52 protein-coding genes and 1 tRNA gene (1 of these 53 cut by a window edge) are annotated in these 56,401 nt (G+C 68.5%); 22 read left to right on the forward strand and 31 right to left on the reverse strand.

Annotated elements, in window-relative coordinates; all coding sequences use genetic code 11:
- Positions 1 to 22: 22 nt before the first annotated feature.
- From CVV76_RS12425 to CVV76_RS12500, 16 genes are all read right to left on the reverse strand, one after another.
- Complete coding sequence (locus CVV76_RS12425; RefSeq protein WP_102224986.1) at positions 23 to 412, reverse strand: hypothetical protein; 390 nt, start codon at positions 410 to 412, stop codon at positions 23 to 25.
- 284 nt (positions 413 to 696) lie between these two features.
- A tRNA-Phe gene (locus tag CVV76_RS12430) sits at positions 697 to 771 on the reverse strand.
- 99 nt (positions 772 to 870) lie between these two features.
- Positions 871 to 1,101, reverse strand: coding sequence for a DNA gyrase inhibitor YacG (locus CVV76_RS12435; protein ID WP_102224987.1), 231 nt, complete (start codon positions 1,099 to 1,101; stop codon positions 871 to 873).
- Entirely contained in the window at positions 1,098 to 2,156 is a 1,059-nt protein-coding gene (locus CVV76_RS12440; RefSeq protein ID WP_102224988.1) for a ribonuclease E/G, read from the reverse strand. The genes CVV76_RS12435 and CVV76_RS12440 overlap by 4 nt, the downstream gene beginning before the upstream one ends.
- Positions 2,153 to 2,743 (reverse strand): Maf family protein, encoded by a 591-nt coding sequence (locus tag CVV76_RS12445; protein ID WP_102224989.1) that lies wholly within the window; start codon positions 2,741 to 2,743, stop codon positions 2,153 to 2,155. Before CVV76_RS12445 ends, CVV76_RS12440 begins: the two co-directional genes overlap by 4 nt.
- Before the next feature lie 13 nt (positions 2,744 to 2,756).
- Positions 2,757 to 2,975 (reverse strand): translation initiation factor IF-1, encoded by a 219-nt coding sequence (gene infA, locus CVV76_RS12450; RefSeq protein ID WP_102224990.1) that lies wholly within the window; start codon positions 2,973 to 2,975, stop codon positions 2,757 to 2,759.
- A 91-nt stretch (positions 2,976 to 3,066) separates the two neighbouring features.
- On the reverse strand, positions 3,067 to 3,963 hold the full coding sequence (locus CVV76_RS12455) for a carbon-nitrogen hydrolase family protein (RefSeq protein ID WP_102224991.1): 897 nt from the start codon (positions 3,961 to 3,963) through the stop codon (positions 3,067 to 3,069).
- 90 nt (positions 3,964 to 4,053) lie between these two features.
- A complete protein-coding gene (locus CVV76_RS12460; protein ID WP_233192843.1) occupies positions 4,054 to 4,665 on the reverse strand; it encodes a GNAT family N-acetyltransferase in 612 nt (203 codons plus the stop codon).
- Entirely contained in the window at positions 4,662 to 5,063 is a 402-nt protein-coding gene (locus CVV76_RS12465; RefSeq protein WP_102224992.1) for a ketosteroid isomerase-related protein, read from the reverse strand. Before CVV76_RS12465 ends, CVV76_RS12460 begins: the two co-directional genes overlap by 4 nt.
- Positions 5,060 to 5,554, reverse strand: a complete 495-nt coding sequence (locus CVV76_RS12470; protein WP_269844492.1) for an arsenate-mycothiol transferase ArsC — start codon at positions 5,552 to 5,554, stop codon at positions 5,060 to 5,062. The genes CVV76_RS12465 and CVV76_RS12470 overlap by 4 nt, the downstream gene beginning before the upstream one ends.
- Before the next feature lie 4 nt (positions 5,555 to 5,558).
- Entirely contained in the window at positions 5,559 to 6,038 is a 480-nt protein-coding gene (locus CVV76_RS12475; protein ID WP_102224994.1) for a UPF0262 family protein, read from the reverse strand.
- Between the two features lie 4 nt (positions 6,039 to 6,042).
- Entirely contained in the window at positions 6,043 to 7,359 is a 1,317-nt protein-coding gene (gene hisD / locus CVV76_RS12480; protein WP_102224995.1) for a histidinol dehydrogenase, read from the reverse strand.
- 113 nt (positions 7,360 to 7,472) lie between these two features.
- Positions 7,473 to 9,248: an SLC13 family permease gene (locus CVV76_RS12485; protein WP_102224996.1), complete on the reverse strand. Its 1,776-nt coding sequence runs from the start codon at positions 9,246 to 9,248 to the stop codon at positions 7,473 to 7,475.
- A gap of 9 nt (positions 9,249 to 9,257) precedes the next feature.
- On the reverse strand, positions 9,258 to 10,259 hold the full coding sequence (locus CVV76_RS12490) for a DMT family transporter (RefSeq protein WP_199178595.1): 1,002 nt from the start codon (positions 10,257 to 10,259) through the stop codon (positions 9,258 to 9,260).
- Positions 10,256 to 11,068, reverse strand: coding sequence for a TIGR00282 family metallophosphoesterase (locus CVV76_RS12495; protein ID WP_102224997.1), 813 nt, complete (start codon positions 11,066 to 11,068; stop codon positions 10,256 to 10,258). Before CVV76_RS12495 ends, CVV76_RS12490 begins: the two co-directional genes overlap by 4 nt.
- A 226-nt stretch (positions 11,069 to 11,294) precedes the next feature.
- On the reverse strand, positions 11,295 to 11,618 hold the full coding sequence (locus tag CVV76_RS12500) for a 2Fe-2S iron-sulfur cluster-binding protein (RefSeq protein ID WP_102224998.1): 324 nt from the start codon (positions 11,616 to 11,618) through the stop codon (positions 11,295 to 11,297).
- 353 nt (positions 11,619 to 11,971) lie between these two features.
- On the opposite strand from CVV76_RS12500, the gene CVV76_RS12505 reads away from it, so the two are divergent.
- On the forward strand, positions 11,972 to 12,508 hold the full coding sequence (locus tag CVV76_RS12505; protein ID WP_102224999.1) for a peptidoglycan-binding domain-containing protein: 537 nt from the start codon (positions 11,972 to 11,974) through the stop codon (positions 12,506 to 12,508).
- Between the two features lie 69 nt (positions 12,509 to 12,577).
- Here the strand turns inward: CVV76_RS12505 and CVV76_RS12510 are convergent, their stop codons facing one another.
- From CVV76_RS12510 to rpiA, 7 genes are all read right to left on the reverse strand, one after another.
- Positions 12,578 to 13,954: an MFS transporter gene (locus CVV76_RS12510; RefSeq protein ID WP_102225000.1), complete on the reverse strand. Its 1,377-nt coding sequence runs from the start codon at positions 13,952 to 13,954 to the stop codon at positions 12,578 to 12,580.
- Between the two features lie 349 nt (positions 13,955 to 14,303).
- On the reverse strand, positions 14,304 to 15,785 hold the full coding sequence (locus CVV76_RS12515) for a DegQ family serine endoprotease (protein ID WP_408607884.1): 1,482 nt from the start codon (positions 15,783 to 15,785) through the stop codon (positions 14,304 to 14,306).
- Between the two features lie 186 nt (positions 15,786 to 15,971).
- Positions 15,972 to 16,163: a DUF2065 family protein gene (locus tag CVV76_RS12520; RefSeq protein WP_102225191.1), complete on the reverse strand. Its 192-nt coding sequence runs from the start codon at positions 16,161 to 16,163 to the stop codon at positions 15,972 to 15,974.
- Between the two features lie 13 nt (positions 16,164 to 16,176).
- Positions 16,177 to 17,283 (reverse strand): protease modulator HflC, encoded by a 1,107-nt coding sequence (hflC, locus tag CVV76_RS12525; RefSeq protein WP_102225002.1) that lies wholly within the window; start codon positions 17,281 to 17,283, stop codon positions 16,177 to 16,179.
- A 1-nt stretch (position 17,284) separates the two neighbouring features.
- Complete coding sequence (hflK, locus tag CVV76_RS12530; RefSeq protein WP_102225003.1) at positions 17,285 to 18,481, reverse strand: FtsH protease activity modulator HflK; 1,197 nt, start codon at positions 18,479 to 18,481, stop codon at positions 17,285 to 17,287.
- Positions 18,482 to 18,572: 91 nt separating this feature from the next.
- A complete protein-coding gene (gene gor / locus CVV76_RS12535; RefSeq protein ID WP_102225004.1) occupies positions 18,573 to 19,931 on the reverse strand; it encodes a glutathione-disulfide reductase in 1,359 nt (452 codons plus the stop codon).
- 61 nt (positions 19,932 to 19,992) lie between these two features.
- Entirely contained in the window at positions 19,993 to 20,781 is a 789-nt protein-coding gene (gene rpiA / locus CVV76_RS12540; RefSeq protein WP_102225005.1) for a ribose-5-phosphate isomerase RpiA, read from the reverse strand.
- A gap of 674 nt (positions 20,782 to 21,455) precedes the next feature.
- Between rpiA and CVV76_RS12550 the strand changes: the two genes are divergently transcribed.
- The 3 genes from CVV76_RS12550 (at position 21,456) to CVV76_RS12560 (ending at position 24,865) form a co-directional block, all read left to right on the forward strand.
- Positions 21,456 to 22,154, forward strand: a complete 699-nt coding sequence (locus CVV76_RS12550; RefSeq protein WP_102225007.1) for a glutathione S-transferase family protein — start codon at positions 21,456 to 21,458, stop codon at positions 22,152 to 22,154.
- Positions 22,155 to 22,280: 126 nt separating this feature from the next.
- The gene (locus CVV76_RS12555; protein WP_102225008.1) at positions 22,281 to 23,660 is read left to right on the forward strand and encodes an L-serine ammonia-lyase; all 1,380 of its coding nucleotides are present in this window, start codon (positions 22,281 to 22,283) and stop codon (positions 23,658 to 23,660) included.
- Positions 23,661 to 23,944: 284 nt separating this feature from the next.
- A complete protein-coding gene (locus CVV76_RS12560) occupies positions 23,945 to 24,865 on the forward strand; it encodes a DMT family transporter (protein WP_233192845.1) in 921 nt (306 codons plus the stop codon).
- Here the strand turns inward: CVV76_RS12560 and CVV76_RS12565 are convergent.
- A complete protein-coding gene (locus CVV76_RS12565; protein ID WP_102225009.1) occupies positions 24,804 to 25,496 on the reverse strand; it encodes a thiamine diphosphokinase in 693 nt (230 codons plus the stop codon). The two genes, CVV76_RS12560 and CVV76_RS12565, sit on opposite strands and share 62 nt — an antisense overlap.
- Before the next feature lie 142 nt (positions 25,497 to 25,638).
- Here CVV76_RS12565 and CVV76_RS12570 point away from each other — a divergent pair, with 142 nt between their 5' ends.
- Entirely contained in the window at positions 25,639 to 28,266 is a 2,628-nt protein-coding gene (locus tag CVV76_RS12570; protein WP_102225010.1) for a hypothetical protein, read from the forward strand.
- A gap of 152 nt (positions 28,267 to 28,418) precedes the next feature.
- Here the strand turns inward: CVV76_RS12570 and CVV76_RS12575 are convergent, their stop codons facing one another.
- A complete protein-coding gene (locus tag CVV76_RS12575; RefSeq protein WP_102225011.1) occupies positions 28,419 to 28,697 on the reverse strand; it encodes a DUF2842 domain-containing protein in 279 nt (92 codons plus the stop codon).
- A gap of 5 nt (positions 28,698 to 28,702) precedes the next feature.
- Positions 28,703 to 29,995, reverse strand: coding sequence for an adenylosuccinate synthase (locus CVV76_RS12580; RefSeq protein ID WP_102225012.1), 1,293 nt, complete (start codon positions 29,993 to 29,995; stop codon positions 28,703 to 28,705).
- Positions 29,996 to 30,375: 380 nt separating this feature from the next.
- On the opposite strand from CVV76_RS12580, the gene secG reads away from it, so the two are divergent.
- The 13 genes from secG to CVV76_RS12645 all read left to right on the forward strand — a co-directional run bounded on the left by secG (position 30,376) and on the right by CVV76_RS12645 (position 44,440).
- Complete coding sequence (gene secG, locus CVV76_RS12585) at positions 30,376 to 30,795, forward strand: preprotein translocase subunit SecG (protein ID WP_102225013.1); 420 nt, start codon at positions 30,376 to 30,378, stop codon at positions 30,793 to 30,795.
- A gap of 212 nt (positions 30,796 to 31,007) precedes the next feature.
- Entirely contained in the window at positions 31,008 to 32,651 is a 1,644-nt protein-coding gene (locus CVV76_RS12590) for a CTP synthase (protein WP_102225014.1), read from the forward strand.
- Between the two features lie 331 nt (positions 32,652 to 32,982).
- Positions 32,983 to 34,002 carry an LLM class flavin-dependent oxidoreductase gene (locus CVV76_RS12595; protein WP_102225015.1) on the forward strand — a complete coding sequence of 340 codons (1,020 nt, stop codon included), beginning with the start codon at positions 32,983 to 32,985 and terminating at the stop codon, positions 34,000 to 34,002.
- Positions 34,003 to 34,135: 133 nt separating this feature from the next.
- Positions 34,136 to 34,609, forward strand: a complete 474-nt coding sequence (locus CVV76_RS12600) for a lytic transglycosylase domain-containing protein (RefSeq protein ID WP_102225016.1) — start codon at positions 34,136 to 34,138, stop codon at positions 34,607 to 34,609.
- A gap of 89 nt (positions 34,610 to 34,698) precedes the next feature.
- Complete coding sequence (locus CVV76_RS12605) at positions 34,699 to 36,111, forward strand: methyl-accepting chemotaxis protein (RefSeq protein ID WP_102225017.1); 1,413 nt, start codon at positions 34,699 to 34,701, stop codon at positions 36,109 to 36,111.
- A 133-nt stretch (positions 36,112 to 36,244) separates the two neighbouring features.
- Positions 36,245 to 36,538: a DUF1330 domain-containing protein gene (locus CVV76_RS12610; protein WP_102225018.1), complete on the forward strand. Its 294-nt coding sequence runs from the start codon at positions 36,245 to 36,247 to the stop codon at positions 36,536 to 36,538.
- Positions 36,539 to 36,874: 336 nt separating this feature from the next.
- Positions 36,875 to 37,318 carry a tellurite resistance TerB family protein gene (locus CVV76_RS12615; protein WP_102225193.1) on the forward strand — a complete coding sequence of 148 codons (444 nt, stop codon included), beginning with the start codon at positions 36,875 to 36,877 and terminating at the stop codon, positions 37,316 to 37,318.
- Positions 37,315 to 38,061 carry a phosphate/phosphite/phosphonate ABC transporter substrate-binding protein gene (locus tag CVV76_RS12620; protein WP_102225019.1) on the forward strand — a complete coding sequence of 249 codons (747 nt, stop codon included), beginning with the start codon at positions 37,315 to 37,317 and terminating at the stop codon, positions 38,059 to 38,061. The genes CVV76_RS12615 and CVV76_RS12620 overlap by 4 nt, the downstream gene beginning before the upstream one ends.
- 9 nt (positions 38,062 to 38,070) lie before the next feature.
- Positions 38,071 to 39,423, forward strand: a complete 1,353-nt coding sequence (locus tag CVV76_RS12625) for a glutamine synthetase family protein (RefSeq protein ID WP_102225020.1) — start codon at positions 38,071 to 38,073, stop codon at positions 39,421 to 39,423.
- A 277-nt stretch (positions 39,424 to 39,700) separates the two neighbouring features.
- On the forward strand, positions 39,701 to 40,387 hold the full coding sequence (locus CVV76_RS12630; RefSeq protein ID WP_102225021.1) for a type 1 glutamine amidotransferase: 687 nt from the start codon (positions 39,701 to 39,703) through the stop codon (positions 40,385 to 40,387).
- A gap of 36 nt (positions 40,388 to 40,423) precedes the next feature.
- A complete protein-coding gene (locus CVV76_RS12635; protein WP_102225022.1) occupies positions 40,424 to 41,788 on the forward strand; it encodes a glutamine synthetase family protein in 1,365 nt (454 codons plus the stop codon).
- Positions 41,785 to 43,089 (forward strand): NAD(P)/FAD-dependent oxidoreductase, encoded by a 1,305-nt coding sequence (locus CVV76_RS12640; protein WP_102225023.1) that lies wholly within the window; start codon positions 41,785 to 41,787, stop codon positions 43,087 to 43,089. Before CVV76_RS12635 ends, CVV76_RS12640 begins: the two co-directional genes overlap by 4 nt.
- Positions 43,090 to 43,243: 154 nt before the next feature.
- Complete coding sequence (locus CVV76_RS12645) at positions 43,244 to 44,440, forward strand: DegT/DnrJ/EryC1/StrS family aminotransferase (protein ID WP_102225024.1); 1,197 nt, start codon at positions 43,244 to 43,246, stop codon at positions 44,438 to 44,440.
- A 206-nt stretch (positions 44,441 to 44,646) separates the two neighbouring features.
- Here the strand turns inward: CVV76_RS12645 and CVV76_RS12650 are convergent, their stop codons facing one another.
- A complete protein-coding gene (locus CVV76_RS12650; protein ID WP_102225025.1) occupies positions 44,647 to 45,525 on the reverse strand; it encodes an RNA polymerase factor sigma-32 in 879 nt (292 codons plus the stop codon).
- 603 nt (positions 45,526 to 46,128) lie between these two features.
- Here CVV76_RS12650 and CVV76_RS12655 point away from each other — a divergent pair.
- Complete coding sequence (locus CVV76_RS12655) at positions 46,129 to 47,637, forward strand: YifB family Mg chelatase-like AAA ATPase (RefSeq protein ID WP_102225026.1); 1,509 nt, start codon at positions 46,129 to 46,131, stop codon at positions 47,635 to 47,637.
- Here CVV76_RS12655 and CVV76_RS12660 read toward each other — a convergent pair.
- The 4 genes from CVV76_RS12660 to rsmI all read right to left on the reverse strand — a co-directional run bounded on the left by CVV76_RS12660 (position 47,606) and on the right by rsmI (position 51,084).
- On the reverse strand, positions 47,606 to 48,619 hold the full coding sequence (locus CVV76_RS12660; protein WP_102225027.1) for an alpha/beta hydrolase: 1,014 nt from the start codon (positions 48,617 to 48,619) through the stop codon (positions 47,606 to 47,608). The genes CVV76_RS12655 and CVV76_RS12660 overlap by 32 nt on opposite strands.
- Positions 48,616 to 49,563, reverse strand: a complete 948-nt coding sequence (gshB, locus tag CVV76_RS12665; RefSeq protein ID WP_102225028.1) for a glutathione synthase — start codon at positions 49,561 to 49,563, stop codon at positions 48,616 to 48,618. The genes CVV76_RS12660 and gshB overlap by 4 nt, the downstream gene beginning before the upstream one ends.
- A gap of 77 nt (positions 49,564 to 49,640) precedes the next feature.
- Positions 49,641 to 49,994 carry a YraN family protein gene (locus tag CVV76_RS12670; RefSeq protein WP_102225194.1) on the reverse strand — a complete coding sequence of 118 codons (354 nt, stop codon included), beginning with the start codon at positions 49,992 to 49,994 and terminating at the stop codon, positions 49,641 to 49,643.
- Between the two features lie 121 nt (positions 49,995 to 50,115).
- Positions 50,116 to 51,084 carry a 16S rRNA (cytidine(1402)-2'-O)-methyltransferase gene (rsmI, locus tag CVV76_RS12675; protein ID WP_146010288.1) on the reverse strand — a complete coding sequence of 323 codons (969 nt, stop codon included), beginning with the start codon at positions 51,082 to 51,084 and terminating at the stop codon, positions 50,116 to 50,118.
- A gap of 93 nt (positions 51,085 to 51,177) precedes the next feature.
- On the opposite strand from rsmI, the gene CVV76_RS12680 reads away from it, so the two are divergent.
- The 3 genes in view from CVV76_RS12680 to murJ are tightly spaced (at most 1 nt apart) and all read left to right on the forward strand, a layout consistent with a single transcriptional unit that may run on beyond the window.
- A complete protein-coding gene (locus CVV76_RS12680; protein ID WP_102225029.1) occupies positions 51,178 to 52,353 on the forward strand; it encodes a penicillin-binding protein activator in 1,176 nt (391 codons plus the stop codon).
- The gene (locus CVV76_RS12685) at positions 52,313 to 55,135 is read left to right on the forward strand and encodes a [protein-PII] uridylyltransferase (RefSeq protein ID WP_102225030.1); all 2,823 of its coding nucleotides are present in this window, start codon (positions 52,313 to 52,315) and stop codon (positions 55,133 to 55,135) included. Before CVV76_RS12680 ends, CVV76_RS12685 begins: the two co-directional genes overlap by 41 nt.
- Position 55,136: 1 nt before the next feature.
- Positions 55,137 to 56,401 carry the 5' portion of a murein biosynthesis integral membrane protein MurJ gene (murJ, locus tag CVV76_RS12690; protein WP_102225031.1) on the forward strand. It continues 277 nt past the right edge of the window, so the window shows 1,265 of its 1,542 coding nt (coding positions 1-1,265); the start codon lies at positions 55,137 to 55,139; its stop codon lies off the right edge, out of view.

Below are 56,401 nucleotides of genomic sequence, written 5' to 3' on the forward strand. Positions count from 1 at the left end.
CCAAACCCTGAACAGAGCTAACCTATAAACGCGGACTCCAAGGGGAGCAGGTCACCATCGCTTCTTCATCGTTCTGCAGTCCCTCAGCTTCAAGAACGCGCTGCATGAAGAATGTATCGGACAGCCTCGGAACGATGTCGAATAGCGCCTCCATCACGACCGGAGTGAGTGGCTCACGGCCCCACTCGTCCCGCGACATGGTAAGCAAGATCGCTTGCAGCAGTTCGCAATGGTGCTGGAGGATACCAGGCAGGAACTTGTGCTGCTCTCCGCTCTCCATCAATGCGCCCTGAGCGCCGTAGCTCCCAAATGCCGCAAGGGCGTAAAGCGGATATACACGCCGAAGGATATTCTTAACCGACTCAAATTGCTTAGGAAATTCCCTAACAGAAGAACGCGCCGTCTTGAGCATCGCTTCCTTGAACTCGGCGTGCTTTTCTGGATCGACCCCGACACGCTGGAACCGTAGCGGCGAGTCTTTCGCCCGAGGTCGAACTGGTTCTAGCCTGTTCTTTCTCATACCGCTTGCCACCGATACAGTGTTTCCACACTACCTTGGCTTGACCAACGCTGGCACTCAATCCTCTTGTCGTACCAACAACTGCCTATAGCGAGTCTCTGGGTGGACAAATGGGTAGATTCAACCGACATGAGGCACCATAAGTCCCTCTTTTTATTACATATATGTCTGAAAAATGGTGCCCGGGGGCGGAATCGAACCACCGACACGAGGATTTTCAATCCACTGCTCTACCCCTGAGCTACCCGGGCACGGTTGAACGGGCGGGCCGTTCGGGTCGGGTCGTCTTAGAAGAGGCCAGCGGCACTGTCCAGAGGATTCGCGCGAAAAAATCGACGCGCGCCGGGCGCCTAGTGCGGCCGCCCTCTCCCCCGTCCCGGAGACATCGGGAAATCGTCGGCGCCGCCGGTCGCTCCGTCCCCGTCGGGGGCTTCGTTCGGGGCCTCTTCGGGGATCTCGTCCACCACCGGAATCGCGTAATCGCCGCGCAGCCAGTGCGCCAGATCGACGTCGGCACAGCGGCGCGAGCAGAAGGGGCGGTATTTCGGATCCGCCGCCTTGCCGCAGACCGGGCAGCTCATGCCCCGCCCCGTCCCGCCAGGGCCCGCGACAGCGGCATCCTCTCGCGCTTGCGCTGCAGTTCGTAATTGCCAAGCGGGGTCCAGCCGGCGAGGCTTGTCTCGGTCCCGGCTGCGCGGAAGGACGCGCGCAGGACCTGCTCCAGCGCGGCACGATCCTTCTTGGACATCGGCGCGAAATCCACCACCACCTGCCCGCCGAGACCGCGCAGGCGCAGCTGGCGCGGCAGATCGCGGGCCGCGGCGATATTGGCCTTGAGGCCCGCCGCAGGCGAGGTATCGGGCCCGGTGTTGACGTCGACCGCGATCAGCGCGCGGGTCGGCTCGATCATCAGGTGGCCGCCGCCGGGCAGCGCCACGCGCGGCGACATCAGCGCATCGATCATCTCGTCCACGCCCAGCTCGGCGAAGGCGCCGGGGCGGGCGCGGATCTCGTCGGGGGCCGGGTCGGCCCAGTCGCGCCAGGCTGTCTCGGCGGCGGTCGCGCCGTCGACCAGAAGCTCCGGCTCCCCCGTCAAGTCCGCCAGCACCTGTTCCGCGAGGCCGCGCATCTGGGCGATATCCTCGGCCAGCTCTTCCTCCTGCGCCAGCGCGGCGGCCGAGCGCAGGACAAGACCAAGCCCCTCGGCCGCGCCCGCCATGCCGGCCTCTGCCGAGGCAGAGAGCCGGTCGCGCAGTTCTTCGTCCCGGATCCGGCGCGAGATGTTCAGGCCCGGCGCATCCGGGGTCACGATGGCATAGCGCGACTTGAACAGAAGGCGCTGGCTGACCGGCACGGCCTTACCGGGTTCGGCATGGCCCGCGACCTGTACCAGCACCCGTTCCCCCGGGGACAGCCCCGAGACCTGACGCAGGAACCCGGTCATGCCGTCGGGCAGCGTGACAAAGACGCCCCCCTGCCCCTTCATCGGCCGGTTCACCACTCCACGGAAGATCGCGCCGGGCGGCGGCTGGTCGTCGTCGGCATCGACCAGAAGGTCGATCAGCTGGCCGTCCTCGATCAGCGCGGCGGCGGCGCGTCCTTCGTGACTGTCGATCGCGATGACCCGGCCCTTCATGGCGCCTCTCCCTGTTGCGGGGTGTGGACAGGGTAGCCCGCGGCGGCCAGCAGGGCCACCGTCTCGGCCACCGGAAGGCCCACGACCCCGGTGAAACTGCCCGAGATCCACGGCACCAGCGCGCCGCCCAGCCCCTGAATCGCGTAGCCCCCCGCCTTGCCCTGCCACTCGCCCGAGGCGAGATAGCCGTTCAGCTCGGCATCCGAGAGGCGTTTCATCTTCACTGCCGTCACCACCTCGCGGGTCCAGACCCGGTCACCCCGGCGCACCGCGACCGCGGTGATCACCTGATGCCGGCGTCCGCCGAGCGCCACGAGGAATTCGGCGGCCTCTGCCGCATCCGCCGGCTTGCCGAGGATGCGGCGCCCGAGCGCCACGGTGGTATCGGCGCACAGCACGATGTCATCGGGCTCGGCCGTCACCGCCTGCGCCTTCTCGCGTGCGAGACGGGCGCAATAGGGGCGCGGCAGCTCTCCGCGGCCCGGATCCTCGTCGATATCGGGCGGGCGCACCGCATCGGGCACGATACCCACCTGCCGCAACAGGTCGAGGCGGCGCGGGCTGCCCGAGCCGAGGATGAGTCGCATCGTGAAGGATCGCTTACTTGAAGCGATAGTTGATGCGGCCCTTGGAAAGGTCGTAGGGCGTCATCTCGACCTGAACGCGGTCGCCTGCAAGCACGCGGATCCGGTTCTTGCGCATCTTTCCTGCCGTATGGGCGATGATCTCATGGCCGTTTTCAAGCTCGACCCGGAACGTCGCGTTTGGCAGGAGTTCCTTCACGACACCGGGAAATTCGAGCATTTCTTCCTTGGCCATGTTCACTCCGTCCTAGGGGAATCCCGCCTGAGTGCGGGCGCCGCATTAAATGCGCCCGGATCACCAATATTTCAAGGGCTTTATGTCGGCTTTATGCGGGGGAACGCACAAGTGTCACGGTTTCGACCCCGGATTCGAGGCGTCCGGCCTGCCGCGGCCAGTCGCGCAGGTTCAGCACCCCCCCATCCGCGCGGGTTCTGCGGATCAGCGAAAGGTCGACCTCTGCGACCGCCCAGCCGGGCGTGTCGTGCGCCGTCTCGGCCAGAATGCCCTCGGCCGGCCAGCCCCGGTCGGGCGGGCCGTAAAGTGCTGCACGGCCAGTGTTCGTCTCGACCGGGGGGCACCAGTCGCAGGGGCCGATCAGCGGCGCATGCACGGCGACGCACTGGTTTTCCAGGGCCCGCGCCATCGCGCCGACCCGCACCCGGGTGAAGCCCGCCATCGCCTCGGTGCAGGAGGGCACAAGGATGATCTCGGCCCCCGCCTCGGCCAGCGCACGCGACAGCAGCGGGAATTCGCTGTCGTAGCAGATGGTGATCCCGATCCGACCGATCGGGGTGTCGAACAGCCTGAGCGGGTCGCCGCCCTGCATGTCGATCTCCTCGGCCTCGTAGCGGGTCATCATCTGCTTGTCCTGGTGGCCCAGGATCCCCTCGGGTCCGTAGAAGGTCGCGCGATTGACTAGGCGGTCACCGGCGTAGCACGGCCCCGAGCCGCCCAGGATATGAACGCCGTGACGCCGGGCCGCGTCGCTCAGCACGCGGTCGGCGACGGGCCGCATGTCCGAGGCCGCGCGCAGGCTGCCCATCTCGTCGCCCTTCACGGCCGGGCCGGCAAGGCTCGCCAGTTCCATCGCGCCGTATTCGGGAAACACCAGAATCTCCGCCCCCTGCCCCACGGCGCCCGCGACCCAGCTCTCGATCTTGGCGGCATAGGCGCCCTCGTCCTCGAACCAGTCGAGCGGATAGGCGGCGGCGGCGATCTTCATTGCATGTCCTTCCATGTTGCGGCCCGCAGCCCCGCAGGCTGGGGCAGCGGCGGCTCTGACCCGCCGGGCCTCCGACAAGGCACCGGCAGGTCAGAGCCGCCGCATCCAGAATTGCAGCGCTTTCTCGGTCTCGTCCACCCGGTCGACATCCTTCCAGCGAAACCGCGCGACCACGCCCTCCAGCGGCGCATAACCGCGCCCGCGCCAGAACGCGTCGTTCGTCCGCGCGGCCGCGGGGCGAAGCGGGTGATCGGCGGGCCGCTGCACCGAGCAGAAGGCGACGTAGCGCCGCCCCAGCGCCCGCGCATGCGCCTCGCGCAGATCGAAGAAGCGGTGCCCTACCCCCTGCCCGCGATAGGCCGGCAGAAGCACCGATTCGGCGCAATAGAAGATCTGGTCGAGCGCGATCCCCGTCGCCGCGAAGGGCGCCGCGAAATCGGTCGCGTGGTCTTCCATCGGCGTGCCCGTCGCCACGCCCACCGCACGCGCTCCGTCGAAGGCGCCGACGACGATCGCATCGCGGCTGTCGCGGTAGCTCGCCAGATAGCCCCGCTCGTAGTCGAGATCGCCATCGTAGAGGTAGGGCCAGTCGCGGAATACCGCGATCCTCAGCCGCGCGACATCATCCAGCACGTCCCCCAGCGTCGCGCCGGTCAGGGCCCGGGTCTCGGCCCGGCCCGGGGTTTGCGCCCCTGCGCTCACGCCGCCGACACCTGCGCCACCCAGTCGGCAAGGTTGTAATAGGTCGTCACCCGCGCGACCTTGCCATCCCGGATCGTGAAGAAGGAGCCGGCGGGCAGCACGTAGCGCTGGCCCTTTGCCTCGGGCAGGCCCGGATCGGTCTTAAGGTATTCGCCGTGCACGGTGAATTCCGCCGCAGCCCGGGTGCCGTCCCCGGACACGAAGATCACCATGTCGCGCAGCACCTCGCGATAGCTTACCCCCATGTGGCCGCAGAACGCCTCGAAGGCCGCGCGGCCGCGGCGCACCTCGCCCTGGTTGACGTGATGTTCCACGTCATCGCTGACACAGGCCAGCATGCCGGCGGCGTCGCCCGCGTTGAAGGCGTCGAAGTAGCGCGCGATAAGGTCCCGGGTCATGCTCTGCTCCGTGGTTGGGTGGGCGGTTCTGCGGCCGGTTCAGACGGCGGGCCGAAGCGTTCCACCATCCGCGCGCGGATCTGGTCGCGGGCCTGGCGATAGGCGGCAAGCTTGGCCTCGCGCGTCTCGCCAAGACCGGTCGGATCGAGGATCGGCCAGTATTCCACGTCGAGGTGATAGTAGCGCGTCAGTTCCAGCGCCATGCGCTGGCTGGCGGGCGACAGCGCAACCACCAGGTCAAAGCCCGACAGGTCGTCGCCCCATTCCTGCATCTCGTCGAAACTGCGCGAGCGGTGGCGCTCCAACTCGACCCCGATCTCCTTGCAGACCGCGATCGAGAAGCCGTCGATCTCCATGTCGTTCTTGACGCCGACCGACTGCACATAGCAGCGCTGGCCGTAGAGGCGCTTCATCAGCCCCTCTGCCATGGGCGAGCGCACGGCGTTGTGGTCGCAGCAGAACAGCACGGACGAGGGAAAGCTGTCAGCCACCCGATCAACCCCAGTGCAGCACGCAAATCAGGGTGAAGAGGCGGCGCGCGGTGTCGATGTCCACCTCCGCCTTGCCGTCGAGGCGCTCCTGCAGGATCCGCGCGCCCTCGTTGTGGATGCCGCGGCGCGCCATGTCGATCGCCTCGATCTGGCTGGGTGGCAGGCGCTTCACCGCGTCGAAATAGCTTTCGCAGATCTGGAAGTAATCCTTCACTGCCTGCCGGAACGGGCCCATCGACAGATGCACCTCTCCCACCTTCTCGCCGCTCTCGGTCGAGACATCGAGCACGAGGCGCTTGTCGCGGATCGCCAGCATGAGGTGATAGGGCCCCTCGGGGATCGCCTTGCCGTCGCGCGCCGGGAGGGCAAAGCTGTTATCCTCCAAAAGGTCGAAGACGGCGACCCGGCGCTCCTGCTCGATCTCGGGCGTGGGGACGGCAAGACCGGTGTCGTCGATGTCGATCCTGCTGATGCGGTTGGTCATGGCCTCACCCCCCGTGCATCTTGTCGTTCAACCCGTCGAGCCGGGCGCGGACACTGAGGCCATGCGCCTCGAGGCTCTCGGACCGGGCCAACGTCTCGGCCGAGGGGCCGATCGCGCGCAATGCTTCGGGCGTCATCCGCGCCAGCGTGGTGCGCTTGAGAAAATCCAGCACCGACAGCCCCGAGGAGAACCGCGCCGAGCGCGCGGTGGGCAGCACGTGGTTCGGCCCGCCGACGTAATCACCGATCGCCTCGGGCGTCCACGGTCCGAGGAAGATCGCGCCTGCATGGGCGATCTCGGGCAGAAGCGCCTCCGGGTCCTCGGTGCAGATCTCCAGGTGCTCCGGCGCCACCCGGTTCGACAGCGCCGCCGCCTCGGTCAGATCGCGCACCACGATCACTGCGCCATAGTCGCGCCAGCTGGCGCCCGCGATCGCGCGGCGCTCCAGCGTCTCGAGCCGCGCCTCGACCGCCGCCGCGACCGCCTGCCCGAAGGCGACATCGTCTGTGATCAGGATCGACTGCGCGCTTTCGTCATGCTCGGCCTGGCTCATCAGATCCAGCGCAATCCAATCCGGGTCGTTGTGCCGATCGGCGATAACGAGGATCTCGGAGGGGCCGGCGATCATGTCGATCCCCACCTTGCCGAATACCCGCCGCTTGGCCGCCGCCACGAAGGCATTGCCGGGGCCGGTGATCTTGTCGACCGCGGCGATCGTCTCGGTACCGTAGGCCAGCGCCGCGATCGCCTGCGCCCCGCCGATGCGATAGACCGTGTCGACCCCCGACAGCCGCGCGGCCAGCAGCACCAGCGGATTGGCCTGCCCCCCGGGCGTCGGCGCGCAGATCGCCAGCCGCCCGACCCCCGCCACCTGCGCCGGGATCGCGTTCATCAGCACCGACGACGGATAGGACGCAAGCCCCCCCGGCACATAGAGCCCCGCCGCCGCGACCGGTGTCCAGCGCCAGCCGAGGCTTGCGCCCTCGGGGTCGGTCCAGCGCGCATCCGCGGGCATCTGGCGCACGTGGTAGGCCCGGATCCGCTCGGCCGCCTGCTCCAGCGCCGCGCGCTCGGCCTCGGGCACCCGCGCGCATTCGGCGTCGATCTCCTTGGCCGAGAAGGCCAGCGTTTCGGGCGTCAGCTCCAGCCGGTCGAATTTCGCGGTCAGCTCGATCACCGCCGCGTCGCCCCGCGCGCGCACGTCCGCGATGATGCCGGCCACGACATCGTCGACCTCGGGCGCATCCTCGCGCTTGGCACCGAGAAGCGCGCGGAAGGCGTCCTCGAACCCCGGGTCTTGCGTGTTCAGGAAAACGGGCATCGCACGGCACTCCTTGGTCCCGGACTCCCTTAGCCTGCCGGGCGCATCGCCTCAAGCCGTGCCAAATTCCTTCGAAGGAATTTGCAAAACTTTTGCAAGAGTTTTGGCCCCGCTCAGAGCGGCCAGATCAACGGCACCGCCACGCTGACCACGATCGCCATGATCAGGCTCAGCGGCAGGCCGAAGCGGACGTAATCGGTGAAGCGGTAGCCCCCGGGGCCGTAGACCAGCGTGTTGGTCTGATAGCCGATCGGGGTGGCAAAGCTTGCCGAGGCCGCGAACATCACCGTCACCACCAGGGGCCGCGGGTCGACATGCAGGGAATGCGCCAGCCCGATCGCGATCGGCGTCACCACCAGCGCCACCGCGTTGTTCGTCACCAGCTCGGTCAGGGCCCAGGTCAGCACGAAGAGCGCAAGGATCAGCCCCTCGGGCGGCAACCGCGACAGCGCCGGCGACGCCCAGTCCACCACCAGCTTCGCCGCGCCCGAGCGTTCCAGCCCCGCCCCGATCGCCAGCATCGCGAAGATCATCGCAAGCAGGCGCCCCTCGACCATGCCGAAGGCCTCGTCGCTGTCGATGCAGCGGGTCAGCAGCACCAGCGCCACGGCCACCATGGCCAGCGACACGATCGGCGCCACACCCAGCGCCGACAGGATGACGATCCCGGCCAGGGCGACGATCGCCACCCAGGCCCGGCCCCGGCGGTAGGCACGTTCGGACGGGGCCGCGACCTCTACCATGTCCATCTCGGTCGCAAGGCGGCGTATGTCGCCCGCCTCGCCCTCGAGCAGCAGCGTGTCGCCCACCCGCACCACGAGATCGTCGAGCTGCCGGCCGATGTTCTGGTTACGCCGGTGCGCGGCCAGCACGTAGACGCCATAGCGCCGGCGCAGGCGCAGCTCGCCCAGCGACCGCCCGACCATGCGGCAGCCCGGCGTGATCAGCACCTCCACCGTCGAGGTCTGGACGGAGCCCAGCTTGTCGACCAGCCGCAGGTCGCGGTGCTGCTGCAGCCCCAGCAGTTCGGCCATCGGCGTGCGCAGCACCACACGGTCGCCCGCCTCCAGCTCCACCCCCGCCAGGTCACGCCGGAGCGAGGCGTCGCCGCGCAGCACGTCGACCACGCGCACCCCCTCGCGTCGGAACAGCTCGACCGAGGACAGCTTGTCGCCCACGAGCGACGAGTCCTCGGGCACGGCCACCTCGGTGAAGAACTTCATCGGCCCGCGGTCCGCCAGCATCGACGCCAGCGACTCGCGCACCGGCAGCAGCCGCGAGAACAGCGCGAGATAGGCCATTCCCACCAGCGCGACGATCAGCCCGAGGCCCGAGATCTCGAACACCCCGAACGGTTTCATTCCCGCCGAGCGCGCCACCCCGTCGACCAGCAGGTTGGTCGAGGTGCCCAGCAGAGTCAGCGTCCCGCCGAAGATGGTCAGATAGCTCAGCGGAATCATCACCTTCGACGGCGCAATCCGCATCTTGCGCGCGATCTGCATGAAGACCGGGATCATCACCACCACGACCGGCGTGTTGTTCACCACCCCCGACAGCCCGACCACGACCACCGCCAGCACGGCGAGGGTCGGGCCCGGGCGGGCCTCGACGTTGCGCGCGGCGGCCCGTGTGATCCAGTCGAGCGCGCCTGTCCGCACCATGGCACCGACGATGATGAACAGCGCGGCAATCGTCCAGGGCGCCGGGTTCGCCAGCACCTTCAGCGCATCGCCCTGCGGCAGGATCCCGAACAGCAACATGAGCACCGCGCCACCGATCGCCACCACCTCCACCGGGTAGGTCTCGCGCACGAAGAGCACGAACATCGCAAAGACGATGCCAAGCGCCGCAAAGGCCTGTACGGTCTGGGGCAGGTCGAGCCCGAACATGATCGCTCCTCAGAGGGTCCCGGCCGGAGTGTGGCCGATTTCTGCATTCGCGCAAGGCTCCGCCTCGGGGAGGCCCCCCGCCGCGCCATCTGCCAATCCGCCTGCTGCGGGGCCTGCCGCCGGGCCCGGAAGCGCCTCCTCGGCACGTGGCCGCACGAGGGCAAGGCCCAGCAGCATCACCACGAAGGCGGTCCAGACCCAGCCGGAATAGCGTTCGCCCAGCATGAGCATCGCCCAGACCACCCCGAAGGCCGTGACAAGGTACGAGGTCTGCGCCGCGAAGACCGGCCCGGTACGCCCGATCAGCCAGACGTAAGTTGCATAGACGAGGGCCGAGATCGCCGACAGCAGCACCAGCGCGGCCTCGGCCCGGCCCGGCCGCGGCGCGATGAACTCGCCCGACAGCAGGGCGGCCGGCAGCGCGAAGACGAGCCCCACCAGCGAGGCGCCGAACAGCAGCTGCACCGGGTCCAGCCCGGCGGTGCCCCAGCGCGCGACGATGTTGCCTTCGAAGGCGTAGAAGGTGGGCGCGACCAGCGCCACGAGGATCCAGAGCGCCTGCCCCGAGCCCGGCAGGCTCGACCGCGGCAGGGCGATCAGCGCGACCCCAAGAAGCCCGAGCGCAAGCCCCGCCAGCCGCGCCGCGCTGAACCTGTCGTTGCCGAGGAACAGCGCCACGGGAAAGGCCAGCATCGGCACCATCGACAGCACGATAGAGGTCACCCCCGCCGGCAGATGGCGGATCGAGAGGTAGGAAAACGTGTTCGGCAGCACCGATCCGATCAGCGCGATCAGCAGGCACATCGCCCATTGCCGCCGCCCCCGCGGCAGCCGCCGCCCGGTCACCGCCACCAGCGCCCCCAGCACCAGCGACGCCACCACCAGCTGCCAGAACAGAAGGCCCAGCGGGTGGTAGCCGGTCGAGACCGCGATCTTCGAAAGCGGCTGCGTCATGCCCCACCCCGCGCCCAGCAGCACGAGCAGCGCATAGGGCGCGAAGGGCCGTGTCACGGGGTGGCCTCTTCCAGCCGCCCGCCCACCCGGATCATCCGGACGCGGGTGGCAAGGCCGGTGCGGTCGTCGGTCTCGACATAGACGCCCGAAAGCGTGGCCTCGCCCGCCGCGGGTTCGAACCGGCCCTTGGGCATGCCGGTGACGAAGCGGCGCATCGGTTCGGCCTTGTCCATGCCGATGACGCTGTCGTAATCGCCGCACATGCCGGCGTCGGTCAGATAGGCCGTACCGCCCCGCAGAATCTGCGCGTCGCCCGTGGGCACGTGGGTGTGGGTCCCGACGACAAGGCTGGCGCGGCCGTCGCACCAATGGCCGGCGGCCATCTTCTCCGACGTCGCCTCGCAGTGGAAATCCACCACCGCGGCCTGCACCGCGCCGCCCAGCGGCTGCGCCTTGAGCACGGCGTCGAGCGCCGAGAACGGGTCGTCGAAGGGGCGCTTCATGAAGACCTGCCCCAGCGCCTGCGCCACCAGCACCTTGCGCCCGCCCGGCGCGGTGAAGACCCGCGCCCCCTTGCCCGGTGCGCCCTTGGCATAGTTCAGCGGCCGCACGATCCGCGGTTCCTGCTCGATGAAGGCCATCATGTCCTTCTGATCGAAGGCATGGTCGCCCAGCGTCAGGCAATCGGCGCCCGCCTCCAGCAGGGCCTTGGCATGGGCGGCCGACAGGCCCGCCCCCGAGGTAGCGTTCTCACCGTTGACCACGACGAAATCGAGGCCCCAGTCGCTGCGCAGGCCCGGCAGGCGGCGGGTCACGGCGGCGCGCCCGGCGCGGCCCATGACGTCTCCGAGGAACAGAAGTTTCATGAGATCCCGATTAGGCGCTCACCCGGCCAAGAGCAAGCGTGATCAGGGCATTGCGGCGCTCCGGGGCCCGGGACGGCCCCCGTTCGCCCACCCGGTGGGCGCCACCGCGATCTGGTGCAGACGTGGCGGCAGAGACCCGCCGGGGCCCGCGGGCGCACACGCCACGGGCGCGCGCCCCAGGCCCGGCTGTGCCCTGCGATCCGTCGCGCGCCGGGCCCGTTCGGCCTCAGATCTGCTTTTCCGGCATCTGCACGATCAGCCCGTCCAGCGCGTCGGTCACCTTGAGCTGACAGGTCAGCCGCGAGCGGACCGGGTCGGGCTGATACGCGAAGTCGAGCATGTCCTCTTCCATCGCGTCCTTGGGCGGCAGCTTGTCGACCCAGGCGGGATCGACATAGACATGGCAGGTGGAACAGGCGCAGGCACCGCCGCAATCGGCCTCGATCCCCGGCACGCCATTGTCGCGCGCGCCTTCCATGACCGTCAGGCCGTTGGCCACGTCGAGCGTGTGTTCCTTGCCGCCGAATTCGATATAGGTGATCTTCGCCATCTCGTGCCCCGTGGCCTGCGTGTCGGTTGGTGTTCCAGCGGACATAGGCGAAACCGGCGGCGGATGCCAGAGGCCGGCGCTTCAGCAAAGGGCGACGGGACCCCACCCCGCTCCGCAGCACCACCCTCCCTTCTTTCTGCTCGAAAATATCCCACGGGGGTGCGGGGGTGTGAAACCCCCGCGGATGCGGTGGGTGCCGGGGGTGTGCCCCCCCCCGCTGACTCCGCCGGTGCGGTGGCGCCCTCCGGACAGCCGTGCGAGGCGGTGGGAGGCGAGGGAGCCTGAGGAGGCGCTTTCCCGGGGCCGCCTGGCAGGTTATCGTGCCGCGAAAAGGTGCGAAGACCGGCGAGCAGATGATCCGACCCTTCCTTATCGGCCTGATGGCCCTTGGCCTGGCCGCCTGTACCGGCGCGCCGGGCGAGCGCGATGTCGAACGCGGCCCCGGGGATATCGACGGCTATTCCCTGGCCTCCGAAATCGTCACCCGCACGGAGCCGGGCCCGCCCTCCACCGTGCCCGGGGAATGCTGGACCCACACCACCCTGCCCGCCGTGATCCAGACCACGACGGAGCATGTCGAGACCGCGCCGGGGGTCTTCAGCACGGTCAGCCATCAGCAGATCGTGCGCCAGCGCCGCAAGGTCTGGTTCCGGTCCCCCTGCCCGGCGCAGATGACGCCGGAGTTCATCGCCTCTCTGCAACGCGCGCTGAAGGCCCGGGGGCTCTATACTCTGCCGCTTACCGGGCGGATGGATGCCCCGACCCGCAAGGCCGTCGGGCGCTACCAATCCTCGCTCGGGCTCGACAGCGACATCCTGTCGACCGGCGCGGCGCGGCAGCTTGGGTTGGAAGCCTACAGCCTCTGGGACCTCAAGCAGAACCTCGACTGAGCCGCTGCCCTGCCGGGGCATTCCCGGCAGGGCAGCAGCCCCCAGTCAGGTCGTCCGGCGATCAGCCCGTCATTCCGCGGCCAGCGCGCGGGCCTCGGCTTCGCTGGCGACGGTCGGGCCGGAGCCCTTCAACGGCTCTCCCGCCGGTTCGGGCGTGAACCAGACCGCGACCAGGCCGATAACCCCCGCCACCGCCAGCACATAGGCCGGCATCATCAGGTCGCCGGTGCCATCGACCAGTGCCGCGGTGATCAGCGGCGTCGTGCCACCAAAGAGTGAGACCGAGATATTGTACCCGATGGAAGTGGCGCCGTAGCGCACATGGGTCGGGAACAGCGTGGGCAGGACCGACGGTTCGGTGCTCATGAAACACACCAGCATGGCGCCGACGATGACGCTGCCGAAGAACACCGCTGCCGCGCCGCCCTGCAGGATCAGCCAGAAGGCCGGCAGCGCCGCGACGACCAGCAGGATCGAGCCGGTATACATCAGCGGCTTGCGCCCGATCCGGTCCGACAACCGGCCGAGGAAGGTGACCGAGATCCCGAGCAGCACCATGATCACCGTGATGATCACGAGACCGGTATTCTCGCCCAGCTTCAGCTTTTCCGAAAAGTAGGTCGGCATGTAGCCGGTCAGCATGTAGTTCGTGACATTGAACGACAGCACGAGGCCGGCGCAGATCAGGAGCGGCCGCCACTGCTTGTACACCGTCTCTTCCAGCAGCGCCCGGCCACCCAGCTCGCGCTCTTCCTCGTCCTGAGCCTCGTAGGCCGGCGTCTCCTCAAGCCGCATCCTGAGGTAGAGGCCGGCAATCCCGAGGGGGGCGGCCAGCAGGAACGGGATACGCCAGCCCCAGGCAACCATCTGGTCGTGCGTCAGCCCCCATTGCAGACCGATCACCAGAAGCGACCCGAGAACATAGCCCGACAGCGTGCCGACCGGCAGGAACGACGTCAGGTGCCCCCGCCTGCGGTCGGGCGAATGTTCGACGAGGAAGGTCATCGCGCCGACATATTCGCCGCCGGTGGAAAAGCCCTGCACCGCGCGCGCCGCGAACAGGAGGATCGGGGCGGCCACCCCGATCGCCGCATACCCCGGCAGCACGCCAAGCGCGAAGGTGCCCACGGCCATCATCAGAACGGTGAAGGCCAGCACCCCCTTGCGCCCGATCCGGTCGCCCAGGATGCCCCAGAAGATGCCCCCGATCGGCCGCACGAGGAACGAGATCGCGAGACCGGCGAAGGTGGCGATGTCGGCGATCCCGGAATCCGGGAAGAAGACGGTCGAAAGGATCGGCACGATGTAGCTGTAGACGCCGAAATCGTACCATTCGGTAAAGTTCCCGATGGCGGTGCCGGCGATGGTTCGGCTGAGGGCGGAGGAATCGGCGACGGTGATCTCGTCGCGCTCGTAGCTCCGGGTGTCTTGGGACAGCGCGGTCATTCGGAGAAGTCCTCCGTTCAGGTAAGATCGGCATGCGCGGACGCACAACTAGCGGGATAGCTGGACAACGCAGAATCGTGATCACGGTTCCCTCGGCGCCGGCACGGGGGAACGCTCGCCCCCTGAGCGCAGAGCGTTCTCGCGGCACTTCGGGCCGCCTGCCCCGTCAGCGCCGGGGCCGGAATACGCTGCCGGGCGGGAAGTCCGCACATCCCCGGGGGTGCGGGGCCGGCGCACGGGGCCCCTCCGCCCGGTGCCGGGGCGGTCAGCGAGCCGAAGGAAGGGTGCGGACCAAATGCAAAGGGGCGCCCCGGCAGGGCGCCCCCGACAGTCCCGCCTTGGGCTGCGGCTATTTCACCGAGAGCGCCACGAAGCGCGGATCGCCGTTGCGCCGGATCAGGATCAGCAGCGACTTGCGCCCCGCGTCCTTGGCCTCCGAGATGCGATCCTGCAGATCCTGGATCGACCCGACCGGGGCCTGCCCGGCCTCGGTGATCAGGTCGCCCTCGCGCAGGCCCTTGGAATAGGCCTCGCTGCTGTCCTCGAGCCCGATGATCACGATGCCCTTCGCCTCGGGCGTCAGGCCCAGCTTGTCGCGCATCTCGGCGGTCAGCGGGCTCAGCGTCATGCCCAACAGCTTCTGCTCCTTCGGCTCGGGCTTGGTGGCGGGCTTCGGCGTCTTGTCGCCGCCGTCATCCTCCGAGGTCTCGCGCCGGCCCAGCGTGACATCCAGCGTCAGCGTCTTGCCGTCGCGGAACACCACCACCGGCACCTTCTGGCCCTCGGCCGCGTCGGCCACGACCTTGACCAGCTCGCGCGTGTCGGAGATCGGCTTGCCATTGAACGTCTGGATCACGTCGCCGGCCTTCAGCCCGCCGTCCTTGGCCGGGCCGTCAGGCACATCGGTGATCAGCGCGCCGGCGGCCTTGGGCAGGCCCATCGCCTCGGCCATGTCGGGGGTGACGTTCTGGATCCTGACGCCCAGCCAGCCGCGCCGCGTCTCGCCGTACTTGCGCAGCTGGTCCACGACCTTGGACACCACGTTCGACGCCATCGAGAACCCGATCCCGATCGACCCGCCATTGGGCGACAGGATCGCGGTGTTCACCCCGATCACCTGCCCGTCCATGTTGAACAGCGGCCCGCCCGAGTTGCCGCGGTTGATCGCCGCGTCGGTCTGGAAGTAATCGTCATAGGTCCCGGTCAGCGCCCGGTCGCGGGCCGAGATGATCCCCGCCGAGACCGAGAACCCCTGCCCCAGCGGGTTGCCCACCGCCAGCACCCAGTCGCCGACCCGCGAATTGTCGCTGTTGGCGAAGCTGACGAAGGGCAAGGGCTTGCCCGCGTCGATCTTCAGCAGCGCGATGTCGGTCTTGGGGTCGGTGCCCACCAGTTTCGCATCGTAATGATCGCCGTCCTTGAACTCCACCCGGATATCATCGGCACCTTCGATGACATGGTTGTTGGTGACGATGTAGCCATCTTCCGAGATCACGAAGCCCGACCCGAGCGCCTGGCTGCGGCGCGGCCGGGGTTTTCCGTTCTGATCCATGAAATCCTTGAAGAAATCCTCGAACGGGGACCCCTTCGGCACCATCGGCGTGTTGTCGTCGGCCGAAGCGGCGACCGTCGTCGTCGTGGTGATGTCGACGACCGAGGGGCTGACCTTGGCGGCGAGATCGGCAAAGCTGTCGGGCGTGCCGCGGGCCTGAGCCGCCAGCGTCTGCGCGATCGCGAAGGCGAGCCCGAGAAGCAGGATCGTCATCCAGTGGAACGCGGCGGCACCAGGGCGCCGGGCGGGGACCGGAAGGGATAGGGCCTTTGACTGCACGAATTGCTCCTCTTCGCTGTTCTGAGCCGGGCTCAACGACGAGCATACACATCTTGGTGTCCCGGCGCATCGCCCCGCACGGGGACCGATGCCGTTTTTCCTGCCCTGCCGGGGCGCGGACGGCGCAATCTTGCTGATCGCGCGCCCGTCGGGGCCCGTCCTGGCCCCATAATTACCGCGGCGGGGTCACCCCCGTGCGCCGACCAGGGCGATCAGCGCGACGCCCAGGGCCAGGGCGCCCAGCCCCAGAAGGCGCCGGGTCTCGACCGGCAGGGCGGCGATCAGCGCCAGCGCCTGCTCGATCCGCCGGGGGGCCAGCGCGAACACCAGCCCCTCGACAGCAAGAACGATGCCCAGAGCGCGGATCAGCTCGGTCATCATGCGGCGCGGGTCAGTTGCCCGTGGCCGCGGCTCCGGCATCCGACCCCGCCGCTGGGGCGGGCGACGAGGGCGCCGTCGACGAGGGGGTCGCCGACGGGGTGGCCGCCGCGCCCGAGGAGCCATCCTGTCCGGACGCGCTCCCCGCCTTCTGCTTCGTCGGCCCCGGTACCGCCGCCGCGTCCGGGGTCTTGCCCGGCATCGGCAGCTTAGCCGTCCCGTTCGCCGCCGCACCCTTCGCCACAGCGCCCTTCGTCCCCATGTCGTTGTTGAGGTAGTCGAAGAACTCGGTCTTCGGGCTCAGCACGATCGTGGTGTTGGAACCCTTGAGCGCCTCGGCATAGGCATTCAGGGACCGGGTGAAGGCGAAGAACTCGGGATCCTTGCCGAAGGCTGCCGCGTAGATCTCGTTGCGCTTGGCATCGGCCTCGCCGCGGATCACGTCGGCCTTCTTCTGCGCCTCCGAGGTCAGCTCCAGCGCGGTGCGGTCGGCGGTCGCGCGGATACGTTGCGCCGCCTCGTTACCACGCGCGATCTCGTCCGCCGCCTCACGCTCGCGCTCGGCCTGCATGCGGGCGTAGGTGGCCTTGAGGTTCTCGGTCGGCAGGTCGGTACGGGTGAGCCGCACGTCGATCACATCGACGCCCAGTGCCGCGGCTTCCTTGCGGGCCTGGTCGCGGATCTTGACCATCAGCGGCGTGCGGTCCTCCGACAGCACGGCCGAGGACGGCACCTCGCCCAGCACCTCGCGGATCGCGGCGTTCAGGATATTCTCCAGCCGCTGCTGCGCGAACTGGATGCCCTGGTTGCCTGTCGCCTCGCGGAACTTGATCAGGTCGGTGATGCGCCAGCGCGCGAAGGCGTCGACGACGATCCGACGGTCGTCCGCCGGGGTCACCTCCAGCGGCTGCGTCGGCAGGCCGAGGATCCGCCCGTCATAATAGACGACGGTCTGGATCAGCGGGATCTTGAAGTAGAGACCCGGCTTCTCGATCTGCTGCTTCACCTGCCCGAACTGCAGCACCAGCGCCTTGTAGCGCGGATCGACGATGAAGATCGACGCCAGCACCAGTGCCAGCACGATCACCACGACGGGGATGAGATAGACTGTCTTGCGCATCTCAGTTGCTCCCCCCGGTCTTGGTGGTTCCCGAGGTGGTCCCGGCCCCCTGCTTGAGCAGTTCGTTCAGAGGCAGGTAGGGAACCATGCCCGGGTTGGCGGTGCCGCCACCGCCGACGCCGTCGAGGATGACCTTGTTCATGTCGCCCAGCACCCGCGTCATCGTGTCGAGATACATCCGCTTGCGGGTGACATCCGGCGCCTTCAGGTACGACGCATAGATCGAATCGAACCGGCTCGCCTCACCCTGGGCGAGGTTGACGACCTTGGCGCGGTAGCCCTCTGCCTCTTCCACCGTCTGGGCGGCGCGGCCGCGCGCGGCGGCGGTGGCCTTGTTGGCGTAGGCGTCGGCCTCCTTCTCCAGCTTGTCGCGGGTCTGCTGCGCGGCCTGCACGGCGCGGAACGACCCAATCACCTCCTTCGGAGGATCGGCGCTGTCGAAGTTCACCCGGATCACGTTGATCCCGGCCTGGTAGCTGTCGAGCGTCTTCTGCACCGCAGTCATCAGGTCCTGCGCGATCACGCCGCGGTTGCGGTTGAGGATCGGCGACAGGTCGGTGCGGGCGATGATGTCGCGCATCGCCGATTCGCTGACCGCGCGGATCGTGTCCGACGGATCGGCGAGGTTGAACAGGTATTTCGACGGGTCCGAGATATTCCAGACCACCTGGAAATGCACGTCGACGATGTTCTGGTCGTGGGTCAGCATCAGGCCGCTGTCGTTGGTGCCCGCGCTGCCGCCGCCGATATCGGTGGTACGCTCCGACGTCACCGGGATCACCTCGGCGGTCATCACCGGCCAGGGGGCAAAGTTCAGACCCGGCTGGCCGATGCCCGCGAAGGTGCCGAGGAACAGTTTGACCGAGCGCTGCTCGGGCTTGACCGTGTAGAACGAGGCGTAAAGCCACAGCACCGCCACCACGGCGATCCCCAGCAGCACGTAGGCCACCGAGAACGGCGTCGTGCCGCCGGGACCGCGGCCACCGCCGCCGGAACCATTGCCGCGCCCGCCCATCAGCACGCGCAGCTGCTCCTGGCCCTTTTTCATGATCCGGTCGATTTCCGGGATCTGCGGGCCTTCGCCCGGGCGGCGTCCGCCACGATCGCGATCCCGATCCCTGTCACGCTCCCTGTCCCTGTCGCGGTCGCGGTCGTCGCCGCCTCCGCCGCCCCAGGGCCCCCCAGAATTGCCTGCCATCTGGCTCCTTCCTGCCGTCGTCGACTTGTCACGCGCCGCGGCACCCGCCGCGCTCACGCCTGCGTGAGACTTGGGGATGCAGGCGCCGAATTCAACCTTTCCTGACCGGTGTCTTCATGGTCACCAGTTCCTCGCCCATCGTGGGGTGCACCGCGACGGTCCGGTCGAAGTCTTCCTTCGTCGCGCCCATCTTGATCGCGATCGCCGCAAGCTGGATCATCTCACCCGCGCCCGGCGCGACGATATGGCACCCCAGCACCTTGCCTGTCTTCGCACTCACGACCAGCTTCATCAACACCCGGTCGGGACGTCCGGCGAAAAGCGACTGCATCGGACGGAAAGCGGTCTGGTAGACCTCGATCTCCTCCTGCGCCCGCGCGTCCTCCTCGCTCAGCCCGACGGAGCCAAGCTCCGGCTGGGTGAAGACTGCGCTCGCCACCAGCTCGTGGTCCGCCTTGGAGGGCTTGCCCGCGAACACCGTCTGCGAGAAAGCCTGCCCCTCACGGATCGCGACCGGGGTAAGCGCGATCCGGTCGGTCACGTCGCCCACGGCATAGATCGAGGGCACCGAGGTCTGGCTGTAATCGTCGACCACCACCTTGCCGTACCGGCCAAGCTCCACCCCCGCCTGTTCCAGCCCGAGGCCCGCCGTGTTGGGGCGCCGGCCAGTCGCGTACATCACCGCCTCGAAGGTGCGTTCGTGGCCGTCGGTGGAGCTTACCCGGATCCCGCCCCCGGTCTTTTCCATGCGCAGGACGTCGGTGCCGCAATGGATCTCGATCCCGTTTGCCTTCATGCCTTCGGCGACATGGCCGCGGGCCTCGTCATCGAAGCCGCGCAACACCTGCGCGCCGCGGTAATACTGCGTCACGTCCACGCCGAGCCCGTTCAGGATGCAGGCGAATTCGCAGGCGATGTAGCCGCCGCCGACGACCAGGATCGACGAGGGGAGATCATCGAGCAGGAAGATGTCGTTCGAGGTGATCGCGAGGTCGGAGCCCTCGAACTCCGGCACGAAGGGCTGTCCGCCGGTGGCGATCAGGATGTGCTTGGTGGTGATCTCCGTGCCGTCGGCCAGCCGTACCCTGTGCGGATCGACCACCACGGCGCGCTGGTCGTGGATCGTGACGCCGGCGTTCTCCTGCCCCTTGCGGTAGGCGTTCTCCAGCCGGGTAAGTTCTGCGTCGAGCGACTTGCGGAAGGCCTTCCAGTCGAACGCCCCCACCTTGGCATCCCAGCCATAGGCACGGGCATCCTCGACCATGCCGGGGTATTCCGAGGCGTAGACCATCAGCTTCTTGGGCACGCAGCCACGGATCACGCAGGTGCCGCCCATCCGGTATTCCTCGGCCAGCGCCACCCTGGCACCGCCCTCGGTCGCGGCGATCCGCGCCGCCCGCACGCCACCCGAGCCACCGCCGATGACGAAAAGATCATAGTCGAAAGTCATGTCATTCCTGTCTGCGCCCTGCCCCGTCCGTGCCCCTCCGCCGGCCAGCTCGAAAGCGGGCTCATTCGCCGAAGTCGGCAAAGACGTTGTCAGTGGGCGCGAATTCGATCCGGTCTTCCTCGACCGTGCCCTGGTTGATGTCGCGGGTCTCGACCCTGCCGTCGCCGTGGCCGATCACCACGATGTCGCAGATGTCGACGAACAGCCCGTTCTCGACCACGCCCGGGATCTGGTTGATCACCAGCGCAAGCTGGCGCGCATTGCCGATCCGGCCGAGGTGTAGATCGACGATGTAGTTCCCTTCGTCGGTGATGAAAGGCGCATCCCCGTTCATGCGCAGCGTGGCCTGCCGCCCCAGCACGTCGAGGCTGACCAGCGTCTCCTCGACCAGCGCCTTGGTGGTCTGCCAGCCGAAGGGCACCACCTCGATCGGCAGCGGAAAGTTCCCCAGCTGGGTGACCTCCTTCGCGGCATCCGCGATCACGATCATCTGGTCGCTGGCGGTGGCCACGATCTTTTCCTGCAACAGCGCCCCGCCGCCGCCCTTGATCAGGTTCAACTGGTGGTCGAACTCGTCGGCGCCGTCGATCGTCAGGTCCAGCCACTTCGCCTCGTCGAGGCTCACTACCCGGATCCCGCATTGCCGCGCCAGCTCCGCGGTACGGCTGGAGGTCGGCACACCGGTCACCCGAAGCCCCTCCTCGCGCACCAGCTCGCCCAGGCAGCGGACCATCCACGCGGCGGTGGATCCGGTCCCGAGCCCAAGCCGCATGCCGTCCTCGACATATTCGACGGCGCGCTTGGCGGCGACGAACTTGGCCTTGTCGATGGGGGAAAGCTCGGCGGCCATCGCGGGCTCCTTCGCAGAAACGGTCTGGCCGGTTATAGGCAATCATGCGGCAAGGGGCGAGGGGGAAATCACGCATACAGCAGGGGGTTGAGCCCCGTCGCCCACCCGCTCCACCGCCGGCACGCAACACCGCACCCCGCGACCGAAACCGCCCGGGCGAAAAGTCCCGCAGGGACCCGCGCCCGCCGCCCGCGCCGCGACGTTCGGAGCCAAGACCGGCCTGCACGCGCCCCGGCAGCAGGACAGGCCCACTGGCCCGGCTGTCAGCCCTCCGGCGCGTCCTCCCCGATGACCTTCCGCCCCGGGCGGCTGCGCGCGGCGGCACAGTCCCGCGCCGTCAGGTCGGCACGCGGGCACAACCGGGCATAGACCCGGGTCGCCGGCAGATCCCTCTGCGTCTCTGCCAGGACCAGATAACCGAAACAAACCATTCCCAGGGCCACGATGCCCCAGCCGAACCAGGCCTCAACCCGCATGCTCACCGTCCAGGTTCCGCCCCCGCCCGTCGGTCTTGTGTCCGGCCCCAACGCGCGGCCCCCGGGCCACGTTCCTTCCCGGCGGCACGGCGCACCGGGATGACGGCCAGGGGGCCCCACCGCGGTGCCGGGGCCCCATCGCGCAGGTTGCCTGCCACCCCGATCCGCGCCAGAACTGGGCTCGGAAAAGGAGGCCCGATGTACACGCTGCACTACGCCCCGGACAACGCCTCGCTGATCGTGCGCCTCGCGCTCGAGGAGATGGGGGTGCCCTACCGGACAAAGCTGGTCGACCGCGCGACCCGCGCGCAGGACAGCCCCGCCTACCGCGCGATCAACGAGATCGGCCTCATCCCCGCGCTGGAGACCGACCAGGGCGCGCTCTCCGAAACAGGGGCGATCCTGCTGTGGCTGTCGGAGGTGCACGGCAAGATGGCCCCGCAGCCCGGCACGCCCGACCGCGGCGTCTTCCTGAAATGGCTGTTCTACTGTGCCAACACGCTCCATGCCGACCTGCGCATGCTGTTCGCGCCATTGAAGTTCTCGGCCCCCGACCCGGCCTCGCAGGAAACCCTGATCGCGGGCACCGAGGCGCGGCTTCTGCGCGCCTACGGCCATTTCGAAAGGCTCGGCCAATCCGGCGTCTCCTGGCTGGATCCGCACGACCCCTCGATCCTGTGCTGCTACCTCGCGCTTCTCCTGCGCTGGCCGCAGATCTATCCCTACGACGCCGATCACGACTGGCTCGACTTCGAGGACTTCCCGTTCCTGCAGGACTTCATGGCGGTGCTGGAGACCCGCCCCGCCTTCCGCCGGGCCGCCGAAGCCGAGGGCCTCGGCGACCATCCGCTGACGGCGCCCGCCTATCCCCTCCCGCCCGAAGGGTCCGCGACCTGATCCCGGCGCGGCGCCGCGGCACGAAGGCGGCGCCTGACCGAATCCGCGCCCAAAGCGTCGCTTTCCCGCTGGCATCCCCGGCGCGGGCGCCGCACTCTCAGCCCCGCGCGCAACAGGAGACCCCGCTTGTTCCTCTCCGTCTTCGACATCTTCAAGGTGGGCATCGGCCCATCGTCCAGCCACACCATGGGCCCGATGGTCGCCGCCGGGCGATTCCTCGAGATGCTCCGCGCCTCGCCCTTCAATCCGAAGGGTCTCAAGGCCTCGCTGCACGGCTCCCTCGCCTTCACCGGGGTCGGCCACGCCACCGACCGCGCCACGATCCTCGGCCTCGCCGGATTTCTCCCCGACACCTATGACAACGACAAGGCCGAGGCCGCGCTGACCGAGATCCGCGCGACAAAGCGCGTGACACCCCCCAACCTGCCGGAAATGACCTTCGACCCGGCCAGCGATCTCGTCTTCGACTACGACCGCCCGCTACCCGGCCATGCCAACGCGATGATCCTGATGGCCACCGACGCCCAGGGCGACGTGCTGATGCAGGAGGTCTTCTATTCCATCGGCGGCGGCTTCGTCGTGACCGAGGACGAGATGAACGCGATCTCGCCCGACAAGGCCAACGCCCCCTCCCCCGTGCCCTACCCGTTCCGCTCGGCCGCCGAGATGCTGGAGATGGCTGCGAAATCGGGCCGCACGGTCGCGCAGATGAAACGCCTCAACGAGCGCGTCTTCCGGTCCGAGGCCGAAATCGACGCGGGCCTCTCGCGACTATGGGAGGTGATGTCCTCCTGCATCGACCGCGGCCTCGACGGCACCGGGATCCTGCCCGGCGGCCTGAACGTGCGCCGCCGCGCCCATGGCATCCACGAGGCGCTCAAGGCCGAGCGCGGCATGAACCTGACGGCGCCGCACGTGGTGAACGACTGGATGAGCGTCTACGCCATGGCGGTGAACGAGGAGAACGCGGCCGGCGGCCAGGTCGTCACGGCCCCCACCAACGGCGCGGCCGGCGTGGTGCCCGCGGTGATCCGCTACTGGCTAGACCACGTGCCGGGCGCGACACCCTCGCGCATCCCCGATTTCCTGCTGACCGCGGCGGCGGTCGGCGGGCTGTGCAAGACCAACGCCTCGATCTCGGGCGCCGAATGCGGCTGCCAGGCCGAGGTCGGCTCCGCCGCCGCGATGGCCGCGGCGGGCCTCGCCGCAGTGCTGGGGGGCACGCCGGAACAGGTCGAGAACGCCGCCGAGATCGCACTGGAACACCATCTCGGCATGACCTGCGACCCGGTGAAGGGCCTCGTCCAGGTTCCCTGCATCGAACGAAACGGCCTCGGCGCGATCAAGGCGGTCTCCGCCGCCTCGCTCGCACTCCGCGGCGACGGCAAGCACCTCGTGAGCCTCGACGCCTGCATCGAGACGATGCGCCAGACCGGCCGCGACATGCACGAGAAATACAAGGAAACATCGCTCGGCGGGCTGGCGGTGAACGTGCCCAACTGCTGAGGGCGCGAAAGCGGCAAGGTCAGGCCAGCGGGGGTTTCACACCCCCGCACCCACCGCATCCGCGGGGGTTTCACACCCCCGCCCCCCCGTGGATTATTTCCACAAGAAAGAATAAGACTCCCTGGCTTCTTTCTTGACCAAATACTCCGGGGGTCTGGGGGCAGCGCCCCCAGCGCAGAAAAGGCTGGCGCGCAAGCGCTCCTATGACCTGGCAGTCGCGGAAACCGACCCGGGCGGTCGCAAACGGACAGGCGGCGCCTCCTCCATGGGCATAGGCGGGGGGAATGCACCAGGACCGTATCCCCCTTGGCACCGCATTCATGCTGGGCTTTTGCATGACCGCGCCGTTGATCGACGTGGCCTCGAAGCTTGCCGCCGCGACGATCCCGGTGGGCGAAATCACCTTCGCCCGCTTCTTTGTGCAGGCCTGCCTGATGATTCCGGTGATGATCGCGGCGCGGGGCAGCTTTCGCCTGCGCGGCCGGGCGCTGAGGCTGACGCTGCTGCGCGCGGGCGTGTCGATTCTGGCCACCTATTCCTTCGTTGCGGCGGTACGCGAAATGCCGATCGCCGATGCGCTGGCGATCGCCTTCGTCGAGCCGTTCATCATCCTGCTTCTCGGCTGGGCGCTTTACGGCGAACAGGTCGGCCCCCGCCGGATCACCGCCTCGGCGGTCGGCTTCGCCGGCGCGCTCCTGGTCATCCAGCCCAGCTTTGCCGCCTTCGGTGCAGTCGCGCTGTTCCCGCTGGGAACGGCCTTCGGCTTTGCCTTCTACATCCTGATCACGCGCCAGCTGAGCCCGTTGCAGACCCCGGTCGAGATGCAGTTCCATACCGCCCTCGTCGCGGTGGCCCTATGGGTGCCGTTCCTCGCCGGAGGCAGTGCGCTCGGCCTCGCCGACCTTACCGCCGTGCTGCCGCAGGGCGATGCCTGGTTCTGGCTTGTGGGCGTCGGCGCGGCCGCCACCGCATCGCATCTTCTGATGAGCTTCGGGCTGCGGCTTGCTCCCGCCGCCACGCTGGCGCCGCTGCATTACCTGGAAATGGTCAGCGCCGCGACCTTCGGCTACCTCGTCTTCGGCAATTTCCCTGACGCGCTGACCTGGCTGGGCATCGGGATCATTGTCGCTTCGGGCCTCTACCTCATTCACCGCGAGCGGCAGCTGGCGCGGCGTCCGGCGCCAGTGCCCGCACCGCTTCCCTGAGCGCTCCCGACGGCAGCAGCACCAGCATCCGCGGCGCCGACATCCTGAGGCGCACGCGAGGCGCCGAGACCCGGTTCGACGTGCCCACCCGCCCGTCTGGCGCGAAGTCGAGCCCGTCGATCGGCCATTCCAGCCCCTCGCTCTCGCCCGTGACCGGCCCGAGCGGGAACAGCGAGAACCGGCTGCCGGGCCGAAGATGCAGCTCCAGCTCGGGCGGGCAGAGGAAACAGACCTCGCGCCCGCCGAGCAGCAGGCAGCGCCGGTCGGGGTGGCGCGCCAGCGCATTGATCGCGGCCAGCCCGTGATCCATCCGCGCGCCCCAGAATCCCACACCGATGCAGAAAGGGGCGGAAACGTGGCGCAACGCCTTGTCGAAATCGGTGCTGTCCTGTTCGGCCACGTGGTGGATCCGCTCCGGCGGCAGCGCGGCCCGGGTGCGGGCGTCGAGACTGTCTAGATCGCCGATCACCGCCTCCGGTTCCGCCCCCAGCGCGAGCGCCCGGCGCGCCCCGCCATCCGCCGCGACGACCCGCGGGGCAAGGGAAAGCGCCTCTTTCAGGGCAGGACGGCCGACAGGGCCGCCGCCGATCAGGGTCAGGCCGCTCTTTGATTGGACAATCGCTCGCATCATGGGTTTATTGGTTCCGAATTAAGGCAGCGGACAGGGTTGGCGGCCATAATCAATCCCTGAAAACACCCCGATCTGTCCATGGAATTGAACATCGCGTTGATATTCTGATGCGCAATTGGAAACGACGAAAGCGAGTGTCCAGATGGTCGGTGCCAGCAAGATCCTTACGGTCTCCTACGGAACCTTCTCCTGCACGCTGGAGGGATTCGACGACCCGTTCTCGACGATGAAGGCCATCGCCGAGTACTTTCGCGACCTCGCGGCAGATGACAGGTATTTCGGCGCCGAGCCGCCGACCCCCGATGCGCAGATGCTGCACCAGATCGCAGAGCGCGAGATCCACCGCCGGGTCGAGGCGAAGATTCAGGAAAACGGCGTCGTGCTGAAGGCCGGCGAAACGGTCGCGGCCGCCGCGTCGGTTGACGAAGCCCCCGCGCCCGAGGTGCCGGCGCCCCCCGCCCTCGCCGTGCCCGAGGCGAAGGCGCCCGACGCCGTGCCCGATGCCACACCCGCACCGGCTGGTGCCTCTGTGGAGCCTCCCGAGGCGGAGGAGGAGGAGAAAGCGCCCGCAGCCGCGGCCAGCCCCGTGGCCGCCACCGTGCCGGCCCCCACGCAGGCCGAAGCCGCGCCGGAGCCCGACAGCGTTGCCGCCAAGCTTCTCAGGATCCGCGCCGCCGTCGCTCAGGCCCGCGAAGGCGCGGCCCGGCCCGCGGCCGCAGCCGCCGCGACCTCGGCCCTCGCCGAGACCGGCCTGCAGCAACCGGCCGCCGCGCCGACCGCCGCGCCGACCGCCGTGCCGGCGTTCGACGATGCCGACGACCTGCCCGAGGACAGCGACTATACCGACGACGCCCCCGCGGTGGAAATCTCGCCCGCGCTGTTCGAGGCGGCGCCCGAACCGGCCGTTGAGGACATCCCTGCGGCCGATGTCGCGGCCAGCGCCGAAGAGGCACCCGTCGCCGCGAGCGAAACCACAGAAGCCCCTGCTGAGATGGAGATCCCGGCGGAAGCTGCCACCGACGAGGGCGCCCCTGCCGAAGCCGCCGCCGCCACCTTCGCCGCGACCGAGGCCGAAGCGCCGGCCGCCCACGAGGCGGAAGACCTGGCCGAAGAGCCGGTGACCGAATCACCTGACGCCGCCCTTCCCGAGGTCGTGGCCGAAGCGGCGCCTGAACCCGAAGCGCCGGCGGAAGAAACGATGGCCGAGGCCGCGCCGGTTCAAACGACTGGATCGCTCGAAGACACCGTGAGCAGCTTCCTTGGCGGTCTAGATGCCGGCGAAGCGCCGGAAATGGCACCTGCGGCCGAAGCGGAGACCGAAGACAAAGCAGACAACGACGTCGCCGCGGAAGATGCGGCAGCCGAAGCCGAGGCGCTTGCCGGCGCCGGCATGATGGCCGAGCCCCTGGCCCGCGCCCGTGCCCGCGTCATCAAGGTGCGCCGGATCGATCCCGCCGCCGCGACCGAGGGCATGGCGGAGGACGAGGACGACGCGCCGGATCAGGCCGCGATGCCCAACGACGAGCATGCAGGCGCCGACGACACGATCGAAGAACCCGCGGCCGCGGAAACGGACGAGGATACGGCAGAGGCTCTGCCGTCCATTGCCACCCGGGAAGATGCCCCTGTGGATGCCCCCGTGCAGGACGTCGCCGCCGAGACGACGGACCGCGCCGAATCGGAAGCCGAAGACGCGGGTGCCCTTTCCAAGATCGCGGCCCTGCAGGCCGAGGTCGCCCCGGAGGCCGACAAGGAAGAACATCTCGCCGAGCCCGAGGCCGAGGCGCAGGACAGCTCTGCCGAGATCCGCGCCGAGGGCCTGGGCCACGCGATGTACGACGACATCGACAGTGTCGAGGATGAGATCGAGGACGAAGGCGACGACGCCTCCTCGCTCTCGCCCGAGGACGAGGCCGAACTGCAGGCCGAACTTGCCGCCGTGGAGCGCGAGGTCGAGGCGCATCGCCGCGTCGACCGTCCTGACCGCGGCGGGCGCCTGATCCTCGAGGCAGACACCCACGCGACCGACGATGCCATGGGCCGCCTGATGCGCCGGACCGAGGACCAGCTGGAAGGCGCCGAAAGCCGCCGCCGCCTTGCCACCATCGCCCATCTCAAGGCTGCCGTCGCCGCCAAGGAGGCAGATCGCGAGCTGGGCTCCGACGGCGACGCGAACCACGACGACGCGCTGCGGTCCTACCGCGACGACCTGGCCCGCGTGGTCCGCCCGCGCCGCCCGGTTTCGGACGGCGCGGTGGCCGAGCGGACCGCGCGCCCCGCGGACCGGCCCGCGCCGCTGGTCCTGGTGTCCGCGCAGCGCATCGACCGCCCGGCCGAGACCGCGCCGGCGGCCCCCGCGATCCGGCCGCGCCGGGTGACCGCCGGGTCGAACCTGGCGATCGACGACCGGCACGACGAGGACGAGGACGAATTCGACGACGCCGACGTGCTGGCCTCGTCGAACTCTTTCACAGAGTTCGCCGAGCGGATCGGCGCCACCGACCTGCCCGATCTCCTCGAGGCCGCCGCGGCCTACACCAACTGTGTCGAGGGGCGCGAGCACTTCACCCGGCCGCAGATCATGCGTTTCGCGGCCATCGCAGGCCGCACCGTCGGCGCGGAAGAAGGCGATTCGTTCAGCCGCGAGGCGGGGCTGCGCAGTTTCGGGATGCTGCTGCGCGAGGGCAAGATCAAGAAGATCAAGCGGGGCCAGTTCGCAATTTCTCAATCTTCCCGGTTTATTCCCGAGGCGCGAAAGATCGCACGGTGACCGGACCGGCGCAGATGGCTGAGTAACGAGTAACGGTCTGTGTAGTCAGTGTGGGCGGGGGTGCGTGGCATCCCCGCCTTTCGGTTTTTGGCGCATGTGAACAGCGTGCGCCCCACCCGACGGGGCCGCGTCTCTGGTGCGGGATCGTGGTTTTAACGGGGATCGCGGCGGTCGCGATCCGTGGCGGACTTGGTCGCGGACCTGATGGCGGGCCCGGCCTCGGGGTCCGGCTGCGCCACCCCGAGAAATAGGAAGCGCAGCGGCACGGCCCAGATCACCCCGAGCACGACATAGACCGCGAATTCGATCCAGGCGGGCATCTCGGCAGGCAGGAGCGAGGTGATCCACCACGCCAGCGCGATCCAGGCAGGAAGGCCCACGACCAGCACCAGAAGCGCCAGCCGCTTGCGCGCCCTGTAGCCGAGCGCCAACGCCGTCAATCCGCGAAGGGGTCGGTGACCAGGATCGTGTCGTCGCGTTCCGGGCTGGTGGACAGAAGCGCCACCGGGCACTGGATCAGCTCTTCGATCCGGCGGACGTACTTCACCGCGGCACCCGGCAGGTCGGCCCAGCTGCGCGCGCCCGCGGTGCTTTCGGACCAGCCTTCCATCGTCTCGTAGACCGGAGTCACCCGGCCCTGCAGATCGGCCGCCGTGGGCAGGTAGTCGTAGACTTCGCCGTCAAGCTCGTAGCCCGTGCAGATCTTCAGCTCCTCGAAGCCGTCGAGCACGTCGAGCTTGGTCAGCGCGATGCCTGACACGCCCGAGGTGGCGCAGGTCTGGCGCACGAGAACCGCGTCGAACCAGCCGCAGCGGCGCTTGCGGCCCGTCACTGTGCCGAATTCATGCCCGCGCTCGCCCAGCCGCTGGCCATCGGCGTCGTTCAGCTCGGTTGGGAACGGGCCTTCGCCCACACGGGTGGTGTAAGCCTTGACGATACCGAGAACAAAGTCGATCGCGGTGGGGCCCAGGCCAGTGCCCGAGGCCGCCATCCCGGCGGTGGTGTTCGACGAGGTGACATAGGGGTAGGTGCCGAAATCGACGTCGAGCAGGCTGCCCTGCGCACCCTCGAACAGGATCCGCTTGCCGGCGCGGCGCGCCTCGGTCAGCACCTTCCAGACCGGCGCCGCGAAGGGCAGGATCTTCGGCGCGATCTCCAGCAGTTGGGCCTTGAGCGCCTCGGCGTCGATCGGTTCCAGCCCCAGGCCCGCGCGCAGCGCGTTGTGGTGGGTCAGCAGGCGGCCGATGCGCAGATCAAGCGTGGCCTCGTCGCCCAGGTCCGCCACACGGATCACCCGGCGGCCGACCTTGTCCTCGTAGGCCGGGCCGATACCGCGGCCTGTAGTGCCGATCTTGGCGACCGAGTTCTGGCCCTCGCGCGCGCGGTCAAGCTCGCCATGGACGGGCAGGATCAGCGGCGTGTTCTCGGCGATCATCAGGGTCTCGGGCGTGATGCGCACGCCCTGCCCCGCCAGCTTGTCGATCTCGGCCAGCAGCGCCCAGGGGTCCATGACGACGCCGTTGCCGATGACCGAGAGCTTGCCCTGGCGCACGATGCCCGAGGGCAGGAGCGAGAGCTTGTAGACCACCCCGTCGATGACCAGAGTGTGGCCCGCGTTGTGACCGCCCTGGAACCGGGCGATCACGTCGGCGCGGCTCGACAGCCAGTCGACGATCTTGCCCTTGCCCTCATCGCCCCACTGGGCCCCCACGACGACAACGTTGGCCATGCTTTCCTCGCAGCTTTCCGGATTGATGCCAGGGGGCGGTATAGCGGGGCGGCGGCGGACAAGAAACCGGAAATTCGCGCATCCGCCCGGCGGTGCTCCCGGTGATGGCGGGATTTGCGTATTTGGAGAACAATGAAAGGCACGGGGTTGCGGCGGGTGCGGGCCTCGGCGGGGGTGGCGACGGGGAGAGCCGCGGGGAGGGCCTTCGCGGGGGGAAGCGACCGGCGAGGTGACTGGCGGGCGACTGGCGGAGCGCGGCCCCGCGCAGAACGGCCCTGCAAGCCCCAGCGGGCCATACGGGGGGAGCGGCACGGGGGGTTGCGGCACGGGGCCGTTCAGCCTAAATAGCCGCGTCACCCAAGAAGCGGATCATCGCCCACATGGAAAACGTCGTCCTCATCATTCACCTGATCCTGGCGGTCTGCCTGATCGGTGTCGTGCTGCTGCAACGCTCCGAGGGCGGCGGGCTCGGCATGGGCGGCGGCGGCGGTGACGGCGTGATGAGCGGGCGGCAAGCCGCGACCGCGCTGGCCAAGGTGACCTGGGGCCTCGCCGCGGCGTTCCTGATCACCTCGATGACGCTGACGATCCTGGCGGCGCGCAACGCGTCCGAATCGTCGGTGGTCGACCAGATCGGCGGGTCGTCCTCGTCCAGCCAGCCGGCGCAATCGCCTGCGACCGTGCCGACCAAGTCGCTGCCCTCGGCCAACGACCTGCTGCCGCCGGGCGCGAGCGACAGCGGAAGCTCGGGCACCCAGTCCACGCCCGATACGCCGGCGGTTCCGAAAAGCGCCGACTGATCCGCGCGCGACCTGCTTCACGCCCCCGCTTTGCCGGGGGTTGCGACCTTCTCACCACAATCTCTGGGTTTTCACCCGGTATCGTCAACATCATCTTGCGGTCCCATTGCGGCGACCCCGGGAATCGGCTATAGCTTGACTCCCGTGGTGCTGCGATTCATTCGGGCCGGACCGCACCTAGCAACGAACGCAATCACGGGGGATTTCACCGCATGGCACGCTATGTCTTCATCACCGGCGGGGTGGTGTCGAGCCTTGGCAAGGGGCTGGCTTCGGCGGCGCTCGGGGCGCTCCTGCAGGCGCGCGGCTTCTCGGTGCGGTTGAGAAAGCTCGACCCCTACCTCAACGTCGACCCGGGCACGATGTCGCCCTTCGAACACGGCGAGGTCTTTGTCACCGACGACGGCGCCGAGACCGACCTCGACCTCGGTCACTACGAACGCTTCACCGGGGTCGCGGCGCGCAAGACGGATTCGGTCAGCTCCGGCCGGATCTATTCCAACGTGCTGGAGAAGGAGCGCCGCGGCGACTACCTCGGCAAGACGATCCAAGTGATCCCGCACGTCACCAACGAGATCAAGGATTTCATCGACATCGGAGACGACGAGGTCGATTTCATGCTGTGCGAGATCGGCGGCACGGTGGGCGACATCGAGGGCCTGCCGTTCTTCGAGGCGATCCGCCAGTTTGCCCAGGACAAGCCGCGCGGCCAGTGCATCTTCATGCACCTGACGCTTTTGCCCTACGTCACCGCCTCGGGCGAGCTGAAGACCAAGCCGACCCAGCACTCGGTAAAGGAGCTGCGCTCCATCGGGATCGCGCCGGACGTGCTGGTGTGTCGGTCCGAACATCCGATCCCCGAGAAGGAACGCGAGAAGATCGCGCTCTTCTGCAACGTGCGGAAGGAGGCGGTGATCGCCGCGCCGGATCTCTCGACCATCTACGAGGCGCCGCTGGCCTATCACCGCGAGGGGCTGGACCAGGCGGTTCTGGATGCGTTCGGGATCTCCCCCGCGCCGCGCCCGAACCTGGCGCGCTGGGACGACGTGATGGACCGGCTGACCCATGCCGAGGGCGAGGTGCGCGTGGCCATCGTCGGCAAGTACACCCAGCTGGAAGACGCCTACAAATCCATCGCCGAGGCGCTGACCCATGGCGGCATGGCGAACCGCACCCGGGTGAAGGCCGAGTGGATCGACGCCGAGATCTTCGAGCGCGAGGATCCGGGGCCTTACCTCTCGGGCTATCACGCAATCCTCGTGCCCGGCGGGTTCGGCGAGCGCGGAACCGAGGGCAAGATCAAGGCCGCCCAGTTCGCGCGCGAACGCAAGATCCCCTATCTCGGGATCTGCCTCGGCATGCAGATGGCGGTGATCGAGGCGGCCCGCGACCTCGCCGGGCTCAAGGATGCCGGGTCGGAGGAATTCGACCACGAGGCGGGCAAGAAGCGGTTCACGCCGGTGGTCTACCACCTCAAGGAATGGGTGCAGGGCAATTACAAGGTCCAGCGCAAGGTGGGTGACGACAAGGGCGGCACGATGCGGCTGGGCGCCTATACGGCGCAGCTGACGCCGGGATCGAAGGTGGCCGAGGTCTACGGCACCACGACGATCGAGGAACGCCACCGCCACCGTTACGAGGTCGACATCAAGTACCGCGAGAAGCTGGAGGCCTGCGGCCTGGTGTTCTCGGGCATGAGCCCCGACGGGCGCCTGCCGGAGATCGTCGAGGTGAAGGACCATCCGTGGTTCATCGGCGTGCAGTTCCATCCGGAGCTGAAGTCGAAACCCTTCGCGCCGCATCCGCTGTTCGCCGATTTCATCCGCGCGGCGAAGGAGGTCGAGCGGCTGGTCTGACCGGCCGTTCCACCGGGCGTTCCCCTGGGCGTTCCCCTGGGCGTTCCCCTGGGCGTTCCCCTGGGCGTTCCCCTGGGGCCGCGCCTCGCGGGCCTGACGGCCGCTCGTCGTGGCCCCGAGGCGAAGCGGAGCGCACGACGAGGGCGCGGGAGAGAGACACGGAAAGAGGCCGGATACCGGAGCACGCGCCCAATGACTGTGCCCCCGCCTGCGCCCTGACGCACCGATCCCGTGCCCCAGCCAACAGGCCCGCGCCTTGTGGCCGCTCCCCTCCCCTGCCACATGAAAGGCGACCCCCAAGCGGGGAAGATCCTTCTGGAGGACCTCAGACATGAAGAAGCTCGGCTTTCTTTCCTTCGGCCACTGGTCCGACGAGCGCGGCAGCCTGGTGCGCTCAGCAGCCGACGTGCTGACCCAGTCGATCGAGCTTGCCGAAGCCGCCGAGGACCTGGGCCTCGACGGCGCCTATTACCGCGTCCACCACTACGCACGGCAGCTCGCCTCGCCCTTCCCGCTGCTTGCCGCGGTTGGTGCGCGCACCAAGACGATCGAGATCGGCACCGGCGTCATCGACATGCGCTACGAGAACCCGCTCTACATGGTCGAGGACGCGGGGTCGGCCGACCTGATCTCGGGCGGGCGTCTGCAACTGGGTATCAGCCGCGGCAGCCCCGAGCAGGTGATCGACGGCTGGAAGCATTTCGGCTACGCCCCCGCCGAGGGCGAGGATGCCTCGGACATGGCCCGCCGCCACGCAGAGATCTTCCTTACCCAGCTCGAGGGCAAGGGCTTCGCCCAGCCCAACCCCCGGCCGATGTTCCCCAACCCGCCGGGCCTGCTGCGGCTGGAGCCACATAGCGCGGGCCTGCGCGACCGGATCTGGTGGGGTGCGGGATCGAACGCCACCGCTGAATGGGCGGCGAAGATGGGGATGAACCTGCAAAGCTCCACCCTCAAGGACGACGAGACGGGCGAGGCTTTCCACATCCAGCAGGCCAAGCAGATCCGCGCCTACCGCGAGGCGTGGAAGGCGGCCGGGCACAAGCGCGAGCCCCGCGTCTCGGTCAGCCGCTCGATCTTTGCGCTGATGAACGACACCGACCGGATGTATTTCGGCCGCGGCAAGGAAAGCGATCAGATCGGCATGCTCGACGCCAAGACCCGGGCGATCTTCGGCCGCGGCTATGCCGCCGAGCCCGACCAGCTGATCGAGGAACTGAAGAAGGACGAGGCGATCGCCGAATCCGACACCCTGCTGCTGACCGTGCCGAACATGCTGGGCGTAGAGTACAACGCCCACGTGATCGAAAGCATCCTGACTCACGTGGCACCGGCCCTCGGCTGGCGCTGAGCGGTCCGGAACGCGGGACCGGCGCGCGCCGGGGCTGCACCGCGGCCCCGGCGCGTTCCCGCGCATTCCGGCCGAAGCGGCTTTCAAGGGCGGCGCGTCACGGCTATCACCGGGGCGTGTTCCCGGAGGCCAGATGCCCGTCCGCCGCCTGTTGATCGTTCTGTTCCTCGGCCTTGCCGCCATCGGCCTTGCCGCCTGCGGCGCGCCTGAGCCCCGCGGCTATGCGCGCGACGTCTCTGGCCTGCACCCGAACGAGACGCCGGTGCTGCGCCGCAAGATCAACCACTACGCCCGGGTCTACGACGTTCCCCCCAGCCTGATCCACAAGGTGATCTGGCGCGAGAGCCGCTACGACCCGAACGCGCGCAACGGCCAGTACTGGGGCCTGATGCAGATCAGCGCGCGCACCGCCCGCGGCATGGGGTATCGCGGCCCCGACCGCGGCCTTCTCGATCCCGACACCAACCTGCGCTACGCCGTGAAATACCTGCGCGGCGCCTGGGTCGTGTCGCGCGGAAACGAGGACCGCGCGGTGATCTGGTACGCCCGCGGCTATTACTACGCGGCCAAGCGCCGGGGGCTGCTGCGCGAAGCGGGGCTGCGCTAGGACACCGGGCCCGGCCCATTCGAACGGGCTTAACGGCTTGGTAAGGGCCGCCGGGCACTCTGCCGCGCAACTGCGCAACGGAGAGTGCCATGCAAATCGAAGACAAGATCCGCCCGTGGAGCGCGGCGGAAAAGGCGGTCGGGCAAAGGGTCCACCGGGCCGTTGCGCCTGCACTCCGGCAGGTTCTGACCAAGGCCTACAAGGTGGTCGACAGCGCGCTCACCGATATCCCCGATGAGTTGATGCAGACCGAAAGCCGCAAGTTCGAACATATCGCGACCGGGGATTTCTCTGCCGATTACTTCGCGTTGCAGATGGGCCTTGCGCGCGACATCGCGGCGAAGATCGACTTTGCCAGCTATCTTGAGGGCTACGGTTATTACGCCAGTGAGCTGATGGTCGCCCTGAGCGAGGCCGAGGGCGGCGGTGCCCTCCCGCCCGAGATGATCCGCCAACTGACCCTTGCGATCTTTGCCGACGTGGCGGTGGCGATGTCGCATTTCTTCATTGCCGAGGCCGAGGAGGACGGGCGTGCGATGGAGGTGCTGGGCACCGCGATGCGCGCCTTGGCGGGGGGCGATCTGACCCACCGCATCGGCGCGGATGCGCCCGCCAAGATCGCCCGCGCCCGGGCCGATTTCAACCAGGCGACCGAGGCGTTGCGCACGGTGATGGCGCAGATCTCCACCGCATCGGCCGATGTCGGCATGGCGGTGCGGCAGATTTCGGGCCAGGTCGACAGCCTGTCGCAGCGGACGGAGCAGCAGGCCGGCACGCTGAACCAGTCCTCGGACGCCCTGGCCCGGATCAGCGAGAATGTCGACCAGACCCGGGAAAGCGGCGGCACCGCGGCGGCGGCGGCGCGCGACGCCCGCGAGATGGTCACCGAATCGGCCGCCAGAATGGGTGACACGCGCGACGCGATGGCCGGGATCGCGCAATCCAGCCGCGAGACGCGCAAGATCGTCGCCACCATCGACTCGATCGCCATGCAGACCAACCTTCTTGCGCTGAACGCGGGGGTCGAGGCGGCGCGCGCCGGCGCCGCGGGGCGCGGCTTCGCCGTCGTCGCGACCGAGGTGCGCAGCCTCGCCCAACGCGCCGGAGAGGCCGCCAACTCGATCCGCACGTTGATGGACGAAAGCGCGCGCCAGGTCGACCGGGGCGAAAAGCTGGTGGCCGAGACTGGTACGACGCTGGCCGCCTCGCAGGAGAAGGTGCTGGAGATCGACCGGCTTCTGGAGGAGATCGCGGGCATGACGACGGCCCAGGCCGAAAGCGTCCGCGCGGTCAACAAGGCGGTCGGGGACAGCAGTTCCCTGACCCAGCAGAACGCTGCCATGGCCGAGGAGACGGCGGCCGAGACGACGATCCTGCGCGACAACATCGGGCGCCTGAACGCGCTGATCGACCAGTTCCAGCTCGACACTCCGGCAAGCGGCAGCGGCGCCCGCGATCCGGCGGCATGGCAGATGCCGCCCCGGATGGCCCGCACGGGGTAAGGCCCGGCAACGGGATCGGGATCGGCCCTCCGTGCCCCCGGTCGCGCACACCGCTTGCATCCTCGGCCGCCCCCGGGCCACTCTGCCCTGAAGGCGCGCCATACTCGGCGCAGCGGGGCAAAGGAGGAATGCCATGCCAAAGGGATACTGGGTCGCACATGTCGACGTCGACGACCCCGAGGTCTACGCGCTTTACCGCGACGCGAACGCCGCACCCTTTGCCGAATACGGCGCACGTTTCCTCGTGCGCGGCCCGGCGCAGGAACAGAGGGAGGGGCATTGCCGCGCACGCACCGTGGTGATCGAATTCCCCTCGATCGAGGCCGCCCGCGCCTGTTACGAGAGCGCGGGCTATCAGGCTGCCAAAGCGATCCGCGACCCGGTTTCCACGGGGGATCTGGTGATCCTTGAGGGCTACGGCGACTGATCCGCAACAAAACACCGTGATCCGACGCCCGTTGCCTTCCCTCGGGCAAGGCGGCGACCCGGGGTTCTGCGGCGACGGACGGGCCCGCGCCATCCACCGCCCTCACCGCCCCCTCGACGGGCGCCGGAACCGGCGGAAATTCCGCCGCACCACCCGCAGGCGGGCACTCCCGGTACGCACCCTCGCCTGCGGCAGACCGCACCCGCCCGCCCCGCCGCGCGGCACCGAAAACCGGGCCCCACCGACGGCGCCGCGCCGTGGCTTTGTCACAGTGGCGCGCGCAGCGCCGCGCTGGCCCCTCTTCCACGACCCTTCCGGGCGGTCTATATGTCGGAAATGTTCAACGATCTGCTCCGTGGCCTCCTCGCGCCCCAGCCCGCACGACTGCCTGAACCCGATGCCCGCCTCGCCCTTGCGGCGCTCCTGGTGCGGGTCGCCCGTTCGGACGGCGACTACGCCGAGACCGAAATCGCCCGGATCGACCGAGTCCTTGCCACCCGCCACGGCATGACCGCCTTCGAAGCCGCCGCCTTGCGCCGCGACGCGGAGGAGTTCGAGAAGCAGGCGCCCGACACCGTCCGCTTCACCCGCGCGCTGAAGGATGCGGTGCCCTACGAGCATCGCGTCGAGGTGCTCGAGGCGCTGTGGTCCGTCGTCCTGGCCGATGGCGTGCGCGACGAGGAGGAAGACAGCCTGCTGCGACTGGTCGCCAACCTCCTGGGCGTCAACGATGTCGACAGCAACATGGCCCGCAAGCGCGTCGAAGAGGGCAAGGCATGATCGCGGCCCTGCCGATGTACGACCGCCCCGAGAATGCCGCCTCCCACGATGCGCTATGGGCCGCGACGCGCGATGCGCTGCGCGCGGCCGGGGTCGGGGCGCCCGAGACGCTCGACCGCGACATCGGGCTGATGGAGGGCTGGACCCACCCCGACCTCGTGCTGGGCCAGACCTGCGGCCTGCCGTTCCGCACCCGCCTGCACGATCGGGTGACCCTGGTGGCGACGCTGGATTACGCCCTGCCGGACACCCCGCCGGGATACTACCGCAGCCTTTTCGTGACCCGCGCGGATGACCCGGGCGAGATCGCCGATTTCGCCGCCCGCCGCTTTGCCTACAACCAGCCCGACAGCCATTCCGGCTGGGCCGCGCCGCAGATCGCGGCCGCCGCGCTTGGGTTCCGCTTTCAGCCCACGCTGGAGACCGGCAGCCACCGCGCCTCGGCCCGCGCGGTGGCCGAGGGCCGCGCCGACATCGCCGCGATCGACTGGATCACCTGGCGCGGCATCGAGAGGTGGGAGCCCGAGATCGCCCGCGCCCTGCGCATCCTCGGGGCTACCCCCGCGGCCCCCGGCCAGGCGCTGATCGCCAGCCCGGGCGCCGATGCCCCGGCCACCTTCGCGGCGTTGACCGCGGCGATGGCCGCCCTCTCGCCCGGCGATCGCGAAACGCTGGGGATCGCGGGCATCACCCGCATCCCCGTCGCCGACTATCTCGCGCAACCCACCCCTCCCGGACCCTGAGAAGAGACCATGCCCTCCGACACCTCGACCAAGGATTGGCTTCGCAAGAACCCGCAGGTCCGCACCATCCGCGTCGCCGCCGCCGACCTGAACGGCCAGCCCCGCGGCAAGCGTATCCCCGCCCGATTTGCAGACAAGGTGGTGGCCGAGGGGACGCGCTTTCCGATGTCGGTGCTGAACCTCGACATCTGGGGCGAGGATATCGACGACAGCCCGCTGGTGTTCGAGGACGGCGATGCCGACGGCGTGCTGAAGCCGACCGACCGGGGCTTTGTCCCGATGCCTTGGCTGGATGCGCCCACGGCCCTGCTGCCGATCTGGATGTACCGTGAGGACGGCAAGCCCTACGAGGGCGACCCGCGCCACGCGCTGGCCCGCGTCCTGCGCCGCTTTCGCAGCCATGGCCTTACCCCGGTGGTGGCGATGGAGTTCGAATTCTTCCTGATCGACGACAGCGGCCGCAAGTTGCAGGTGCCGCTTTCGCCCCGCTCAGGCAAGCGGCGCAAGGCGGCCGAGACGTTGTCGATCCGCGCGCTCGATGCCTTCGACAGCTTCTTCACCGATCTCTACGATGCCTGCGAGGCGATGGACATCCCGGGCGACACGGCGATCTCCGAAACCGGGCTCGGCCAGTTCGAGATCAACCTCGTGCATCAGCCCGACGCGCTGAAGGCTGCCGACGACGCCTGGCTCTTCAAGATGCTGGTGAAGGGGCTGGCGCGGCGCCATGGCTTTGCCGCCTCGTTCATGGCGAAACCCTATGCGGAATATTCCGGCAACGGGCTGCACACCCATTTCTCCATGCTCGACAGCGAGGGCGAGAACGTCTTCGACGACGGCGGGCCGGAAGGGTCGGAGATCATGCGCCACGCGGTCGGCGGGCTGCTGGACGCGATGCATGAATCGACGCTGATCTTCGCGCCGCACCTCAACAGCTACGAACGCCTCGTGCCCGAGATGCACGCCCCCACCTCGATCGCCTGGGCCTACGAGAACCGTACCGCGGCCGTGCGCATACCCGCCGGCAGCCACAAGGCGCGCCGGATCGAACACCGAGTCTCGGGCGGCGACGTGAACCCCTACCTGATGCTGGCCGCGATCCTCGGCGCCGCGCTGATCGGAATCGAGGACCGGATCGAACCGCCCAAACCGATCACCGGCAACGCCTATGCCCAGGGCCTGCCGCAGATTCCCGCCGACTGGGAAGAGGCGATCGGCGATTTCGAAACCTCGGACATCGTCGCGCGGATCTTCCCCGGGGAACTGATCCGCAACTTCGTGCTCACCAAGCGGCAGGAACTGCACTACATGGCCGACCTCAGCCCCGAGGAGCAGGTCGAGGTCTACCTCGACACGGTGTGAGCGCCGGCGGTGCCGGCGCCGGGGGTTTCACACCCCCGGACCCCCGTGGGATATTTTCGCTCAGAAGAAGGCAGAAGGGAGGTCTGCCCGTCTTCCGAGTGGAGATATCCTTGGGGTCGGCGTCGCGTGCCATTGGCCCGGGCGGCCATTGCGTGGGGGATCGGGACGCTGCCGGTCCGGCCTTTGCCTCCCGGCCCTTCCCCCCGGTCGTTGCCCCCCTTGTGCCCGTCCGAAAGGCCGGGGTAGGCTCGGGCCAGCCCAACAAGAGAGTGTTCCCATGCTGATCGGCATTTTGCAGACCGGAGAGGCGCCGGACGGTCTTCGGGACCGGACGGGCGATTACCCCGCCCTGTTCGAGCGTCTGCTCGCAGGTCACGGCTTCACCTTCCGCACCTGGCGGGTGATGGACATGGAATTCCCCGAGGGCCCCGAGGCGGCGGATGGCTGGCTGATCACCGGCTCGCGGTTCGGCGCCTACGAGGATCATCCCTTCATCCATCCGCTCGAGGCGTTCATCCGCGCCGTGCATGACGCCGGGCGCCCGATGGTCGGCATCTGCTTCGGCCACCAGATCATCGCGCAGGCGCTTGGCGGCACGGTCGAGAAGTTCGGCGGCGGCTGGTCCATCGGCCCGCAGGATTACGATTTCGAGGGCCGCAAGGTCACGCTGAACGCCTGGCACCAGGACCAGGTGACCAGCCTGCCCGAGGGCGCGCGGCGGGTCGGTTCCTCGCCGTTCTGCCAGAACGCGGCGCTGGCCTACGGCGACACGATCTGGACGGTGCAGGCGCATCCCGAATTCAAGGACGAGTTCGTCCAGGGCCTGATCGACACCCGCGGCAAGGGCTCTGTCCCCGAGGCGCAGCTTGCCGCGGCGCAGGAGCGCCTTGGCACGCCGCTGTCGGACCTGACCGTCGCGGCCGAGATCGCCGCCTTCTTCACCCAGGCCCGCGCCGCCGCCTGAGCGGCCGCCGCGCCCAGAGACAACCGGAGCCGTCCCATGCCGCCCAAGCAGGACTGGAAAGACAAGCTGCCCGAAGCCGCGCAGGACTACCTGGCCGAGCGTCGCCTCGACGAGGTGGAGTGCATCGTGTCCGACATCGCGGGCGTCGCCCGCGGCAAGGCCATGCCCGCCTCGAAATTCGCGCGTCAGGAAAGCTTTTTCCTGCCGAATTCGATCTTCCTGCAGACGATCACCGGCGAATGGGCCGACAACCCGGTGGGCGATTTCACCGAGCCCGACATGGTGCTGGTCCCCGACATGTCCACCGCCGTGGCCGCGCCCTGGACCGCGGACTGGACGCTTCAGGTGATCCACGACGCGCAGGACCAGGCCGGCAACCCGGTGCCCTATGCGCCGCGCAACGTGCTCAAGCGCGTGCTCGCGCTTTACGAGGCCGAGGGCTGGCGGCCGATCATCTCGCCCGAGATGGAATTCTTCCTGGTCGCGCGCAACACCGATCCGAACCAGCCGATCATTCCGCCGATGGGCCGCACCGGGCGGCGCGCCGCGGCCAAGCAGGCCTATTCGATGTCGGCGGTCGACGAATACGGCAAGGTGATCGACGACATCTACGACTTCGCCGAGGCGCAGGGATTCGAGATCGACGGCATCCTGCAGGAAGGCGGCGCCGGGCAGATCGAGATCAACCTCAACCATGGCGATCCGGTACGGCTCGCCGACGAGGTGTTCTACTTCAAGCGGCTGATCCGCGAGGCCGCGCTCCGGCAGGATTGCTTTGCCACCTTCATGGCCAAGCCGATCGAGGGCGAGCCGGGAAGTGCGATGCACATCCACCATTCGGTGGTCGACACCAAGACCGGCAAGAACATCTTCTCCGACAAGAACGGCGACGAGACGCCTGCCTTCCTGCATTTCATCGGCGGGATGCAGCGGCATCTGCCTGCGGTGATCGCGCTGCTTGCGCCGTATGTGAATTCCTACCGCCGCTACGTCAAGGATTTCGCCGCGCCCATCAACCTGGAATGGGGCCGCGACAACCGCACCACGGGCATTCGCGTGCCAATCTCGGGGCCGGAATCGCGCCGGGTGGAAAACCGGCTGGCGGGCATGGATTGCAACCCCTACCTCGGGATCGCTGCGTCGCTGGCCTGCGGCTATCTCGGCCTCAAGGAAAAGCTGGATCCGCGCCCCGAATGCACCGGCGACGCCTATCTTGGCATCGACGAGCTGCCCACGAACCTGGGCGACGCGCTTGACACCATGATGGCGAGCGAGCCGATGCGCGAGACGCTCGGCCCCGATTTCTGCGCCGTCTACGAATCCGTGAAGCGCAACGAATACAAGGAGTTCCTTCAGGTCATCAGCCCGTGGGAACGCGAGCATCTGCTGCTGAACGTATGAACCTTCTGCATTCCAACGACCGGCCCGGGGAATACCCCGACAGCTGGTATGTCGCCACCGCCACGCCGCATGCGCCCTATGACACGCTGGACGGCAGTGCCGAAGCGGACGTCTGCATCGTCGGTGGCGGCTTCACCGGCCTGTCGGCGGCACTGCACTGCGCCAGGGCGGGGCTGAGCGTCGTGCTGCTCGAGGCGCACCGCGTGGGCTTCGGCGCGTCCGGGCGGAACGGCGGGCAGGTGGGCTCGGGCCAGCGCGTGGGGCAGGACGAGATCGAGGCGATGGTGGGCCGCGACGATGCCCGCCGGCTCTGGGATCTGGCCGAGGATGCGAAACAGCTGATCCGCGACCTGATCGCCGAACACCAGATGCCCGTGACCTTTCACCCCGCGGTCGGGGTGGCGTGCTGGAAGGACAGCGAGGTTGCCGAGACCGAGGCCTACACGGAAAAGCTGCGCCGCGACTACGGTTACGACAAGATCGAGATGCTCGACCGCGATGGCATCGCGCGCCTCACCGGCACCGATGTCTACAAGGGCGGCGAGGTCGACCACGGCGCGGGCCATATCCACCCGCTGAACTTCGCCATCGGCCTGGCCGAGGCGGCGCGCGCCGCGGGCGCCCGGATCTGCGAGAGGGCCGAGGTGACCGGGCTGACCCATGGCGCGCCCAACATCGTCACCACCGCAACTGGCCAGGTAAAGGCCCGCCACGTGATCCTGGCCTGCAACGGCTATCTCGGCGACCTTGCGCCGCAGGTCGCGCGCCGGGTCATGCCGATCAACAACTTCGTCGTCGCGACAGAGCCGCTGGGCGAGAAATGGGCCGATGTCCTGCCCACCAATGCCGCCTTCTACGACAGCAAGTTCGTGGTGAACTACTGGCGCCGTTCGGATGACGGACGGCTTCTGTTCGGCGGCGGCGAAAGCTATGGCTACCGTTTCCCCGCCGACATCGCCGCCAAGGTCCGCACACCGATGGAAGAGGTCTACCCCAACCTCAAGGGGATCCACATCGACCACGCCTGGGGCGGTACGCTGGCGATCACCATGAACCGGCTGCCCTGCTTCGCCCGGGTCGCGCCCACGGTCCTGTCCGCCTCGGGCTATTCCGGCCACGGGGTCGCACTGGCCACGATCGCCGGCAAGGTGCTGGCCGAGGCGGCCGCCGGGCAAGCCGCTGGGTTCGACCTGATGGCGCGGATCCCGATGCCCGCCTTCCCCGGCGGCACGGCGTTGCGCTATCCCCTCCTCGTGCTGGCGATGAGCTGGTTCGGCCTGCGCGACCGGCTGGGGCTCTGACGCCCCCTTCCCCGCCCCACTCGCCCTCGACGCCGTGAACTTGCCGCCCATGGACCGCCTCGGCTTGTGATCGCCGACGGCTGCGAATTCGCTCGCCACAATACTGCCATGAGGGTACGCTATTTCTGAAACTGACTTTCAGGAAAGGTGAAACATGGCCCTGGCACCCAACGTCTACGACGCCGAACCGATCCCCGACGCCGCCCGGGCCGAGATTGATCGCCTCCTCACATCGGGCGACCTGTTCCGCTACACCTCTGAAAACGCGCCGGTCTCCCTGCTGGAGGCCGATTTCGCCGAGATGATGGGCGTGCGCTACGCCCTCGCCGTCTCCTCCTGCTCGGCCGCGCTGTTCCTGACGCTGAAGGCGCTGGATCTGCCCGCCGGCGCGCGTGTCCTGATCCCGGCCTTCACTTTCGCCGCCGTGCCCTCGGCCATCGTTCATGCCGATTGCGTGCCGGTCCTGGCCGAGGTGGGCGCCGACTACCGCCTCGACCTCGCGGATTTCGAGGCCAAGCTTGACGATACGATCGACGCCGTGCTGATCAGCCACATGCGCGGCCACACCTCGGACATGGATGCGATCCTGCGGCTGGCCGAGGCGAAGGGCGTCCCGGTGATCGAAGATGCGGCACATTCGCTGGGCACGCTGTGGCATGGCAGGAAGATCGGCACGCTGGGCCGCGTCGGCTGTTTCTCGTTCCAGTCCTACAAGCTGGTGAATTCGGGCGAGGGCGGGATCATGGTCACCGACGACCCGGAGATCGCGGCCCGCGCGATCATCATGTCGGGCGCCTACGAGCATAACTGGAAGAAGCATCCGGGCATGCAGAACTCCTTCCATCACTGGCAGAACAAGCTGCCGCTCTACAACATGCGGATGAATAACCTCTCGGCCGTGCTGGTCCGCGCGCAGCTGCCCGAGGTGGCGCGCCGCGTGACCGACGGCAGGGCGAACCACGATTACGTGGCGGGCCTTCTGAATGCCTCGCCCTGGCTGTCGGTGCCCCCGGCGCTGGCCCCCGAGGAACGCGCGCCGGATTCGATCCAGTTCAACCTCGACGGCTTCGCGACCGACGCCGAAGCCCACGCCTTCCAGGCCGCGGCCAAGGCGCAGGGCGTGTCGGTGCAGGTCTTCGGCCTGAGCGAGGACAATGCCCGCGCCTACTGGAACTGGCAGTTCCTGGGCGAGACGGCAGACCTGCCGAAGACCCGCGCCATGCTGATGCGCGCCTGCGACGTGCGCCTGCCCGCGCGGCTGACGCGGGAAGACCTCGACTTCATCGCCACCGCGCTGGTGCGTGCGGCGACCGAGGTGAAGGGACAGGCCACGGGCGTCGCGGCCGAATAGGCACGGCAAAGGGCCAACCCCGGGTGCCGACGCGGTGTGCCCGGCGGCGAGGACTGATGCGTATTTGCGGAACAATGAAAGGAAGGCCGGGCGCAGGAGTGTCCGGCCGTTCGTGTCATTTTGGGGGGCGGACGGGTCAGACGAGAATGCCGCCGCGGTGATGCACCGTCGACGGCATTCGCTGCGTCAGGGGGTGTTCGAAGGCTTCAGGCGAGGAAGTCGTGCAGCTCCCGCGACTTGCCTTCCAGCGCCTTGCGCATCTTGCCGAAGGCCGCGGCCTCGATCTGGCGCACGCGCTCTTTCGACAGTTCGAGCTCCAGCCCCAGCTCCTCGAGCGTGCGGGGCTGATCGCGCAGCTTGCGCTCGCGCACGATGAACCGCTCACGCTCGGTCAGCGAGGACATCGCCTCGACCAGCCAGTTGCGCAGGGCGTCGCGGTCGTGGCTGTCCTCGACCAAGTCGGCGGCCTGGGTGCTTTCATCCTCGATCGTGTCGATCCATTCGCGCCCGTCCTCGTCCGCCGCCTGCGTGGCGTTGAGCGAGAAGTCGGAGCCCGACAGCCGGCCCTCCATCATCTCGACATCGGAGAGCGGCACGCCCACCTCGGACGCGATCTTGGCGCGCAGCTGGTGCCCGTCGAGCTTTTCGCCCCGGGCCTCGGCCTCGCGTTCAAGCTTGGCCTGAACGCGGCGCAGGTTGAAGAACAACGTTTTCTGGTTCGACGTGGAGCCGGTGCGCACCATCGACCAGTTGCGCATCACATAATCCTGGATGCCGGCCTTGATCCACCACACGGCGTACGTGGAAAAGCGCACCCCGCGATCCGGGTCGAACTTGTCCGCGGCCTTCATCAGGCCGAGGCCCGCCTCCTGGATCAGGTCGTTCATCGGCGCGCCGTAGCGCCGGTATTTCGCCGCCATCGAGACGGCCAGCCGCATGTAGGCGTTGATCAGGCGGTGAAGCGCCGCCTCGTCACGCCGGTCGCGCCAGGCATAGGCTAGTCGCAGCTCGGTCTCGGCATCGAGAAGCTCGGCCTTCATCGCCTGACGTGAAACGGATTGGTCAATAGGTCCATCGAGTGCCATCGCAAACCCCCTTTCCGGCGTCCTGTACCGGGTTACGTAGAGTATATGCCGTTTTGAACTGTTTGGTTCAAAAGATTTATCGTGAACACAGCATTTTTGCGGTGCAGAAGCCGTGTGCAATGGCGCACCTTCGCCCATTCCGCGCCGGGTAACCCGCCCATCCGGACAGTCTGATCAGCAGGGCACACCAAGGATGAAACGCACAAGCATGACGCCGAGTTCCCGGGTTAAATGATTATTTATCAGTGTGTTGCGGATTTCGCCCCGATGGCCGCGCGTTGACCTGCATCGCCCGGGAATCCGAGTGCACGGGGTCTGCCCTGCGGTCTCGAACCGGGCGGATCGCCTCTTGTTTCCGGGATCGCGCGGCGCCGACCTCCCGCTGCCGAGGACTGCGACATGTCGCCGAAAACTTGTGCGACTCAGGCGATCACAGCCGGGATCCCCCGCAGCCCCGACAGCCGCGCGCAACGATTTCCGCGGGCGCATCGGGCGCGCACGGCCCCCCGAAAGCCGCGTGCCACCCGCGTCTTTCGGGCCGCGTTTACCAATCGTAAAGGTCTTCGCCGGTAGCGTTAACCAAACTGGCGGTGCGAGGGAAAGATGGCGGCGTGCGCCCATACGGTGGCCTTCGAGGGGATCGAGGCCCGGCCGGTCGAGGTTCAATGCGCCGTCACCCCGGGCCTGCCGGGCTTTGCGGTGGTGGGATTGCCCGACAAGGCCGTCAGCGAAGCGCGTGAGCGGGTCCGCGCCGCGCTGAACGGCCTGTCGATCGCGCTGCCGTCGAAACGGATCACGATCAATCTCTCCCCGGCCGATCTGCCGAAGGAGGGATCGCATTTCGACCTGCCGGTGGCGCTCGCCCTGCTCGCCGCGCTCGAGATCCTGCCCCACGATGCGGTCGACGGCGTGATGGCCATCGGGGAACTCTCGCTCGACGGCACGCTGGTGCCCGTCGTCGGCGCCTTGCCCGCGGCGATGGCCGCGGCGGAGGCCGATCGCGCCCTTGTCTGCCCGCTGGCCTGCGGCGCCGAGGCCGCGTGGGTCGGCGCCGCGCAGGTACTGGCGGCGCGCAACCTGTCGGAGGTGGTGCGCCACTTCACCGGCCAGCACCCGCTGACCCCGTCCGAGGCCGGAGAGGTGCACCCCGCAGGCGCCGGACGCGACCTGTCCGAGGTGAAGGGCCAGGAACGCGCCAAGCGCGCGCTCGAGATCGCCGCGGCGGGCCGTCACCACCTGCTGATGACCGGTCCGCCCGGCGCCGGCAAATCGATGCTGACCGCCCGCCTGCCCGGCATCCTTCCGCCGCTGTCACCGGCCGAGGCGCTGGAGACCTCGATGATCCATTCCCTCGCCGGGCTGCTCGACGCCGGCGGCATCTCGCTCCAGCGGCCGTTTCGCGAACCGCATCACACGGCGTCGATGGCGGCGATCGTGGGCGGGGGACGTGGCGCCAAGCCGGGAGAGATCAGCCTTGCGCACAACGGCGTGCTGTTTCTCGACGAGTTCCCCGAATTTTCCCGGACCGTTCTCGAAACCCTGCGCCAACCGATCGAGACGGGCGAGGTGGTCGTCGCCCGCGCCAATGCCCATGTACGGTATCCGGCGCGGTTCCTTCTCGTCGCGGCGGCTAATCCATGCCGCTGCGGCTTTCTCACCGATCCGGCCCGGGCCTGTTCGCGGGCGCCGCAATGCGGGGCGGATTACCTAGGCCGGATCTCCGGCCCGCTGATGGACCGTTTCGACCTCCGCATCGAGGTGCCGCCCGTCGCCTGGTCAGATCTGGACCTACCTGCCACCGGCGAGGGATCGGCCGCCGTCGCGGCACGGGTCGCCTCTGCCCGCGCGCTTCAGGCGCGGCGATACGGCGGCGGTCCCGCCCGGGTCAACGCCGATGCCGAGGGCCGGTTGCTGGAGGAGGTCGCCGCCCCCGACGAAGAGGGGCGCGACCTGCTGGCCCGTGCCGCCGAACGCTTCGGCCTGACCGCGCGCGGCTATCACCGGGTGCTGCGCGTCGCCCGGACGATCGCCGATCTCGACGGATCCGCAGCGCTGCACCGTCCGCATGTGGCCGAGGCGCTCAGCTTTCGCCTGACGGGCGTTCCCGGCTGACCTCGCCCCCGGCGGCCGGGGCCAGCGCGGGCCGACGCGGGATGAAACGCGCAGGGGCATGGGGCGGCGGCGCGAACCGCGCCCGGATCGCCTCGCCGGCCAGCGACAGGGCCTCGCGCGCCTCGGGCACCCAGCCGTCGAAGACCTGGAACACGTGCGGGGCCCCGGGCCAGGTCTGCACAGTGACCTCCGCCCCGAAGCGTTTCAGCTTGCGCTCCAGCCGCAAGGTATCATCGCGCAGGATCTCGTCCTCGGAGACCTGAAGCAGCACCGGCGGCGCCCCGGGGAAATCGGCGAACAGCGGCGATACGCGCGGATCGTCGCGCGGCGTCCTGCCGGCATAGAGGCCCGCCAGCTCTCCGAACCGGCGCGCCGGCAGCAGCGCGTCGCGCTCGGCATTCTGGGTGATCGAGGCGCCCCGCCCGGTCATGTCGACCCAGGGCGCGAAGCCGACCACCATGGCCGGCTGCCGATCGGTCGCGCAAAGCTCGGCCAGCAGGGCAAAAGCAAGCCCGCCGCCGGCACTGTCCCCGGCAATGACGATGTCGCGCGGCTCGTAGCCCAGTGCATAAAGCCCCTGCCACGCAGCGCGCGCGTCCTCCAGTGCGGCGGGAAACGGATGCTCCGGCGCGCGACGGTAGTCGGGCACGAAGGCGCGCAGCCCCGAGACCTTGGACAGGCGCGCGACCATCGGCGCATGGGTCGCGGCAGAGCCGGTGACATAACCGCCTCCATGGAAGTAAAGGATCACGCGGCGCGGATGCACCCGGCCGCAAGACACCCAAAGCCCGGGAACCTCGGGGATGCCCTCGGTCCCGCCGACCCGGCCGGGCAGGATCGTGGCGAAGGGCGGCGCGCGGAACATCCAGCGCGCGGTCCGGTCGAAATCGGCCCGCGCCGCCACGGGGTCGGCGACGCGGCTCAGCCTCGGGCGCGCGACGAGGCGCAGGAACAGGGACAGAAGGGCGAGCCTGCGGCTCACCCCGCCGCCCTCCGCCGTTCCACCGCCTCCCAGATCCGGGCGGCGACATTGGTTCCGTCGAAACGCTCAAGCTCCTGGATGCCGGTGGGCGAGGTCACATTGATCTCGGTCAGCCAGTCGCCGATGACGTCGATGCCGACGAAGACCTGCCCCTTCTCGCGCAGGACCGGGCCGATGCGGGCGCAGATCTCGCGGTCGCGATCGGTCAGCGCGACCTTCTCGGGCCGGCCACCCACATGCATGTTCGACCGGGTCTCGCCCGCCGCCGGGACGCGGTTGATCGCGCCCACTGCCTCGCCATCGACGAGGATCACCCGCTTGTCGCCCTTGGACACGGCCGGCAGGAACTTCTGCACGATCAGCGGCTCTCGGTTGATGCTCGCGAACAGCTCGTGCAGCGACGCAAGGTTGCGATCCTCCGGCCCGAGGCGAAACACCCCGGCCCCGCCATTGCCGTAAAGCGGCTTGAGGATGATGTCGCCGTGCTTCTCCCGGAAGGCGCGCAACGTGGCGAGGTCCCGCGCGATCGTGGTGGGCGGGGTCAGATCGGGGAACCGCAGCACCAGAAGCTTCTCGGGCGAGTTGCGCACCCAGAAGGGATCGTTCACCACCAGCGTCTTTGGATGGATCATCTCCAAAAGGTGCGTGGTGGTGATGTAGCCCATGTCGAAGGGCGGATCCTGGCGCAGCCAGACCACGTCGAAATCCGCAAGATCGACCTCGGTCTCGGGGCCGTAATGCACATGGTCGCCCTTCACCCGCTGAACGGTGATCGGAAAACCCCGCGCCGTGACCCGCCCTTCCTGCAGGGCCAGCTTGTCGGGCGTGTAGTAGAATAGCTCATGCCCCCGCGCCTGTGCCTCCTCGGCCAGTCGAAAGGTGCTGTCGGCATCGATATCGACCCCGCCAATCGGGTCCATCTGCAGGGCAACCTTCAATCCCATCCGCGTCTCCTAGGGTTTTCGACCCTAGATGGCGCAAAGGCCGGGTGGTTTCAACGCCTGCGCCGCACGCACGCCCGTCAGGCCGCGTAGGCATTCTCCAGGATGTCGATACGGCCATGTCCATCGACCAGCGCGACATCGAAGCGCGAGGGCGTCAATTCGCCCTGGGGCTCCCCCGCGAGAAATTCCGAGGCGGCGGTGTAGATGCGGCGCATCTGTCGCTCCGTCACGCGCCAGGCGGCCTGTTCGAAGCTCCGACTTTGCTTAACCTCGACGAAGATCAGCTCGCCACCCTTGCGCACCACCAGATCGATCTCGCCGCCCAGCCCGCGCCAGCGCCGGGCCGCAATGGCATGGCCCGTCTTGTCGTAGTGGCGGGCAACGCTTTCCTCGGCCGCCTTGCCCGCAAGGTAGGAAACCTTGCCACGCATCCTGCGATCCATCGTCACCTCCTCGGGGCAAAGCCCCGTTCACATCCCCGGGGCAAAGCCCTCACATCCTCAGGGCAAAGCCCCGTTCACATCCTCGGGACACGGCCCCGTCAGCCCGGGGTCACGACCCCTTCTCCATCCTCAGCGCGGTCTGATAGACCTCACGCCGCGGCAGGTTCAGCGCCGCCGACACCTCGGCCACCGCATCCTTCACGCTGCCCCGGGCCAGCGCGTCCCGGAGCGCGCTCTCGATGTCCGCCGCCTCGGGCACAACCTCGCCCGGACGGTCGATCACCACAACGATCTCGCCCTTCACGTTGCGCTGCGCGAAGTCGGCGGCGAGGTCGGCAAGGCTTCCGCGCGTGACCTCCTCGAAGCGTTTCGTCAGTTCCCGGCACACCGCCGCCTTCCGCGCGCCTCCCAGAGTTTCGCTCGAATCGCTTAACAGTTTCTGAATCCGTTTCGGGGATTCATAGAGCACGAGCGTCGCGGGCACCGTAGCCAGCTCGCTCAGCCAGCGAATGCGCGCGGCTCCGGTGGCCGGCGGGAACCCTGCGAACAGGAAACGGTCGGTCGGCAGACCCGAGACGCTGAGCGCGGCCAGCACGGCCGAGGGGCCGGGTGCGGCCAGCACCGGGTGCCCGGCCTCGATCGCCGCGCGGGCCAGCTGGTAGCCCGGATCGGCCACCAGCGGCGTCCCGGCCTCCGAGGCGTAGGCGACGGATTTGCCCTCGGCCAGCGCGCGCAACAACCGCGGGCGGGCCTCGCGGCCGTTGTGGTCATGATAGGCGATCAGCGGCCGGTCCCCCAGCGCGACGCCATGGATCTCCATCAGATGGCGCAGAGTGCGGGTGTCCTCGGCGGCAAGGACATCGGCCCCGGCCAGCAGGTCGAGGCCGCGCAGGGTGATGTCGCGCGCGCTGCCGATCGGGGTCGCGACAAAGTGAAGACCGGGAGGAATCGCCCGTGCGGGGCGCCAGCCTCCGCCGGTCGTGCCGGTCGTCGTTCCGCCCGTTGCCGAGGGCTCCCCGGGCTCGGGCAGGGGCCCGGCCGCGGCCTCCTTGGCTTCGGGCGTCTGTTCGCCGTTCATGCTGTGACCCTCTCTCGTGCACGTTTACTTCGCGACCGCGACGCCTTAGGCTCGCGGCCGACCCGACGCCCCGTGGATATCGCAGGAACCCGAATGTTTGCCTTTTTGACGCGCGCCCGCAAGGCGCTGACCCGCGGCGGAATCGTCCTGGCCGCCCTCTCGCTCGCCGCGTGCGAGCCGATGACGGTTGGCGGCGGCGGCCCGCGGATCGATACCAACGCCCCGGTTCCCGTCGCCCTTCTGGTGCCGTCGGGCTCGACGCAATCGGGCGACAACCGTCTTGCGCAAAGCCTGGTCAACGCGGCCAAGCTGGCGATCTCGGATCTCGACGGGGTCAAGATCGACCTGCGCGTCTATCCCACCGCCGGCAATGCCCAGCAGGCTGCGAATGCCGCGACCAAGGCAGTCGACGACGGCGCCAAGATCATCCTCGGGCCGGTCTACGCCGCCGCCGCCAATGCCGCCGGGGTCGCGGCGGCCAAGCGCGGGGTGAACGTGCTGGCCTTCTCGAACAACCCGGCGATCGCGGGCGGCAACGTCTTCATCCTCGGGCCGACCTTCTCGAATACCGCCGACCGGCTGATGAAATACGCCGTCTCGCAGGGCAAGAGCCGGATCGCCGTGGTGCATGACACCACTACCGCCGGCAAGGCGGGCGAGGCCGCGATCACGGCGGCGATCTCGGCCGCGGGGGCCACCAAGGTGGCCGACGAGACCTATGAATTCTCGCAGAACGGCGTGACCCAGGCGGCGCCCGGCATCGCCAACGACATCAAGAACGGCAACGCTCAGGCGGTGTTCTTCACCGCCAACACCGCGGGCGCGCTGCCGCTGCTGACCCAGCTGCTGAGCGAGAACGGCGTAACGTCGTCGATGCAGCAGTTCATCGGCCTGACCCGCTGGGACATCCCGAACTCGTCGTTGAGCATGCCGGGCATCCAGGGCGCCTGGTTCGCGCTGCCCGATCCGGGCATGAGCCAGCAGTTCGCCAGCCGCTACAGCGCCGCCTACGGCCAGCCGCCGCTGCCGGTCACCGGGCTTGCCTATGACGGCATCGCGGCGATCGGTGCCCTGGTGAAATCGGGCAATGCCAATGCGCTGACGGCGCAGGCGCTGACCCAGCCGTCGGGCTTCGTCGGTGTCGGCGGCATCTTCCGTCTGCTGCGGGACGGCACCAACCAGCGCGGCCTCGCCGTCGCCCAGATCGTCAACAACCAGGTGCAAGTGATTGACTCTGCCCCGAGAAGCTTTGGCGGCGCCGGGCTCTGACGCCGGCCTGCACCCGATCCACAGACCGACGCCGGGCGCCCTGATCTGCCCGGCGTCGAGCATTTTCGATACGCCGGCGGTGATCGCCGCGCTCGACACTGCCGTCAGCGCGGTGCCGACCGACGATCCGATGGGGCGCCGCGCCACCGCCGTCAGGACGCTGGCCGAGGCGCGCCGCACCGGGAACGCGGCGCTGGAGGAGGCCTACCGCGCCCACCCGCTGGCCGCGCGTGAGCTGATCGCGGGGCAGGCCTACCTGACCGATGGCCTTGTCACCGCGGCACTGCATGTCGCGATAACCCACCTGCATCCGCTGGCCAATCCGACCAAGGGCCAGCGCATCGCGGTGATCGCAGTCGGCGGCTACGGCCGGGCCGAGATGGCGCCGCATTCCGACATCGACCTTCTGTTCCTGATCCCCTCCAAGGTCACCGCCTGGGCCGAGAGCCTGGTGGAGTCGATGCTCTACATGCTGTGGGACCTGCGGCTGAAGGTGGGGCATTCGACCCGCACCGTCGCCGAATGCCTGCGCCAGGGCCGCGACGACATCACGATCCGCACTGCCCTGCTGGAACACCGCTTTCTCGATGGCGATGCGGCCCTGGCCGCGAAGCTCAAGGAAACGCTCTGGACCGATCTCTTTGCCGCCACCGGCCCCGAGTTCATCGAGGCCAAGCTGGCGGAGCGGGCCGAGCGGCACAAGCGCCAGGGCGGCCAGCGCTACATGCTGGAACCCAACGTGAAGGAGGGCAAGGGCGGCCTGCGCGACCTGCAGACGCTCTACTGGATCGGCAAGTACCTGCACCGGGTCGACCGCGCCGCCGAATTGGTGCAGATCGGCGTGCTGCGCCCCGAGGAATACGCGGCCTTCGCCCAGGCCGAGGCCTTCCTGTGGTGCGTGCGCTGCCACCTGCACTACCTCACCGGCCGCGCGATGGATCAGCTGACCTTCGACCTGCAGGTCGAGGTGGCAGAGCGCATGGGATACCAGGATGCCGCCGGGCGCCGGGCGGTCGAGATCTTCATGCAGGATTACTTCCGCGAGGCGACCCGGGTGGGAGAGGTCACGCGCATCTTCCTCACCCAGCTCGAGGCCCAGCACGTCAAGACAGAACCGATGCTGGCGGGCCTTCTGCGCCGCAGGAAGAAGGTCCGCGCGGGGCTGGCGCTGCACCAGAACCGCCTCGACATCGCGGACGAGAAGGCATTCTTCGCGGATCCCCTGAACATCCTGCGGATCTTCGAGGAGGCGCTGCGCACCGGGCACCTGCTGCACCCTGACGCGATGCGGATGATCTCGGCCAATCTCGACCTGATCGACGAGACGATGCGCGAGGACAAGGAGGCCAACCGGATCTTCCTCGACCTCATGCTCAAGCACGGCAACCCCGAACGGTCGCTCAGGCGGATGAACGAGCTTGGGGTGCTGGGCGCCTTCATCCCCGAATTCGAACGCATCATCGCGATGATGCAGTTCAACGTCTATCATCACTACACGGTGGACGAGCATACGATCCAGTGCATCTCGCACCTCGCCAAGATCGAGCGCGACGAGCTGATCGAGGAACTTCCGCTGTCGAGCCGGATCCTAAAGGACGGGGTGAACCGCAAGGTCCTTTACGTCGCACTGCTGCTGCATGACATCGGCAAGGGACGGCCCGAGGATCATTCGATCCTTGGCGCGCAGATCGCGCGGCGGGTGGCGCCGCGGCTGGGGCTGAATGCCGAGGATGCCGAGACGGTGGAATGGCTGGTGCGAAACCACCTGCTGATGTCCGACATGGCGCAGAAGCGCGACATCTCGGACCCGCGCACCGTGCGTCAGTTCGCCAAGTTCGTGAAATCCAAGCGGCGGCTTGACCTGCTGACCGTGCTGACCGTCTGCGACATACGCGGCGTCGGGCCCAACACCTGGAACAACTGGAAGGCCATGCTGCTGCGCAAGCTCTACCGCGCGACGGCCGAGGTTCTGGAAACGGGCATGGAGGCGCTGAACCGCGAGAAGCGCGAGGCCGAGGCCAAGCGTCTGCTGCGCGAGGTGCTGACCGACTGGGACCGCAAGGCGCTGCGCACCGAGACCGGGCGCCACTACGGCCCCTACTGGCAGGGCCTCTCGACCGACACCCACGCGGTCTTTGCCGAGCTCCTGAAGGAGCTGCCGCCCGACGAGATCCGCATCGACCTGCATCTCGACGCCGATCACGACGCGACCCGGGCCTGCTTTGCCCTTGCCGACCATCCGGGCATCTTCTCGCGGCTGGCCGGCGCGCTTGCGCTGGTCGGGGCCAACGTCGTGGACGCGCGCACCTACACCTCGAAGGACGGCTATGCCACCGCCGTGTTCTGGGTGCAGGACGCCGAGGGCCACCCCTACGAGGAGGCCCGCCTGCCCCGCCTCAAGCAGATGATCGGCAAGACGCTGAAGGGCGAGGTCCGCGCACGCGACGCGCTCAAGGACCGCGACAAGCTCAAGAAGCGCGAGCGTCAGTTCCGCTTCCCGACCTCGATCACCTTCGACAACGAGGGATCCGAGATCTACACGATCATCGAGGTCGATACCCGCGACCGGCCGGGGCTGCTCTACGATCTGACCCGGACGCTTGCCAACAACAACATCTATATCGCGAGCGCGGTGATCGCGACCTATGGCGCGCAGGTGGTCGACGCCTTCTACGTCAAGGACATGTTCGGCCTGAAGCTGCATGCGCGGACCAGACAGGACGCGCTGGAGCGCAAGCTGCGCATGGCGGTCATCGACGGTGCCGAAAGGGCGATCAGCTAAGATGCAACCAATACGTCTGGTCCGTGGCTTCGTCACCGTGGGGGGCTGGACGCTCGCCAGCCGGTTCCTGGGTTTCGCCCGCGATGTCATGATCGCGGCCTTCCTTGGCGCGGGCCCGGTGGCGCAGGCCTTCATCGTGGCCTTCGCCCTGCCCAACATGTTCCGCCGCTTCTTTGCCGAGGGCGCGTTCAACATGGCCTTCATCCCGATGTTCTCCAAGCGGCTCGAGGATGGCGACGGCGCGCGCGGCTTCGCCCGCGACGCGATGTCCGGGCTGACCGCGGTGCTGATCGTCTTCACGCTGCTGGGGATGGCGCTGATGCCGTGGCTCGTGCTTGCCATGGCCTCGGGCTTTGCCGAGGATCAGCGCTTCGACCTGGCGGTGCTGTTCGGGCGCATCGCCTTTCCCTACATCCTTCTGGTGTCGCTGACCGCGCTGCTGTCGGGCGTGCTGAACGCCGTCGGGCGCTTCACCGCCGCCGCCGCCGCACCGGTCGTGCTCAACGTCGTGCTGATCGTGTTCATCATCGCCGCCGACCGTCTGCATTGGGACATGGGCCTGACCCTGACGTGGAGCGTGCCGGTCGCCGGGATCGGCCAGCTCGCCCTCGTCTGGATAGCCGCGGCGCGCGCGGGCTATGGCCTCGTGCCCCGCCGCCCGCGGCTGACGCCGGAAATGAAGCGCCTGGTGCGGATCGCGGGGCCTGCCCTGCTTGCCGGGGGGGTGGTGCAGATCAACCTCCTGGTGGGCCGCCAGGTCGCCAGCTACTTCGACCGGGCGGTTGCCTGGCTCTACAATGCCGACCGGCTTTACCAGTTGCCGCTGGGCGTGGTGGCGATCGCGATCGGGGTGGTGCTGCTGCCCGACCTGTCGCGCCGGCTGAAGGCCGGGGACGTGGCCGGCGGACGGGCCTCGTTCTCGCGCGCGACGGAATTCGCGCTGGCGATGACGGTGCCCGCCGCGGTGGCGCTGATCGTGATCCCGATGCCGCTGATCCAGGTGCTGTTCCAGCGCGGCGCCTTCACGCCGGCGGACGTCTCGCCCACCGCGCTGGCGGTGGCGGTCTATGGCGCGGGACTGCCGGCCTTCGTGATGCAGAAGGTGCTTCAGCCCCTGTTCTTCGCGCGTGAGGACACGCGGCGGCCGTTCTACTACGCCGTCGTGGCGATGGTGGTGAATGCCGCGGTCGCGGTGGGCCTTGCCCCCTTCGCGGGCTTCATAGCCGCCGCGATGGGCACCACGCTGGCAGGCTGGGCGATGGTGTG

This window comes from Acidimangrovimonas sediminis (assembly GCF_002871005.1).
GTDB classification, from domain to species: domain Bacteria; phylum Pseudomonadota; class Alphaproteobacteria; order Rhodobacterales; family Rhodobacteraceae; genus Acidimangrovimonas; species Acidimangrovimonas sediminis.

Excerpts from the sequence above, each read along its gene's own strand:
- hflC (WP_102225002.1), bottom strand. The coding sequence starts at position 17,283 with ATGCGCAAGACAGTCTATCTCATCCCCGTCGTGGTGATCGTGCTGGCA.
- CVV76_RS12425 (WP_102224986.1), bottom strand. The coding sequence starts at position 412 with ATGCTCAAGACGGCGCGTTCTTCTGTTAGGGAATTTCCTAAGCAATTT.
- CVV76_RS12635 (WP_102225022.1), top strand. The coding sequence starts at position 40,424 with ATGCCGCCCAAGCAGGACTGGAAAGACAAGCTGCCCGAAGCCGCGCAG.
- hisD (WP_102224995.1), bottom strand. The coding sequence starts at position 7,359 with ATGCCCGTTTTCCTGAACACGCAAGACCCGGGGTTCGAGGACGCCTTC.
- CVV76_RS12615 (WP_102225193.1), top strand. The coding sequence starts at position 36,875 with ATGTTCAACGATCTGCTCCGTGGCCTCCTCGCGCCCCAGCCCGCACGA.
- CVV76_RS12605 (WP_102225017.1), top strand. The coding sequence starts at position 34,699 with ATGCAAATCGAAGACAAGATCCGCCCGTGGAGCGCGGCGGAAAAGGCG.
- CVV76_RS12550 (WP_102225007.1), top strand. The coding sequence starts at position 21,456 with ATGTACACGCTGCACTACGCCCCGGACAACGCCTCGCTGATCGTGCGC.
- CVV76_RS12590 (WP_102225014.1), top strand. The coding sequence starts at position 31,008 with ATGGCACGCTATGTCTTCATCACCGGCGGGGTGGTGTCGAGCCTTGGC.
- CVV76_RS12495 (WP_102224997.1), bottom strand. The coding sequence starts at position 11,068 with ATGAAACTTCTGTTCCTCGGAGACGTCATGGGCCGCGCCGGGCGCGCC.
- secG (WP_102225013.1), top strand. The coding sequence starts at position 30,376 with ATGGAAAACGTCGTCCTCATCATTCACCTGATCCTGGCGGTCTGCCTG.
- CVV76_RS12520 (WP_102225191.1), bottom strand. The coding sequence starts at position 16,163 with ATGACCGAGCTGATCCGCGCTCTGGGCATCGTTCTTGCTGTCGAGGGG.
- CVV76_RS12465 (WP_102224992.1), bottom strand. The coding sequence starts at position 5,063 with ATGACCCGGGACCTTATCGCGCGCTACTTCGACGCCTTCAACGCGGGC.
- CVV76_RS12445 (WP_102224989.1), bottom strand. The coding sequence starts at position 2,743 with ATGCGACTCATCCTCGGCTCGGGCAGCCCGCGCCGCCTCGACCTGTTG.
- CVV76_RS12440 (WP_102224988.1), bottom strand. The coding sequence starts at position 2,156 with ATGAAGGGCCGGGTCATCGCGATCGACAGTCACGAAGGACGCGCCGCC.
- CVV76_RS12645 (WP_102225024.1), top strand. The coding sequence starts at position 43,244 with ATGGCCCTGGCACCCAACGTCTACGACGCCGAACCGATCCCCGACGCC.
- CVV76_RS12435 (WP_102224987.1), bottom strand. The coding sequence starts at position 1,101 with ATGAGCTGCCCGGTCTGCGGCAAGGCGGCGGATCCGAAATACCGCCCC.
- infA (WP_102224990.1), bottom strand. The coding sequence starts at position 2,975 with ATGGCCAAGGAAGAAATGCTCGAATTTCCCGGTGTCGTGAAGGAACTC.
- CVV76_RS12640 (WP_102225023.1), top strand. The coding sequence starts at position 41,785 with ATGAACCTTCTGCATTCCAACGACCGGCCCGGGGAATACCCCGACAGC.
- CVV76_RS12630 (WP_102225021.1), top strand. The coding sequence starts at position 39,701 with ATGCTGATCGGCATTTTGCAGACCGGAGAGGCGCCGGACGGTCTTCGG.
- CVV76_RS12560 (WP_233192845.1), top strand. The coding sequence starts at position 23,945 with ATGCACCAGGACCGTATCCCCCTTGGCACCGCATTCATGCTGGGCTTT.
- gshB (WP_102225028.1), bottom strand. The coding sequence starts at position 49,563 with ATGGGATTGAAGGTTGCCCTGCAGATGGACCCGATTGGCGGGGTCGAT.
- CVV76_RS12600 (WP_102225016.1), top strand. The coding sequence starts at position 34,136 with ATGCCCGTCCGCCGCCTGTTGATCGTTCTGTTCCTCGGCCTTGCCGCC.
- CVV76_RS12620 (WP_102225019.1), top strand. The coding sequence starts at position 37,315 with ATGATCGCGGCCCTGCCGATGTACGACCGCCCCGAGAATGCCGCCTCC.
- CVV76_RS12505 (WP_102224999.1), top strand. The coding sequence starts at position 11,972 with ATGATCCGACCCTTCCTTATCGGCCTGATGGCCCTTGGCCTGGCCGCC.
- CVV76_RS12500 (WP_102224998.1), bottom strand. The coding sequence starts at position 11,618 with ATGGCGAAGATCACCTATATCGAATTCGGCGGCAAGGAACACACGCTC.
- CVV76_RS12455 (WP_102224991.1), bottom strand. The coding sequence starts at position 3,963 with ATGAAGATCGCCGCCGCCGCCTATCCGCTCGACTGGTTCGAGGACGAG.
- CVV76_RS12565 (WP_102225009.1), bottom strand. The coding sequence starts at position 25,496 with ATGATGCGAGCGATTGTCCAATCAAAGAGCGGCCTGACCCTGATCGGC.
- rsmI (WP_146010288.1), bottom strand. The coding sequence starts at position 51,084 with ATGAACGGCGAACAGACGCCCGAAGCCAAGGAGGCCGCGGCCGGGCCC.
- CVV76_RS12670 (WP_102225194.1), bottom strand. The coding sequence starts at position 49,994 with ATGCGTGGCAAGGTTTCCTACCTTGCGGGCAAGGCGGCCGAGGAAAGC.
- CVV76_RS12655 (WP_102225026.1), top strand. The coding sequence starts at position 46,129 with ATGGCGGCGTGCGCCCATACGGTGGCCTTCGAGGGGATCGAGGCCCGG.
- CVV76_RS12650 (WP_102225025.1), bottom strand. The coding sequence starts at position 45,525 with ATGGCACTCGATGGACCTATTGACCAATCCGTTTCACGTCAGGCGATG.
- CVV76_RS12485 (WP_102224996.1), bottom strand. The coding sequence starts at position 9,248 with ATGTTCGGGCTCGACCTGCCCCAGACCGTACAGGCCTTTGCGGCGCTT.
- gor (WP_102225004.1), bottom strand. The coding sequence starts at position 19,931 with ATGACTTTCGACTATGATCTTTTCGTCATCGGCGGTGGCTCGGGTGGC.
- CVV76_RS12580 (WP_102225012.1), bottom strand. The coding sequence starts at position 29,995 with ATGGCCAACGTTGTCGTCGTGGGGGCCCAGTGGGGCGATGAGGGCAAG.
- hflK (WP_102225003.1), bottom strand. The coding sequence starts at position 18,481 with ATGGCAGGCAATTCTGGGGGGCCCTGGGGCGGCGGAGGCGGCGACGAC.
- CVV76_RS12625 (WP_102225020.1), top strand. The coding sequence starts at position 38,071 with ATGCCCTCCGACACCTCGACCAAGGATTGGCTTCGCAAGAACCCGCAG.
- CVV76_RS12570 (WP_102225010.1), top strand. The coding sequence starts at position 25,639 with ATGGTCGGTGCCAGCAAGATCCTTACGGTCTCCTACGGAACCTTCTCC.
- rpiA (WP_102225005.1), bottom strand. The coding sequence starts at position 20,781 with ATGGCCGCCGAGCTTTCCCCCATCGACAAGGCCAAGTTCGTCGCCGCC.
- CVV76_RS12510 (WP_102225000.1), bottom strand. The coding sequence starts at position 13,954 with ATGACCGCGCTGTCCCAAGACACCCGGAGCTACGAGCGCGACGAGATC.
- CVV76_RS12475 (WP_102224994.1), bottom strand. The coding sequence starts at position 6,038 with ATGACCAACCGCATCAGCAGGATCGACATCGACGACACCGGTCTTGCC.
- CVV76_RS12680 (WP_102225029.1), top strand. The coding sequence starts at position 51,178 with ATGTTTGCCTTTTTGACGCGCGCCCGCAAGGCGCTGACCCGCGGCGGA.
- CVV76_RS12610 (WP_102225018.1), top strand. The coding sequence starts at position 36,245 with ATGCCAAAGGGATACTGGGTCGCACATGTCGACGTCGACGACCCCGAG.
- CVV76_RS12595 (WP_102225015.1), top strand. The coding sequence starts at position 32,983 with ATGAAGAAGCTCGGCTTTCTTTCCTTCGGCCACTGGTCCGACGAGCGC.